The sequence below is a fragment of the Micromonospora sicca genome, assembly GCF_003172935.1.
In the GTDB taxonomy this organism is placed as follows: Bacteria; Actinomycetota; Actinomycetes; order Mycobacteriales; family Micromonosporaceae; genus Micromonospora; species Micromonospora sicca.
In genome coordinates this window covers 1-52,794 of record NZ_QGKS01000272.1, presented here as the reverse complement: position 1 = coordinate 52,794, position 52,794 = coordinate 1, and the positions used below count along the sequence as shown (strand labels likewise).

Annotated in this window: 48 protein-coding genes and 5 pseudogenes; 29 read left to right on the top strand and 24 right to left on the bottom strand. The window is 69.8% G+C overall.

Annotated features, from left to right (window positions below; genetic code table 11):
- Nucleotides 1-579: 579 nt before the first annotated feature.
- A complete protein-coding gene (locus DKT69_RS22065) occupies nucleotides 580-978 on the bottom strand; it encodes a VOC family protein (protein ID WP_109803419.1) in 399 nt (132 codons plus the stop codon).
- A 158-nt stretch (nucleotides 979-1,136) separates the two neighbouring features.
- Here DKT69_RS22065 and DKT69_RS22060 point away from each other — a divergent pair, with 158 nt between their 5' ends.
- Nucleotides 1,137-2,084: a helix-turn-helix transcriptional regulator gene (locus DKT69_RS22060; protein WP_236648154.1), complete on the top strand. Its 948-nt coding sequence runs from the start codon at nucleotides 1,137-1,139 to the stop codon at nucleotides 2,082-2,084.
- Nucleotides 2,085-2,397: 313 nt separating this feature from the next.
- Here DKT69_RS22060 and DKT69_RS22055 read toward each other — a convergent pair whose 3' ends face one another.
- Nucleotides 2,398-2,805: a VOC family protein gene (locus DKT69_RS22055; protein WP_255543247.1), complete on the bottom strand. Its 408-nt coding sequence runs from the start codon at nucleotides 2,803-2,805 to the stop codon at nucleotides 2,398-2,400.
- Between the two features lie 393 nt (nucleotides 2,806-3,198).
- Here DKT69_RS22055 and DKT69_RS22050 point away from each other — a divergent pair, with 393 nt between their 5' ends.
- From DKT69_RS22050 to DKT69_RS22040, 3 genes are all read left to right on the top strand, one after another.
- Nucleotides 3,199-3,942 carry an SDR family NAD(P)-dependent oxidoreductase gene (locus tag DKT69_RS22050; RefSeq protein WP_109803417.1) on the top strand — a complete coding sequence of 248 codons (744 nt, stop codon included), beginning with the start codon at nucleotides 3,199-3,201 and terminating at the stop codon, nucleotides 3,940-3,942.
- 150 nt (nucleotides 3,943-4,092) lie between these two features.
- The gene (locus DKT69_RS22045) at nucleotides 4,093-4,470 is read left to right on the top strand and encodes a nitroreductase family deazaflavin-dependent oxidoreductase (RefSeq protein ID WP_201749790.1); all 378 of its coding nucleotides are present in this window, start codon (nucleotides 4,093-4,095) and stop codon (nucleotides 4,468-4,470) included.
- 135 nt (nucleotides 4,471-4,605) lie between these two features.
- The gene (locus DKT69_RS22040; protein WP_109803415.1) at nucleotides 4,606-5,661 is read left to right on the top strand and encodes a hypothetical protein; all 1,056 of its coding nucleotides are present in this window, start codon (nucleotides 4,606-4,608) and stop codon (nucleotides 5,659-5,661) included.
- A 125-nt stretch (nucleotides 5,662-5,786) separates the two neighbouring features.
- Here the strand turns inward: DKT69_RS22040 and DKT69_RS22035 are convergent, their stop codons facing one another.
- The gene (locus tag DKT69_RS22035) at nucleotides 5,787-6,020 is read right to left on the bottom strand and encodes a hypothetical protein (protein WP_109803423.1); all 234 of its coding nucleotides are present in this window, start codon (nucleotides 6,018-6,020) and stop codon (nucleotides 5,787-5,789) included.
- A 328-nt stretch (nucleotides 6,021-6,348) separates the two neighbouring features.
- Between DKT69_RS22035 and DKT69_RS22030 the strand changes: the two genes are divergently transcribed.
- Nucleotides 6,349-6,765, top strand: a complete 417-nt coding sequence (locus DKT69_RS22030) for an NUDIX domain-containing protein (RefSeq protein ID WP_109803422.1) — start codon at nucleotides 6,349-6,351, stop codon at nucleotides 6,763-6,765.
- A 425-nt stretch (nucleotides 6,766-7,190) separates the two neighbouring features.
- Here DKT69_RS22030 and DKT69_RS37855 read toward each other — a convergent pair whose 3' ends face one another.
- A complete protein-coding gene (locus DKT69_RS37855) occupies nucleotides 7,191-7,430 on the bottom strand; it encodes a hypothetical protein (RefSeq protein ID WP_146231174.1) in 240 nt (79 codons plus the stop codon).
- Nucleotides 7,431-7,989: 559 nt separating this feature from the next.
- On the opposite strand from DKT69_RS37855, the gene DKT69_RS22015 reads away from it, so the two are divergent.
- From DKT69_RS22015 to DKT69_RS22000, 4 genes are all read left to right on the top strand, one after another.
- Nucleotides 7,990-8,760, top strand: a complete 771-nt coding sequence (locus DKT69_RS22015; RefSeq protein WP_109803413.1) for a histidine kinase — start codon at nucleotides 7,990-7,992, stop codon at nucleotides 8,758-8,760.
- 57 nt (nucleotides 8,761-8,817) lie between these two features.
- Nucleotides 8,818-9,138 (top strand): sensor histidine kinase, encoded by a 321-nt coding sequence (locus DKT69_RS22010; protein ID WP_146231173.1) that lies wholly within the window; start codon nucleotides 8,818-8,820, stop codon nucleotides 9,136-9,138.
- On the top strand, nucleotides 9,135-9,815 hold the full coding sequence (locus tag DKT69_RS22005) for a response regulator (RefSeq protein ID WP_109803411.1): 681 nt from the start codon (nucleotides 9,135-9,137) through the stop codon (nucleotides 9,813-9,815). Before DKT69_RS22010 ends, DKT69_RS22005 begins: the two co-directional genes overlap by 4 nt.
- A gap of 182 nt (nucleotides 9,816-9,997) precedes the next feature.
- On the top strand, nucleotides 9,998-10,342 hold the full coding sequence (locus DKT69_RS22000) for a hypothetical protein (protein WP_109803410.1): 345 nt from the start codon (nucleotides 9,998-10,000) through the stop codon (nucleotides 10,340-10,342).
- 37 nt (nucleotides 10,343-10,379) lie between these two features.
- Here the strand turns inward: DKT69_RS22000 and DKT69_RS21995 are convergent, their stop codons facing one another.
- The gene (locus DKT69_RS21995) at nucleotides 10,380-10,808 is read right to left on the bottom strand and encodes a hypothetical protein (RefSeq protein WP_109803409.1); all 429 of its coding nucleotides are present in this window, start codon (nucleotides 10,806-10,808) and stop codon (nucleotides 10,380-10,382) included.
- A 157-nt stretch (nucleotides 10,809-10,965) separates the two neighbouring features.
- Nucleotides 10,966-11,445: a hypothetical protein gene (locus DKT69_RS39085; RefSeq protein WP_201749788.1), complete on the bottom strand. Its 480-nt coding sequence runs from the start codon at nucleotides 11,443-11,445 to the stop codon at nucleotides 10,966-10,968.
- Nucleotides 11,446-11,928: 483 nt separating this feature from the next.
- Between DKT69_RS39085 and DKT69_RS21985 the strand changes: the two are divergent.
- A pseudogene (locus DKT69_RS21985) lies at nucleotides 11,929-12,231 on the top strand (cyclic-phosphate processing receiver domain-containing protein); the annotation flags it as partial.
- A gap of 288 nt (nucleotides 12,232-12,519) precedes the next feature.
- On the opposite strand, the gene DKT69_RS21980 reads toward DKT69_RS21985, so the two are convergent.
- Nucleotides 12,520-12,906, bottom strand: coding sequence for a VOC family protein (locus DKT69_RS21980; RefSeq protein ID WP_109803407.1), 387 nt, complete (start codon nucleotides 12,904-12,906; stop codon nucleotides 12,520-12,522).
- A 146-nt stretch (nucleotides 12,907-13,052) separates the two neighbouring features.
- On the opposite strand from DKT69_RS21980, the gene DKT69_RS38455 reads away from it, so the two are divergent.
- Nucleotides 13,053-13,208, top strand: a complete 156-nt coding sequence (locus tag DKT69_RS38455; protein WP_161557923.1) for a hypothetical protein — start codon at nucleotides 13,053-13,055, stop codon at nucleotides 13,206-13,208.
- Between the two features lie 22 nt (nucleotides 13,209-13,230).
- On the opposite strand, the gene DKT69_RS21975 is transcribed toward DKT69_RS38455, so the two are convergent.
- Complete coding sequence (locus DKT69_RS21975; RefSeq protein WP_109803406.1) at nucleotides 13,231-14,745, bottom strand: FAD-dependent monooxygenase; 1,515 nt, start codon at nucleotides 14,743-14,745, stop codon at nucleotides 13,231-13,233.
- Nucleotides 14,742-15,374 (bottom strand): CatB-related O-acetyltransferase, encoded by a 633-nt coding sequence (locus DKT69_RS21970; protein ID WP_109803405.1) that lies wholly within the window; start codon nucleotides 15,372-15,374, stop codon nucleotides 14,742-14,744. The genes DKT69_RS21975 and DKT69_RS21970 overlap by 4 nt, the downstream gene beginning before the upstream one ends.
- A 105-nt stretch (nucleotides 15,375-15,479) precedes the next feature.
- On the opposite strand from DKT69_RS21970, the gene DKT69_RS21965 reads away from it, so the two are divergent.
- Nucleotides 15,480-16,058 carry a TetR/AcrR family transcriptional regulator gene (locus DKT69_RS21965; protein ID WP_109803404.1) on the top strand — a complete coding sequence of 193 codons (579 nt, stop codon included), beginning with the start codon at nucleotides 15,480-15,482 and terminating at the stop codon, nucleotides 16,056-16,058.
- Between the two features lie 58 nt (nucleotides 16,059-16,116).
- The gene (locus DKT69_RS21960; RefSeq protein WP_109803403.1) at nucleotides 16,117-16,320 is read left to right on the top strand and encodes a hypothetical protein; all 204 of its coding nucleotides are present in this window, start codon (nucleotides 16,117-16,119) and stop codon (nucleotides 16,318-16,320) included.
- A gap of 453 nt (nucleotides 16,321-16,773) precedes the next feature.
- On the opposite strand, the gene DKT69_RS21955 is transcribed toward DKT69_RS21960, so the two are convergent.
- The gene (locus DKT69_RS21955) at nucleotides 16,774-17,748 is read right to left on the bottom strand and encodes a GlxA family transcriptional regulator (protein ID WP_109803420.1); all 975 of its coding nucleotides are present in this window, start codon (nucleotides 17,746-17,748) and stop codon (nucleotides 16,774-16,776) included.
- Nucleotides 17,749-18,292: 544 nt separating this feature from the next.
- On the opposite strand from DKT69_RS21955, the gene DKT69_RS21950 reads away from it, so the two are divergent.
- The 3 genes from DKT69_RS21950 to DKT69_RS21940 are packed head-to-tail and all read left to right on the top strand — an operon-like array spanning nucleotide 18,293 to nucleotide 20,373.
- Entirely contained in the window at nucleotides 18,293-18,931 is a 639-nt protein-coding gene (locus tag DKT69_RS21950) for an HD domain-containing protein (RefSeq protein ID WP_109803402.1), read from the top strand.
- Nucleotides 18,932-18,955: 24 nt separating this feature from the next.
- Nucleotides 18,956-19,384 carry an MFS transporter gene (locus DKT69_RS21945; protein WP_109803401.1) on the top strand — a complete coding sequence of 143 codons (429 nt, stop codon included), beginning with the start codon at nucleotides 18,956-18,958 and terminating at the stop codon, nucleotides 19,382-19,384.
- Between the two features lie 50 nt (nucleotides 19,385-19,434).
- Nucleotides 19,435-20,373, top strand: a complete 939-nt coding sequence (locus tag DKT69_RS21940) for an NADP-dependent oxidoreductase (protein WP_109803400.1) — start codon at nucleotides 19,435-19,437, stop codon at nucleotides 20,371-20,373.
- A gap of 256 nt (nucleotides 20,374-20,629) precedes the next feature.
- Here the strand turns inward: DKT69_RS21940 and DKT69_RS21935 are convergent, their stop codons facing one another.
- From DKT69_RS21935 to DKT69_RS21910, 6 genes are read right to left on the bottom strand one after another with little or no spacing between them, the layout of a single operon-like run.
- Nucleotides 20,630-21,817 carry a mandelate racemase/muconate lactonizing enzyme family protein gene (locus tag DKT69_RS21935; RefSeq protein WP_109803399.1) on the bottom strand — a complete coding sequence of 396 codons (1,188 nt, stop codon included), beginning with the start codon at nucleotides 21,815-21,817 and terminating at the stop codon, nucleotides 20,630-20,632.
- On the bottom strand, nucleotides 21,814-22,815 hold the full coding sequence (locus tag DKT69_RS21930; RefSeq protein ID WP_109803398.1) for a glycoside hydrolase family 88 protein: 1,002 nt from the start codon (nucleotides 22,813-22,815) through the stop codon (nucleotides 21,814-21,816). The genes DKT69_RS21935 and DKT69_RS21930 overlap by 4 nt, the downstream gene beginning before the upstream one ends.
- Nucleotides 22,812-24,095 carry an ABC transporter substrate-binding protein gene (locus tag DKT69_RS21925; RefSeq protein ID WP_109803397.1) on the bottom strand — a complete coding sequence of 428 codons (1,284 nt, stop codon included), beginning with the start codon at nucleotides 24,093-24,095 and terminating at the stop codon, nucleotides 22,812-22,814. The genes DKT69_RS21930 and DKT69_RS21925 overlap by 4 nt, the downstream gene beginning before the upstream one ends.
- A gap of 25 nt (nucleotides 24,096-24,120) precedes the next feature.
- Nucleotides 24,121-24,966, bottom strand: coding sequence for a carbohydrate ABC transporter permease (locus DKT69_RS21920; RefSeq protein ID WP_109803396.1), 846 nt, complete (start codon nucleotides 24,964-24,966; stop codon nucleotides 24,121-24,123).
- Complete coding sequence (locus tag DKT69_RS21915) at nucleotides 24,963-25,910, bottom strand: carbohydrate ABC transporter permease (RefSeq protein ID WP_109803395.1); 948 nt, start codon at nucleotides 25,908-25,910, stop codon at nucleotides 24,963-24,965. Before DKT69_RS21915 ends, DKT69_RS21920 begins: the two co-directional genes overlap by 4 nt.
- Nucleotides 25,907-26,713 carry an IclR family transcriptional regulator gene (locus tag DKT69_RS21910; RefSeq protein WP_109803394.1) on the bottom strand — a complete coding sequence of 269 codons (807 nt, stop codon included), beginning with the start codon at nucleotides 26,711-26,713 and terminating at the stop codon, nucleotides 25,907-25,909. The genes DKT69_RS21915 and DKT69_RS21910 overlap by 4 nt, the downstream gene beginning before the upstream one ends.
- 113 nt (nucleotides 26,714-26,826) lie before the next feature.
- Between DKT69_RS21910 and DKT69_RS21905 the strand changes: the two genes are divergently transcribed.
- Genes DKT69_RS21905 through DKT69_RS21885 form a run of 5 tightly spaced genes read left to right on the top strand, consistent with a single transcriptional unit; the run spans nucleotide 26,827 to nucleotide 33,788 of the window.
- Nucleotides 26,827-30,096: a YyaL domain-containing protein gene (locus DKT69_RS21905; protein ID WP_146231172.1), complete on the top strand. Its 3,270-nt coding sequence runs from the start codon at nucleotides 26,827-26,829 to the stop codon at nucleotides 30,094-30,096.
- The gene (locus DKT69_RS21900) at nucleotides 30,093-31,256 is read left to right on the top strand and encodes a mandelate racemase/muconate lactonizing enzyme family protein (RefSeq protein WP_109803392.1); all 1,164 of its coding nucleotides are present in this window, start codon (nucleotides 30,093-30,095) and stop codon (nucleotides 31,254-31,256) included. Before DKT69_RS21905 ends, DKT69_RS21900 begins: the two co-directional genes overlap by 4 nt.
- Nucleotides 31,257-32,153: a dihydrodipicolinate synthase family protein gene (locus DKT69_RS21895; RefSeq protein ID WP_109803391.1), complete on the top strand. Its 897-nt coding sequence runs from the start codon at nucleotides 31,257-31,259 to the stop codon at nucleotides 32,151-32,153. It begins immediately after the preceding gene.
- On the top strand, nucleotides 32,150-32,872 hold the full coding sequence (locus tag DKT69_RS21890) for an SDR family NAD(P)-dependent oxidoreductase (protein WP_109803390.1): 723 nt from the start codon (nucleotides 32,150-32,152) through the stop codon (nucleotides 32,870-32,872). The genes DKT69_RS21895 and DKT69_RS21890 overlap by 4 nt, the downstream gene beginning before the upstream one ends.
- A 49-nt stretch (nucleotides 32,873-32,921) precedes the next feature.
- On the top strand, nucleotides 32,922-33,788 hold the full coding sequence (locus DKT69_RS21885; RefSeq protein ID WP_161557922.1) for an SMP-30/gluconolactonase/LRE family protein: 867 nt from the start codon (nucleotides 32,922-32,924) through the stop codon (nucleotides 33,786-33,788).
- A 690-nt stretch (nucleotides 33,789-34,478) separates the two neighbouring features.
- Here the strand turns inward: DKT69_RS21885 and DKT69_RS21875 are convergent.
- Entirely contained in the window at nucleotides 34,479-35,792 is a 1,314-nt protein-coding gene (locus DKT69_RS21875; RefSeq protein WP_255420220.1) for an ADP-ribosylglycohydrolase family protein, read from the bottom strand.
- A pseudogene (locus DKT69_RS41175) lies at nucleotides 35,716-36,102 on the bottom strand (ADP-ribosylglycohydrolase family protein); the annotation flags it as partial. The pseudogene DKT69_RS41175 and the gene DKT69_RS21875, both read right to left, overlap by 77 nt.
- A gap of 127 nt (nucleotides 36,103-36,229) precedes the next feature.
- On the opposite strand from DKT69_RS41175, the gene DKT69_RS21870 reads away from it, so the two are divergent.
- From DKT69_RS21870 to DKT69_RS21860, 3 genes are all read left to right on the top strand, one after another.
- A complete protein-coding gene (locus DKT69_RS21870) occupies nucleotides 36,230-37,513 on the top strand; it encodes a vWA domain-containing protein (protein ID WP_109803387.1) in 1,284 nt (427 codons plus the stop codon).
- A gap of 377 nt (nucleotides 37,514-37,890) precedes the next feature.
- Nucleotides 37,891-38,178 (top strand): hypothetical protein, encoded by a 288-nt coding sequence (locus tag DKT69_RS21865; protein ID WP_109803386.1) that lies wholly within the window; start codon nucleotides 37,891-37,893, stop codon nucleotides 38,176-38,178.
- 134 nt (nucleotides 38,179-38,312) lie between these two features.
- The gene (locus DKT69_RS21860; protein ID WP_109803385.1) at nucleotides 38,313-38,591 is read left to right on the top strand and encodes a hypothetical protein; all 279 of its coding nucleotides are present in this window, start codon (nucleotides 38,313-38,315) and stop codon (nucleotides 38,589-38,591) included.
- Nucleotides 38,592-38,729: 138 nt separating this feature from the next.
- Here the strand turns inward: DKT69_RS21860 and DKT69_RS21855 are convergent, their stop codons facing one another.
- Nucleotides 38,730-39,281, bottom strand: a complete 552-nt coding sequence (locus DKT69_RS21855; protein ID WP_109803384.1) for a YciI family protein — start codon at nucleotides 39,279-39,281, stop codon at nucleotides 38,730-38,732.
- Between the two features lie 274 nt (nucleotides 39,282-39,555).
- Between DKT69_RS21855 and DKT69_RS21850 the strand changes: the two genes are divergently transcribed.
- The 4 genes and pseudogenes from DKT69_RS21850 to DKT69_RS40005 form a co-directional block, all read left to right on the top strand.
- Complete coding sequence (locus DKT69_RS21850) at nucleotides 39,556-40,707, top strand: epoxide hydrolase family protein (RefSeq protein WP_109803383.1); 1,152 nt, start codon at nucleotides 39,556-39,558, stop codon at nucleotides 40,705-40,707.
- A gap of 173 nt (nucleotides 40,708-40,880) precedes the next feature.
- Nucleotides 40,881-41,550: pseudogene (locus DKT69_RS21845) on the top strand (DDE-type integrase/transposase/recombinase); the annotation flags it as partial.
- A gap of 143 nt (nucleotides 41,551-41,693) precedes the next feature.
- Nucleotides 41,694-43,037, top strand: a complete 1,344-nt coding sequence (locus DKT69_RS21840; RefSeq protein WP_438361853.1) for an IS701 family transposase — start codon at nucleotides 41,694-41,696, stop codon at nucleotides 43,035-43,037.
- 19 nt (nucleotides 43,038-43,056) lie between these two features.
- A pseudogene (locus DKT69_RS40005) lies at nucleotides 43,057-43,203 on the top strand (IS481 family transposase); the annotation flags it as partial.
- 115 nt (nucleotides 43,204-43,318) lie between these two features.
- Here the strand turns inward: DKT69_RS40005 and DKT69_RS21830 are convergent.
- The 4 genes from DKT69_RS21830 to DKT69_RS21815 all read right to left on the bottom strand — a co-directional run bounded on the left by DKT69_RS21830 (nucleotide 43,319) and on the right by DKT69_RS21815 (nucleotide 49,937).
- Nucleotides 43,319-44,449 (bottom strand): epoxide hydrolase family protein, encoded by a 1,131-nt coding sequence (locus tag DKT69_RS21830; protein ID WP_238452683.1) that lies wholly within the window; start codon nucleotides 44,447-44,449, stop codon nucleotides 43,319-43,321.
- A gap of 346 nt (nucleotides 44,450-44,795) precedes the next feature.
- A complete protein-coding gene (locus tag DKT69_RS21825) occupies nucleotides 44,796-45,809 on the bottom strand; it encodes an ArsR/SmtB family transcription factor (protein ID WP_109803380.1) in 1,014 nt (337 codons plus the stop codon).
- 304 nt (nucleotides 45,810-46,113) lie between these two features.
- Entirely contained in the window at nucleotides 46,114-47,103 is a 990-nt protein-coding gene (locus tag DKT69_RS21820) for a 3-keto-alpha-glucoside-1,2-lyase-like domain-containing protein (protein ID WP_201749783.1), read from the bottom strand.
- Nucleotides 47,104-47,510: 407 nt separating this feature from the next.
- Entirely contained in the window at nucleotides 47,511-49,937 is a 2,427-nt protein-coding gene (locus tag DKT69_RS21815; RefSeq protein WP_109803379.1) for a M14 family metallopeptidase, read from the bottom strand.
- Between the two features lie 472 nt (nucleotides 49,938-50,409).
- Between DKT69_RS21815 and DKT69_RS21810 the strand changes: the two genes are divergently transcribed.
- Entirely contained in the window at nucleotides 50,410-52,344 is a 1,935-nt protein-coding gene (locus DKT69_RS21810; protein ID WP_109803378.1) for a Na+/H+ antiporter NhaA, read from the top strand.
- Between the two features lie 57 nt (nucleotides 52,345-52,401).
- Here the strand turns inward: DKT69_RS21810 and DKT69_RS21805 are convergent.
- Nucleotides 52,402-52,794 (bottom strand): annotated as a pseudogene (locus DKT69_RS21805) (aspartate aminotransferase family protein); the annotation flags it as partial.

Below are 52,794 nucleotides of genomic sequence, written 5' to 3'. Positions count from 1 at the left end.
GATGGGCGGTCGAGCGCACATTCTCCTGGATCAACCGGTGCCGACGCACCGTCCGCGACTACGAACGGCTACCCGACCACCACGCCGCGATGGTCCAATGGGCCATGATCATCGTCATGACCCGCCGTCTCGCCCGCCACCAAAACACCTGAAACCCTTATTTACCAGGCTCTGAGAGGCAGGGCGGAACGTTCGTGCTGTCCGAGCACGAGCATGCGGCCGGGTTCACCTTGCCCGATTTCCTTCTGACCGATCGGCTGCGCACGGCAGAGAGCGCGGATCCCACGCTTCGAGTTATCCGCGCCTACGAACGTCGTCATCGAGGATGACCGTCTTTCGCGCATCGGCACGACCCGCCGCCGAGGCGATCCGCTTGCTGTAACAGGCCGTAGCGCGCGGTTGGCGGCAGATCCGTATGTTCGCGCGACGGCCTTGCCGGCCGGAGTGACGGTGAAGGCCCTCCAGACCCGGCTGAGTTCGGAGTTGCGGTCGCAGTACTGCGGCTGGGACTCCGTGTGCTGGGGTATCGCCGACGGTGGTTCCCGCCCGGAGGCGCACTGCCGGGCGGCTGCGCTGTCGTCAGCGAGCGAATTTCTCGATGGCGGCCGCGGTGACAGGGGTGAAAAAGTTGACAAGGTTGCCGTCGGGGTCACGGAACAGCAGCGACCGGTTGCCCCAGGGCATCGTGGTGGGCTCGTTGACGAAGTCCTCAACGAAGCTGGCCAGGTTCTGATACACGCTGTCCACGTCGTCGACGAGGAACTCGTTGATCACAGTGCGGTTGTCGGCCGGATGGGCGGAGCCAGGCGCGAACAGCGGGACGGTGCGGGTGCTGCCGATCGCGAGGGTGCCGGAGGCGGTCCGCAGCTCAGCGAAGTCCTCGGTGGCCCAGTCCGCCCGCACTCCCGTGGCCCGCTCGTAGAAGTCGACGAGGCGCGCGATGTCGCCCGTGATGATGCGGATCGAGACGAGGTTCATGTAGATCTCCTTGATCGGTGGATCCGTTCGAGATGCCACGCTAGGACTAATACTGGACAGAATCGGTCCAGTATTCACGCTAAGTTTGGTCAGTGGCTCGACCTACTGTCCAGGTTCTTACCCTGCTGGAACTCCTGCAGTCAGGCGGCACCCGGACGGTGGCCGAACTCGCCGACCGGCTCGGCGTCGACGGGCGCACCGTGCGGCGGTACGTAGGCCACCTGATCGACCTCGACGTGCCCGTCGAGTCGGTGCGCGGTCGCTACGGCGGGTACCGACTCGCTCCCGGGTACCGCATGCCGCCGCTCATGCTCAGCGACGACGAAGCCCTCGCCGTGCTGCTCGGTCTGGTCGCCGGTCGCCGAACAGGGTTGATGACGACGGCCGGCACGGCGAGTGAGACGGCAGAGGCCAAGATCCGCCGCGTACTGCCCGAGCGCCTCGCTCGCAGACTTGGTACCGTGCTCGAGGCCCTCGCCTTCACGGCTCCGCTCGGCGAATTCGCCGCCCCGCAGACCGTGGTCCTGCTCGCTATCGCCGATGCGGTGCGCTATCGCCGGCCGATCTCGATCAGATACACCGCCGCCGACGGCCGGCGCAGTAAGCGCACGCTGCACCCGTACGGGCTCGTCGCCCATTCGGGCCGGTGGTACGTCACAGGTGCGGACCCCGAGATCGGCGAGGAACGGACATTCCGGCTTGATCGCATCACAGACGCGAGGACCCTGCCCGGCTCGTTCGAGCCAGCCGCCGGACTCGATCCGGCGCAGCGCGTTCTCTCAGCGCTCGCCAAGGCCCCGTACCGGCATGAAGTGACCCTGCGGATCCAGGCGACGGTGGAGCAGATCCGCGCCCGACTTCCCGCCAGCGTCGCGAGTGTGGAGGAGTCCCCGTCCCCGGCAGACGCAGATCCCAAGGCCGAGGGCTGGCTGCGCGTCGAACTGCGGGCGGAGCGGCTTGACTGGCTGCCTCCGGTGCTCGCGTCGCTCGACCGGCCGTTCGTCATCGAGCGGCCGGATGAACTCCGCGGCCTCGTCATCGCGCTCGCCGACCGGCTCGCGACCTCCGCCCGCAGAGTCCGTCCCACACATGACCGCAGCCCCTGAGGCCTGGTTGCACAGCCCCTGGCTCCCGTGCGACGCGGACCGCGGACTGCCCGGTGGGCGCCAGTCAGCGGGGTTGAATTCTGTCACTTTGACAAGCGCTCATCGGCAGTTCCCCGCACACTCAGCGGAAGATCAGTGCGGAGCGCCCATCACCGACTGTGACGAGCCAGCGCGCACGCAGGGCGGCAGATGTGCGCACCGGATCAAGCCGTGGGTTCCGAGACTGGCCGGCCTGGCAGCTGCCGGTCGGCCGGACGATCAGGTGGCTGCCGAAGTGAGCCGCGCCGGTCCTGAGCACGAGCCAGGGCTGAGCTCAGTTCACGGGCGGTGCCCAGGTAGGGCGTCTGATCAGGCAGAATGGGTGGCCAGCCGGATCGGCGTACACGTGATCGCCGGGCAACCGCCGCGCGCCCAGCGCGAGCACTGCCTCCCCCGCCGCAGCCTGGTCGTCAACCATCACGTCGAGGTGCATCTGCTGCGGCACTGCCGGCTCCGGCCACGTAGGCGGCGTCAGGTCGGCGGCGCGCTGAAACGCCAGCCCGGACGCCGCCGTGCTGGCCGACACGACGACGAAGTCCTCGTCCGCGTAGGTGATCGGGTCGCCGAGGACCGCGCTCCAGAACCGCGCCTCGGCCATCGGATCCGAGCAGTCGACGATCAGATGGTGGAGCCGACCGAACGGCAAAGCGAACACCTCCTTCGTGGTCAGGCCCCGGGCCAGCACGGTCAGTATGGCCGCTTCCGGCGCAAGGGAAACGTCATGTCTGGAGCGTGTTCGTTCATCGTCGCCTAGGCTGTGACGCCACAAGGGACTGCTACCCGGGCGGACAGCGGCAGATCCGCGTACGTGACCTTGGTTGGCCGAGACTTGACGCGGGGCCGTTAGGAACTCCGCGATTTCGGTGCGGGCGGCCCTGGAGGTGTAGGAGAGCCGAAGATCGGTTCCGACGCGGTAGTGGCCGGTGCGGGGCAGGTCCGGTCGAGGTCGCTGTCTCGCACGAGAGTGCCAAGCACGCCTACGGCTCTCTCGTTGTCGACCACGACGAAGATCTGGTATCGCTGCAGGGCGGAGACATCCTCCGGAACTGGAGCGCGAGCAGGAGGTCACGCCGCCATGCCGACTCGACCGTCGTTCGTGGTCACCGGGGGCGCTCGAGGCGTCGGTCGGGCCATCACCGAACGCCTGGCTCGCGACGGTCAGGTCGTCGTGCTGGATGTCACCGGTCAACTTGCCTGGCAGCACGAACGCATCGTGCTGGTCACCGGCGACGCCCGCGATCCTGAGACGGCCCAGCGAGCGGCCGCGACCGCCGAGGCCACGGGCCCGCTGCTCGGCTGGGTCAACAACGCCGCGATCTTCCGCGACGCCGGTCTCGGCGACGCCTCGGCCGCCCAGATCCTGGACCTCGTCACCGCGAACCTGGCCCTGGCCCTCACCGGCTGCCACACCGCGGTCAACCACTTCTTGGCGCACGAGCGCGACGGCGCCATCGTCAACGTCTCCTCCCACCAGGCGCAGCGCCCTGTCCGCGGAGCACTGCCCTACGCGACCGCGAAGGCGGCGGTCGAGGGCTTGACCCGCGCCGTGGCCGTGGATCACGGGCCGGCCGGCATTCGCACCAACGCCGTCGCGCTGGGCTCCATCGCCACCGACCGGTTCGAGCAGTACCGTGCCCAGCACCCCGAAGTGGACGTCCAGATGGCCGCACTGCATCCGCTGGGCAGAGTGGGCGACCCGAGCGAGGTGGCAAACGCCGTCGCCTTCTTGTTGTCTCCCGCCGCCGGATTCGTCAACGGCGTCGTCCTTGCCGTTGACGGCGGACGAGCAGCCAACGGCCTCGACCCCGAAGCCACCTGACCGGAACCGAGCACCCATCGCGGCTATGAGCGCGCATCTGGCGACCTAAGCCGGCTGTCCACCGACCCCCTGGCCTGGTAGATAGTGACCATGGCGAAACGGTCTGGCGGATTCGGTAGAGCGCTCATGCGAGGGTTTCTGCGTACGGCCGTGTGGCTGTACCGGCGCAGCGGCGGGAAGCTCGGCGGCAAGATGTTCGGCGCACCGGTGCTGTTGCTGACCACGACCGGGCGCAAGTCGGGGCGGTCGTGGACCGTACCGTTGATGTACCAGACCGACGGCGACCGATGGGTGATCATCGCGTCCAACGGCGGCAGCGCCAGGCACCCCGCCTGGTGGCTCAATCTGCGCTCGCAGCCGGACGCCTTACAGATCGGCCGGCAGACGTACCTGGTCACCGCCGTCGAAACCGCTGGCGAGGACCGCGAGCGCCTGTGGCAGCAGATGGCCGACATGTACAAGGGCTACGACGGGTACGCGCGCAAGACCACCCGCCAGATCCCCGTGGTTGTACTGCAAAGGCGCTAACGCATGCTGCCCGACGGTTTGCACGCCCGCAATGCGGCATGTGCGGATGCCCGGTACGGGGATGATCCAGGAGATCGATCGCGGGGAGGCCGGCCGCTGATTGTGCTGTGCCCGGTACTCCGCCACGCTTGCCGGGTGCCCGATCTTGACTTCTTCGTCGACGTGGTGGTCAGCGGCGCCGTGCTGGGCGTGGGCCTGACGGACTCACCGGACGAAGTAGCCCGCACGCTGGGTGGCGACTTCGCAGAGGACCGAAACCGCGCCGTGATGCGGCGTGACTACGGCTTGGTGGAGTTCTCCTGGGCGCGGCGTCCCGGAGCCGACTCCTGGCAGGCGACCGGCTTCACCGTGCAGGCGCATCGCCTGGCGAGCATCACGGTCACGGAGGCACTCGTGCATCGGTACGGGCCGTTCGGCCGGCAGCTGCGGTTCACGCAGTTGAACGCCGAATTGAACCGCCTCGGCTACCACCTGCAGGAGATCACCGACCAGGCCGATGCAAACTATCGGCGGTACTGGCTTGCCGAGTCGCGGATATCCCTCCTCGTCGCCACCACCGGGTATCAGGAGATGATCGATGCCGGTGACGTCTGGTCGATCAGCGCACCCCATCCGCCCGAGCTTGTGGCCGCCGGCAGACTCGGCGGGCAGCGCCGGGCCGTCAAGGACGGGTTGGTCCACCTGCTCCAGCTCGACGAGCACCAGCGCCGGCAGTGGCTGGACCGCCGCCAGCCGGCACCGCACGAGCGAGCCAACTGGTGGCTGTACCTGCTGCTGGTCATCGATCAGCACCTGGGAGACCAGTCGGACCGGCGGGCGGACTGGGCGGAGCTGAAGCTCTGGCTGCTGCGGCAGGGACGGGCCTGGGCTGTGTTCAGCGACGCCGATAGTGCGGAGAAGCTGGCGTACTTCGTGGCGGACATGCGGCGCAAGGGGGTCGCGTTGGCGGTGCTGCCGTCGGCTGACGACATCGTCAGGGCCTGCCTGGACGCTATCCCGGTCGGTCTGAACGAGGTGGCTGTGCTCGTTGACCGGCGACACCTGGGCGGTCTTGACCGTACGCAGATGCGTCACTCCCGGCAGGCGAGGAATCTGGTCAGCGCAGCCCAGGGGCACCTGGACGAAGTCCTGGATACGCACCTCGCCGATCAGCTGCGCGAGTGGATCGATATCAAGCCGCGCCTCGTGTAGCAGCTGGCCTCATCCGAACAAGCAGACGCGCACGCTCGCCTCGGCCAATGCACGCTCATCGCCACGACCACGCGATCAGCGGCATGTGAGGACATTGGCAAGCCGCTTGGAGACGGAACCGGCGTTCACCGGGCAGGATGAGTTCTGGCGCGGCGGCGGATCAGGATCCTCGTCATGGCGGCGGCCGCAATTAAGCCCAGGCCACAGTGGACGGCGAGCACGCCGAACAGGCTGGGGCCACCCCAGTCGTGGCGATAGGTGCTCGGATCTGTCATATCGATCACGAACGGTTCAACGAGCGCCCGCCCGACGAGATAGAAACCGAGTACGAAACCTGCGACTGTTGCGATCTTCCGCATGCTCAACTCCGTGGGTTGGTGACGCATGGCGACCTAACCGGAGAGCCTAGGAATGCCAGACGGAGCGCCGCGTCGGGGACGACCCCGGTATGACCCCTGACCTGACCCCCAGCATTAGCCTGCGACTCACCCAGCGCTCGGCGATCCGGCTGTGTCACCTACTTCTGGCATCCAGAGGCCGCGCCGCTGCCGATCAGTGCGCGCGCGAAAGTACGGCATGCTCCTGGCGCGGCCCCCCTGAGAGCCGGAGAAGAACACGTCCTCATTCGGCACGACCGGATGCCCGACGCGCGACCTGCGGCAGATCCGCATGGGTCAGAATGTGCCGATGACGATCTCCGCTGACGACTCCGGTCCGGTCCGGATTGTGCCGGCCGTTCTTCGCGACGGCGATCGGGTGTTGCTGTGTCATCGAAGCGCCGGACGCCGTTGGTATCCCGACGTGTGGGACCTGCCGGGCGGTCATGTTGAGGAGGGGGAGGATCCGAAAGAGAGCCTTGTCCGCGAGCTTCGGGAGGAGTTGGGAATCACGGCATCGGAGCCGTCCAGCCCGCCGATGCATGAGATCCGGACCGCGACGTTCGACATGCAGATCTGGTTGGTCGACAGGTGGACCGGAACACCCGTCAACGCCGCGCCGGACGAGCACGACGCTGTGGCGTGGTTCGAGACGTCCGACCTTGACAGCCTGCGTCTCGCCCATGAGTCGTATCTCTCGATGCTCACCGCCGTGCTCGTCACGTGACGTCGCTCCGGAAGCCAGGGGTGCGCGCTCATCGGCAGATCCGGTCGTGGTAGCGACCGCTCGGCGGCAATAGCGGATGTTGCCGCGGACCGTCTGGTGGGCGCCTGCGTGAGGATCTCGGGCGTGCATGCCCACGGCTGGCTGGACACGACGGATCGCTTCGGTCCAAGCTGTGACCTGTTCCGGTCGTACGGCAGCACTGGGTGCGCAAGGGCCTGCCGCTGTGCTTGACGGACGACTCAGGCACCGGCAGATCGCACCTGGTCGGGTTGGGTAGCGAAGCCGCCCTGGTCGGAGTTGACTGACCCGCTGCGGCTATTCCTTCCCGGCTGTCGACGAGCCGCCGGCATGGCGGGACTATTTCAACGGGCCTGACCGTGCAGCCCGCCGCCGGCTTTGCGGCTGGCGGCGGGGTGTGGTGGTCGTCAGGCTGCGGGCTGGGCCGTGGCCAGCGGTACAGGCGCCCGCAGCCCGAATGCGCGAACGCCGGCGAAGGCGAAGGCGAAGGCGATTCCGATGATGACTTCGTAGGCGGGCCCGTCGACGGGCAGCGGAACCAGTGTGACCGCACCGACGACGACCAGTGCGACACCGCAGGCCTTCGGCAGCACTCGGGCGCGCAGGCTCGCGACGCCCAGCAGGCGAAGGACGTGTTGGCCAGCCACGCGGCCATGCCGGCCGCCGCCAGGCGGCCGGGTGAATCGGCGTTGAGGATCTGCGGCGCGCTCTCGGCGAAGGTCGGTGCGACGAAGAGGTCGGCGAATATCCATCCGCCCTGGAGGGTCATGTTGGCCAGGCACGCGATGACGGCAACGAGTCCGAGCCGGCCCGCTCGGTCGGCCTGGCGCAGGTAAAGCCCGACCAGCCCCCACGTCATGAGGATGGCCCCGGCGAAGCGGAGTGCTGATGACACGGCGAACGCGCTGGTGACGGCCTCGTCGGAGAAGTGCTCGTAGTGCGGCGGCAGGAGCCGGAGGAAGGACCCGACCGCGAGCAGCAGTCCTCCCATGATCGCGGCGACGGTGCCCGCGCGTGTGAATCGGTCCATCATCGTGCTCCCTTAGTTTGGTCCCGGCGACCCGCTCGGCCACCAGTGCCGACGGTAGGGACGCGGGGACGTCCTTGTCGTCTGCACGCGGTCAGAGGCTGCCCGGCCGCGCGGGTGAGGCCGGATCTGTCTCACGGCAGACGCGCCCGCGGCGGAGTCGGGACTACTGTTCGCTCATGCAGGCCCGGCGGCTCGGCTCGGTTGTGCGGCGCGTGGCGGGGTCGCCGTTGCTCGACATCCTGCTGGCGCTTTCGCTGGCCGGCTACGCCGGGCTCGACGCATTTCCCACCTCGGACTGGCCAGAGCCTCGCTGGGCGTCAGCCGGGCTAGCGGTGACGTCCGCCTGTTTCCTGACGGTACGGCGGATCAGTCCGCTCGTCTCCTTCGCCGGTGCCCTCGGCGCCCTCGCGGTCGTCTACGTGGCATTCGGCCACTACGAGGCGGGCGCCAGCGTGCTCATCGGCCTCGTGGCCGCGTACTCAGTGGGCGCCTACGGCCGCAACCTCCCATTCGCGGTGGCCGTGCTCGCGGGGTTCGCCGCGACGACGGGGCTCGAGCAGCCCGCCGCGGAGGCGGTGCCCGACTTGCTGTGGACCTGCGTCGCGCTGTCCCTGCCGCTCGCCGTGGGCCTGACCGCACGGCGTCTACGCGGGCAGGCACGGGCCGCCGAGCACCGCGCCGACGTGCTGAAACAGGACCAGCAGGCGCTGGCCGAGGCCGCCGCCAGCGAGGAGCGGCGCCGCATCGCGCGCGAGCTGCACGACGTCATCAGCCACAGCCTCGGTGTTGTCGTGCTCCACGCCGGCGCGGCTGAGCAGGTCCTCGACCGCGATCCCGACAAGGCTCGCGAGGCTCTCCGGCTGATCCGCGCCGCCGGGGCAGGAAGCGATCACGGAAATGGGCACCCTCGTCGGACTGATCCGCGACGAGCCGGGGCCAGGACGTGACCCGCAGCCGACCATCTCGAGCGGCTGGTCGCCACGACCAGGTCAGCAGGGCTCGCCGTGCATGTGCAGACCGAGGGGAAGGAGCGTGACCTACCTGCGAGCGTCGAGCTCAACGCGTACCGCGTGGTCCAAGAAGGGCTCACCAACGCGCTCAAGCACGCCGGCCGCGCCGATGTGCGCGTGGTCCTGCGCTACCGCGCCGACGGCATCGAGGTGGAGGTCTCCGACGACGGCGCGGGCACTGGGCAGGGCCCCGGCGGCCGCCGGGGCCTGATCGGGCTAGGCGAGCGGGTCGCCGTGTTCGGCGGCCGGTTCGAGGCCGGGCGCGATCCCCGCGGCGGCTGGAAGGTCCGCGCCTCCTTCCCCACCGAGTCATGATTCGCCTCCTCCTCGCCGACGACCAGGCCGTCGTACGCGCAGGCCTGCGCACCATCTTGGAGTCCCGAGCGGATCTGGAAGTCGTCGGCGAGGCAGCCGACGGCGCCGAGGCGGTGACCCTCGCGAAAACGCTGGAACCCGATGTCGTACTGATGGACATCCGCATGCCCGTGCTCGACGGCATCGAGGCGACTCGCCGACTCGCGCGAGCAACAGCCCGTAGCCGAGTGCTCGTGCTCACTACGTACGGCATCGACCAGTACGTGTACGAGGCACTGCGCGCCGGCGCGGCGGGATTCCTCCTCAAGACCGATCCACCGGAGCGCATCGTCGACGCCGTACGCGTCGTCGCCGCCGGGGACGCGCTCCTAGGGCCGGAGACCACCCGCCGCCTCATCGAACGCTTCCTCGCCGGCCCACCGCCGCATGCCTCTCGGCCAGCGGAGCTGGACGCCCTCACCGATCGCGAGCTCGACGTGTTGCGCCAAGTAGCACGCGGTCTGTCCAACCACGAGATCGCCGCTGGTCTGTTCATCGGCGACGGCACGGTCAAGACGCATGTCGCGCACATCCTCGCCAAGCTCGGCCTGCGCGACCGGGTGCAAGTCGTCGTCTACGCCTACGAGCACGCCCTCGTCCACCCCGGAGCGGTCGGCCATCCGCCGCCAGGCCAGTAGGACCGGAACATCCTCAACTCGGCACGACCGGACGCCGGCTCCATCCGCTTGCCGTGACGCTGCATAGCGCACGGTCGGCGGCAGAAGCGTGCATCTGACCATGGCCGAGGTGCGACCAGTGGCGAAGCCGAAGCCGGGTACGGGTCGGCAGGGAATCCCCTGCAGTCGCTAATGTCGTCATCGTGAGCGATCATCACGGCGGCGCTTGGACGCTGCACCGGCGCGACGACGGCGGGGTACTTGCTGATCTCGTGGTGACCGGTGGCGACTTCCCGTGGCTGGACGCTCGTGTCGACCCGCGGGAGGGGCTCGCGGAGGTCCGGCCGCTCTTCGCCGAGGAACTGCGGCTGCTCGATGGTATCGATGAGGATGTCGAGTCCTGGGAGCGCGCGTACGAGGCAGTCCGAAACGCCGTGACGCTTCGGTACCCGGAGGGCCAGGAGGTTCCAGAGTTCCTTCTCCACATCGATGGCAACGAGGCGTGGTGGCGGTGGAGTGACGAGCCGTTTGACGAGGAGGACGCCTAGCCAGCGCGTTCGCTCGGCGGCAGATGTGCGTGCCGCTTCAGCAGACCCAGCAGTAGAGGGAGTTCCTGCTCGCCACTGCGTTGGCCGCCAGCGCCGCCACCTCTCTGATGAGCTCATGGGCAAGCTCGTCGTCGATGGCTTCACCCTCCTCGGCCCGCAGCCCGCTCCATCGCTCTGCCATTCCGTCAAGGTCCTCGGCCCCAGCATCAGCCAACGCCTCCGTGAGCTCGCGAGAGATGAGCAGGACCAGAGGGCTGTCGTTGCCGGCGACCACGTCCGGGCCTCCCGCAGCGATGAGTTGTTCAAGGGCCCGGTCCGTCAGAAGGCTCTCCCACTCCTCGAGCGTCGACCAGACGTCGAAGTTGCCGTAAGTCGCCGACTCGAAATCCTCACCGGGCCCGTTCCCGACAACACCCCGCGCGATCGTGTTGTCGCGCGCAACGAAGAACTTGATGATCGAACTCACGTCGTCATTATCGAGTCTTGCCGCGGGCGCGCCCTCGGCAGCCGTGGCCGATGATCAACCGGCGCGCACGGCTGCGGCAGATCCGGCGCGTTCCGACCTGAGCGCGGCAGGCCCTGTCAGCGGTCCGCAAAGTACTCGTCAACTGGGCACGGGCTGCTTATCGGTAGAGCGGCTGGTCCTGGGTGGGGTCCGTGGGAACCACATCGAGGCGCAGGTCGGTGGTGAGTTGGGTGATCAGCGCCCGGGTCCCGCCGATCCCGGCCCAGTGCGGATCGACGTCCTTGGCCACGCACCAGGCGTGATCTGCGGGCCAGGCGAACGCCGGCTCGGCGTTGCTGAGACGACGCTGGCCCGGCCACCCCGCAGCGGTGTCCCATGTGCCGACGTCGGCTAACGGCCCTCGAAACAACCAGTACGCACGGTGGGGCACCACAACCTTGGGTGCACGCGACATCGAGGGCGGGGCAGCGGGTGTGGGCGCCAGTCCCGGCCGGCTGCCGGACCGCTCGAGCGGCGCGCCGGTGTTCTCTTCATCGATGTACACGGCGTCGTCGTCGGCTGCGTCGTCGGCGTCGCCGAAGCCTTCCCAGACGCAGAAGTAGCAGTCTTCCGGGGTCGTGGTGTGGGTGGCCAGCACCTCGAAAAGGGTGGGCAGCTGGTCGGTGAGCCAGTCCGCGTCGACGTCGTTCTCGCTTTGGCCGGGACGTGTCGGATCGGGCAGGAACCGAAGCCGCGCGTAGGCGTCGAAGCCCGAGGGCCGAGGCCCACAAGCTGCTGCCACGGCAGGTCGCTGTGGGCGATCCAGTCGGCGGCCGACAGTTCCCGACAGAAGTTGAGTGTCACGTTCCGGTTCTACCGCGAAGCCCCGTACCGGCGCATCTGCCGGGTCACGCCGCCGGGTCAGATATCAGATAAGGAGTGAACTGCCGCCCAAGGGCAGGCAGGAGCAGGCTTATGGGTGCTGCCTTTGTCGGTACGGATCACAGCGCGCCGGGGTGATGCCCCGAGACCACCGCAGGTTTCTAACGGCGACCGACGCAACCGCGATCATCAGCTGAGCGCGGATCGCGGCAGATCCGGATGCCGGAGCACGGCGACGTCAGGCATCATCCCGGGATGGATGCCAGCGAGGTCAGGGTCATTTCTGGTTGACGATTTTCGGTCTTTCGTGGACGGCCGCAAGGCGGAAGTGGCCCGTACCAGCGCGGCCGGGGTCCAACTCCTCAACCGGTACCGAGGCCAGCGACTGGACGAGTTGTGGCTGGACCATGACCTGAGCGGGGACGACACGATCTGGCCGGTCGTGGAGCTGCTGGAACGAGCAGCGTTCGAGGGCCGCCCGCTCGACATCGGCGTCGTCTACGTCCACACCGCCAACTCGGCCGGCGCCACAAAGATCGTCCAGGTCCCGCGGCACTGGGGCTAACACGTCCATGCCACGCCCGGCTCAACGGACGTCGGCTATCTCGACCAGCCCGCCAGCGCGAGGTGACCGGCGGTCCGTGCCAGAACGCCACGCGGGACCGCCCAAGCCGCGCGACTCGCGGCATGGGCGCGCACCCAATCTGCGCTCGGCGAGCCCTGGCTGGAATGTGTTATCCGCGAACTCCGAGCTGCCACGATGTGGCTGCACGCGGGCCACGAGGTAGCTCTCAAACTGCTCGTGGAGACGTCGCGTGACGTGGCCGCCGATCGGCGGGACGGCTGTCTGCTACGGCGCGATGCTACGCAGAACGCAGAACTCGTTGCCTTCCGGATCGGCCAGCACCACCCAACTCTGCCTGCCCTGACCGATGTCGACTCGCCCGGCGCCGAGACCGATCAGCCGCTCGACCTCCTCGTCCTGGCTCACGTCGATCGGCATGACGTCAAGATGGAGCCGATTCTTCGTGACCTTGTCCTCCGGGACCCTGATGAACATGACAGTCGAGGGCATCGGCTCCCGGCGCACCGCCTCCACGGTCGGCTCCCACGAGGCGATCTCGACCTGGTCGCCCTTATCCTCGATTACCCGGTAGTCCAAAACGGCAGCCCAGAACCTGGCCAGCCGGTGCGGGTTCCGACAGTCAACCGTCACCTGCAGCAGTCTGCTCGTCATGCGCCCTCTCTTGACAATCGACGTCCTTGCGTCAGCGCGATCGACCCTACAAGGCCGGCTTCCGCTTGGCGTGCATCCCGATTTTCTGACGTCATCCTCACGAGCGAGCCCGTCATCGAAGGTCATGACGGCAGCCCGAGCTGCGGATGGAGTTCTTCGACGTCGCCGCCGTGATCGTCTTTCTTCGTAAGGTGATCTGGACGGTCCCAGGGTTCACGTGCCGGCCTGCCGGGACCGGTTGCGCCCTGCACGAGCAGATCGTGGCGGGCGGCCCGTTCGTCGCCACTCCCGCCGCTTCCTGATCGAGGCCCGCAAACCGGCGCTTCAGGGCTTCGGGGTGCCGAACCAGCTGGAGAGCGCTTCGCGCAGCCCGGGCGCGCCGTCCCCAGCCCAGGCGATGTGCGCGTCCGGACGGATCAGCAGGGCGTCGGCCGGGCGCTGATCGGTTTTGGCGGTGTGGATGTCGACGCGCTGCCCCCAGTCCCGGGCCGCTTGCCTGAGCTCCGGTCGGTCGGCGAGGTCGAGCAGGATCGGCCGGGCCGGGCGCATCAGCTCCGCGACGCTGGTCAGGCCCTGGTCGGTGTGCAGGATGAGGTCGGGGGCGAAGGCACCGGCCAGCGCGTGGTGACCCGTGCCGGGCATCGGGTAACGGATGTCGGCACCGGCGACGAGCGCACCCATCCGGCGCAACGGCTGCTCGTCGGCGAGCAGTTCCTGGAAGAGCTCCCGCAGCGCTTCGGCGGCCGCGTCGTGCCCGCGCCGCAGCGCCACCTGAGCCCGGGTGTGCAGCATCGTGCGGGCGCCGGCGAGGTGGCGTTCGCCGTGGTAGGTGTCCAGCAGGCCGGCCGGTGCCCCGCCGTGCAGGTCGGCGGCCAGCTTCCAGGCCAGGTTGACGGCGTCGAGCAGGCCGGCGTTGAGCGCCACCCCGGTGGCGGGAAACAGGTGGGCCGCGTCACCGGCCAACAGGATCCGCCCGTGCCGGTAGCTGTCGGCCTGCCGGGCCTTGAAGGTGAACCGGGACAGCCGTGTCGCCTCGCCCACCGGCAGCCGCACCCCGAGCACGCGGTGGACGCTGTCCTGCAGTTCGGACACGGTCATCGGGAGGTCGTCGTCGTACTCGGTGCTCTCGTCCTCGATCGTGTAAAGGGAGACGTCCGGGGATCCGGGCGAGGAGCCAACCCCGAAGAGACCGTTTTCCGTACGGGTGAACCCCGCCCGGATCGTGCCGGAGCCGGGCACGTCGAGGTCGCCATTGCCGAGCACGCTCACCGTGTCGGGCAGGGTGACCTGGGCCAGCCGGTTGACCTCCGGATAGGTGACGCCGGGGAACGAGATGCCGGCCCAGTCACGAACCCGGCTGCGCGCGCCGTCGCACCCCACCAGGTAGGACGCGGTCACCTGGTACGGACCGTCCGGCCCCCGTACGTCCACGGTCACCGCGGCATCGTCCTGGCTCAACCCGATCACCTGGTGCCCGCGGCGGATGTCGGCTCCGAGCTCACCGGCGTGCTCGTCGAGCAGCCCCTCGAGTTGCTGTTGCGGGAGCGGCAGGGCGTGCAGCGGCGGATCGGCCAGCCGGGTGAAGTCAAGATGTACCCCGCCAAACGGGAAGCGGGGAGGCGGGACCGGGCCGGTGCAGGCTGCCTCGAAGCGGTCCAGCAGGCCTCGGTAGCGCAGCAACTCCAGGATCTGCCCGCCGAGACCGCCGGCCTTCGGGGTGTCCCGGCGCCGTGGCTGCCGTTCCAGCACCAGCGGCCGGACACCGGCAAGGCGCAGTTCGGCGGCCAGCAGGAGACCGGTCGGGCCGGCACCCACAATGATCACATCGGTATGCTTCATGCGCACCTCTCCAGGTCGTCGATGCTGCCGGACATGATCGTGCGGACGTGCTCGGTGATGCGCTCGAGCGGCCAGTCCCACCAGGCCACGGTGAGGAGCCGGTCGATGTCAGCGTCGCTGTAGCGGCGGCGCAGCAGCCGGGCCGGGTTGCCGCCGACGATGCCGTAGTCGGGGACGTCGTCGACCACGACGGCGCCGGACGCGATGATTGCTCCGTGGCCGATGCGGACGCCCGGCATCACCATGGCTCGGTAGCCCAGCCAGGCGTCGTTGCCCACCACGGTGTCGCCTCGTCCCGGCAGGCCGGTGATGAGGTCGAAGTGCTCGGCCCAGGAACCACCCATGATCGGGAAGGGGAACGTCGAGGGGCCGTTGATGCGGTGGTTGGCCCCGTTCATGATGAACCGCACGCCTTCGCCCAGGGCACAGAACGTCCCGATCACGAGCTTCTCGGGCCCGTAGTGGTAGAGCACGTTTCGGGTCTCGAACGCGGTCGGATCATCCGGGTCGTCGTAGTAGGAGAACTCCCCGGCCTCGATCAGTGGCGAGGTGATCAGTGGTTTCAGCAGTACCACCCGCGGTCGGTCGGGCATCGGGTGCAGCACGGTGGGGTCGGCGGGAACGGGCATCGCAGTCTCTCCTCATCGGAACGGCACGGACCGTGCCGATAAGATCATGCCGGGGAGACCTCTCCGAGTCAAGTACGGCACGTGCCGTACCGTTAAGGTGTCGGAATGACCGACGCACCCCGCCGCCGTGGCGCCGAGCGAACCGATGCCATCATGCTGACCACGCTGGAGCTGGGCCGGGAGATCGGCTACGCCAGGCTGAGCATCGAAGCGGTCGCGGCCCGCGCCGGCGTCGGGAAGCACACGATCTACCGCCGCTGGTCATCCAAGGGTGCCTTGCTGCTCGACTCGCTGCTGTCGCTGAACGAGTCCGGCCTGGACTATCCCGACACCGGCGACATCGCCGCCGACCTGCGGGCGCAGATCTACGCGGCCGTGGACCTGCTCGGTGGGCCGCCCTTCGGCCCGCTGTTCCAGGCCTTGGTCGGCGAGGCCCAGCATGATCGCCAGGTCGCCGTCACGCTGAACGAGCGCTTCATCGCCCCGCAGGCGGACAAGACCGTCGCCCGGCTCAAGGCGGCCCGCGACCAGGGTCAGGTGGCACCCGACTTCGACCTGGAACTGGCGATGGCGATCCTGTCTGGGCCGCTGTACTTCCAGCTGCTGATCACTCAGGAACCGCTGACCCACGAGTATGTGGACCGGGTCCTCGACGCACTCTTCGCCGGGCTGCGGCCTTCCTGACCCGCGCCGGTCAGGCGATCCGTTCGCCGTTGAGGGCGGTGGCCTGCGTGTATGGGCGGTGGCGCCGATCACCCCGGCGCTGCGGGCGATCTCGCGGGCCAGCATCCGCGTCCCGGCCTCGTCCCCGGTGTCGCGGGCCAGCACGGCGAGCAGCAACTGCTGGGTGACCAAGCCCGGGACCAGGCTGGCGCGGCTGCTCAGCTCGGTCGCGCGGGCCCACCGGGCGTACGCCGCGTCCCGGTCCCCGTTGTCCCGGTCGTGATCGCCGAGGTGCCGCAGCGCCTCCCGCTCCAGCCGCGGATCGGTGCCCTCATCGGCCCGCAGCGCCGCCTCGTAGCGGGGCGGGGCGAGGTCCCGCCGGCCGGGCAGGTTGTCCGCGATCAGCCCCTGATGCATCGTCGCCCACCCGCGGCGCACCGCGTCGGGCGCCCGCGTGTTCAACTGCGCGGCCCGGTCCCGCAGCCGCGAGCCGTTCGGTGCACGCACATCGGCAGATGAGGACACCTCCGCTGCGAAGGACACCCACGAACCGTGACGCCTTGGGGTCCGCCGAAGAGGTGTGTCACCACGCAGGAAGCGCTGGTCATGACGTTGCGGACGGGATCCGAGTCGCAGATGGCGGGATCAGCAAACGGCTTCGGCGGAGCCGCCAATACCGCGCCCAGACCTGCCACTACCAGCGAAGACACCAGCTCCCTCAACTGCAACTGGAGTACTAACCCGCGTTGGCGCGGCGGGCCGTGCTGAACCGGCGTTGGTAGGCGGCGGGGCTGATCGACAGCTTCCTGGCGAAAACCCGTCGCATGCTTTCGTAGCTGGGGAACCCGGCAAGGGTCGCGGCCTGCGTCGCGGTGTGTCCTTGGTCGAGCAGTGCCCTGGCCATGTCGAATCGGATGTTTTCCACGTAGCGGGCCGGTGTCGTGGACAGCTCGTCGTGGAAAAGCCGGGTGAGGTGCCGGGTGCTCACGTTGAGGTGTTTCGCGAGTTCACCGAGCGAGTGGTCCCCGCGGGGGTTCGCCGTCACCAAGTCGGTGATTTTGCGGAGAGCCGGCGACCGGGGCGGCGGTCCTTGCAGCGGTGCCGAGAACTGGGACTGGCCGCCCGCACGCTGCATGTACACCACCAAGGCGCGTGCGACGTCGCGCGCCAGGTCGGGCCCGTGGTCCTCTTCGACGAGAGCGAGCGCCAGATCGATACCGGCCGTCACCCCTGCCGACGTGTACGTGGTGCCATCGCGAACGTAGATCGCGTCGGGCTCGACGCGGCACGTCGGATACCGGGCGGCAAGCTCGTGCGCGACCTGCCAGTGCGTGGTCGCGCGCTTGCCGTCGAGGACGCCGGCAGCGGCGAGGACGAACGCTCCGGTGCAGATCGACGCGACCCGGCCGGCCACAGCCGCCGGTATCCGTGCGGCGTCCGCCAGGTCGGCGGGGACACGGGCGCGCGGATAGCGGTCGGACCCGGCCACCAGTAACGTGTCGAAAGCAGGCTCCGAGGAGACGGCGCCGTCTACCGCGATCCGAACCCCGAGGTTCGACGTAACGTCCGCACCGGTCGGCGACAGCAGCACGATCCGGTAGTCGGCACCGAACCGGTTCGCCTCCTTGAACACCTCCGCGGGACCGGCGACGTCCAGCAACGTCACTCCGTCGTAGACGAAGATCGCGACGCGATGGGGGCCAGCGTTCACCACTCCGGTCCCTTCAGAGCCGGATCCCCGCGGTGAGCGGCCGGACTCCGGCGGCACTGACCGCCGTTGGGTCGGCGAAACAGGAGGCATGGACACCGTTTATTGGTAGCACGCCATTACCGGAGATGACGGGGATCCTCGTGGGCGGGGTTGCTCACGTTACGACTATTGCATGTAAACGAACTCTCCGTGATCTTCGGCTGATTACGTGCACAGCGGGTTTGTTCAAGAAACGCCGGAGCCGTTGCTAAGGCTGGTCTACGAAATCCTCGTGCCGCAACCGATGCCCGGTTGACTCACGCGATGAACCCGACACCAGGCGTCGCGTGGAACGGGCCGTGACCGACGACGCGAAGTCGCAGGCCAGGCGCTGGACCCGGCTGCGGGACGTGGTGCCGCGCGTGGTGGAGCACACGACTGCGATTTCGCCCTGTCCGGATATAAGTGATTCCTGGCCGGACGAAGGCGGCGCCGTAGGACGATCGGTGGGCAGCATGGAGGTCGGAAACACGGTCCGCGCACATTTCCCGGAAGGTCAGAGATCATGCGAGAGGTCATCGCGGGGCTGGAGATTCCTGAGACAGCGGCGGTCGCCGAAGCGACCAGGCGCATCCAGGAGACGACCAGCCCCCTCATCTACCACCACTCCCGACGGGTCTTCTTCTTCAGCCTGATTCACGCTCACAAGCTTGGCGTGAAACCGGACCCGGAGCTGCTCTATCTGGCGGCCATGTTCCACGACACCGGCCTCCTGACTCCGTTTTCCGACGTCGAGCAGCGCTTCGAAGTCGATGGCGCCGACCACGCGCGCAAGTTCCTCCTGGACCGGGGTTTCTCGACGGCCGCCGCCGAGACCGTTTGGACGGCGGTCGCGCTGCACACCACGCCGGGCATCCCCGACCGGATGGCCCCGGAAATCGCGACCACGTACCTCGGTGTCTTGACCGACGTGCTCGGCTTCGGCCTGGACGGACTGGAACACGATCAGCTGGGCGAAATCCTCGCCGTCCATCCACGAGGGGACTTTAAGAACGAGTTTCTGCGAGCCTACGTCGACGGGCTGAAGAACCGCCCCGAAACCACGAACGGCACCGTGAACTCCGACGTGCTCGAACACTTCATCCCCGGCTTCCAGCGCGTGACGACGGTCGAGCGCATCGTCGGTTCGCCCTGGCCGAGCTGATTGGACATTTCACGAGGCCACGCGATGAACGGTGTGGGCCACTTCGACAACCGGCGTCGTCTCGGACGTCGTGCTTCGTTCGTCCTGCTCGTCTGCGCCAACGTGCTGATGATGGCGACCGCGAGCGCGCCGTCCCCGATCTACCCGCTGTACCGGGAGCGCTGGGGCTTCTCGGTGACGATGCTGACGGTGATCTTCGCCGTGTACATCGCCGGTCTGCTCGGCGCCTTGCTGACGGTCGGGTCGCTCAGCGATCACCTGGGTCGCCGTCCGGTGCTGGTCGCCGCCCTCGTCGTGACGGCGGCGAGCACGGCGATCCGCGGCTGTGCTGTCCGTGATCGCCGCGGTTCACGCCGGACGCGCCCAGGCTCACCAGCGCACCGACGACGGGCGATCCGCGACCTCCGCGGCCGGGGCCGGCACTACCCGCGCCACGAGCGGACCCCGTGCTGAGCCCCCACAACCACCCCATACCGACGAACTTTCTTGGAAAGGATTCGAGCATGCGAGCGATCACCGTGCGAGACCGTGACGCGGGTGTCAGCGGGCTCACCCTGACCGACATGCCTTACCCCCACGCTGCGGAAAACGACGTCATCGTGCGCGTGCACGCCGCAGGCTTCACCCCCGGAGAGCTCGACTGGCCGGGAACGTGGTCCGATCGCGCCGGTCGCGACCGGACACCCAGCATCCCCGGGCACGAGCTGTCCGGAGTTGTGGTCGAGCTCGGCTACGGAACCACCGGCCTCACCGTGGGCCAGCGGGTGTTCGGACTGACCGACTGGACCCGCAACGGATCCCTGGCCGAATACACCGCGGTGGAGGCTCGCAACCTCGCCCCCCTCGCGGCCGACATCGACCACACCGTGGCCGCCGCGCTGCCCATTTCCGGACTGACCGCGTGGCAGGGACTGTTCGACCACGCCCACCTCACGACCGGCCAGACCGTCCTCATTCACGGCGCCGCGGGCGGCGTCGGCTCGATCGCCGTTCAACTCGCGCGGGAGGTGGGCGCCCGCGTGATCGGCACCGGCCGAGCCGACGACCGTGATGTCGCGCTCGGCCTCGGCGCGCAGACCTTCCTCGACCTGGACGCCGACGATTTGCAGCACGTCGGCGAGGTGGACGTGGTGTTCGACGTCATCGGCGGCGACATCCTCGAGCGATCGACCGAACTGGTACGCCCGGGCGGCACCCTCGTCACCATCGCCATGCCACCTACCGTGCAGCCCAAGGACGGGCGAGCCGTCTTCTTCGTCGTCGAACCTGATCGCGCCCGGCTGACCGACCTCGCCCAGCGCCTCCGGACCGGACGGCTCAACCTCATCGTCGGCGCCGTGCGACCGCTTTCCGAAACGGCCTCCGCGTTCGCCCGCCACCGCCGCACGCCCGGCAAGACGATCATTCAGGTCGCGGACGAACAAGGAACGCAGCACTCGTGATCAGTGTGCAAATGCCAGCGGCGTGCTGATCGCCGGCACGGCTGCCGCGGTCGTCGGATGCGCCCCTGCGACCGAGCGTCCGACCACCTGGCCACCGCGGGCAGGGTTTCGAGCATGGCCAGGTGGCTCACGAAGGTGCCGGCGCGCTGGGCTGTGGTCGTGGGTCAAGACGGTCCTACCGCCGCGCTGGAACGGGCACAGCGCGACGCGCGGGTGACACGCCATTGGCGTACGGCGGAACACTTGAACGGTCGCGTCAGTCACCGGTCAGCGTCCGCACCACTTCTTCGTCGACCGTTATGCCGAGGCCTGCTCCGCGCGGCACCTCGCAGCGCCCGCGCAGCGGCGCGACCGCGTCCGGCGCGACGGCGGTGAGCGGGTTGGTGCCGATCCAGTGTTCGAGCACCGCGAAGTTGGGCATCGCCGTGGCGCACTGCACGCTGGCGTACCAGTGCACGGCCGAGCCGATGCTCACGTGCGGGGTGGCCTGCGCGCCGAACGCGTCGGCGAGCGCCGCGATACGCATGGTCTCGGTGATGCCACCGGCCCGGCACACGTCGGGCTGAAGCACCCGTAGTGCGCCGGCGCGGAGAAACTCCAGCGCCCGGTGCCGGGTGGCCAGCGAGTCGAGCGCGAGCGGGATGTCCAACCGCGCGGCGAGGGTGGCGTACCCGTCGAGGTCCTCGGGAGGCAGCGGCATCTCGAAGAACCCGATGCCGGCCTCCTGGAGGGCCCGGCCGACCCGCAGTGCCTGTGGCACCTCGTACTGGCCGGCGGCGTCGGCGTAGACGGACGCCTGGTCGCCGAAGACCTCGCGGACGGTCTGCACGGAGGCGATGTCGTCCTCGGGGCGAGCACCGATGGCCACCTTGACCGCGTCGTAGCCGAGGTCACGCAGCCGTTCGGCCTCCCGGCGCACCGCCCGCTGGCCCTCGGCACCGGAGCCGGCGGGCGCGGCGGGCACGCCGGAGGCGTAGAGCCGCAGGGTGTCCCGGTACCGGCCGCCGAGCAGGGCGTGCAGCGGTTGGTCGAGGGTGCGGGCCCAGGCGTCCCAGAGGGCGATGTCGAGACCGGCGAGGGCCTCCAGCCAGAAGCCGCTGTCGTGGCCGCGGACCCGCATGCCGGTGTAGACGCGGTCCCAGGTGCGGGCGATCTCGTCGAGCCGGGAGCCGACCGCGAGCGGCGCGATCAGGTCGTCGAGAATGGCGGCGGTGGCGCGGGCGCCGACCGGGGCCTTCGCCTCGCCCCAGCCGACGACGCCGTCGGCGGTCTCGACGCGGACCAGCACGGCGTCGATGGTGTCGCTGTAGACGTAGCGGCGGCGTTCCATCGGCGGGTAGTCCACCAGCGCGCTGCCGTGGTCGGCGCTCCACGCCCGGGCACCCCAGTAGGTCTCCGCGGGCTTGGCGCGCACCGCGTAGCTGCGGACGTCGACGACCTTCATCTGCTCTCCTCCTCGTCGGGTCCGTCGCCGGTGGGCGCCGCCGGGGCGATGCGGTCCAGTGCCGCGTGCAGCACCGGGGCCTGCCCCCAGGGAAAGGCGCCAAGGGCGCGGTCGTGGTAGTCGGGGGCGGCGCCGACCGGGGTCGCCTCGGACACGGCGAGGGTGCCGCCGGGGGTGAGCCGGCGCAGCGTCGCGGTCCAGGCCCGGTCGGCCATCGCGCGGTGGGCGGGATCAACCAGGCCCGCGTCGATCGCGTGGGGCACCGTCCAGGCGAGGTACGCGGCGACGCTCGCCTCGACCGGCGCGTCCAGGTCGTCGACCACGGTCGACCACTGTCCGTCGCGTTCGTGGGCAGCGAGGGCGTCGACCAGCCGGGTCAGCCGCTCGGCGAGCCCGCCGTCGTACGCCCGGGTGAGGGTGTCGGTGAGGCCGAGCAGCGCCCACGCCTGCCCGCGGCCCCAGGCGACGCCATTGCCCTGCCGCGCCGCGGTGTCGTAGCCGTGCTGGAACAGCCCGTTCGGCAGTTGCAGCGCGGCGGCGTACGCGGTGGCGTACGCGACGGCCTCGTCGGGGTGGCCCAGCGCGGCAAGGCCGGGCCCGTCGGTGTGCATGCAATCGACCCAGATCGTCGACTGCCACGGCGGCAGGTCCGGCCGGTGCAGCCGCGGTCCGCCCGGGTGCCGGGGCCGGGCGTGCCGGACCGCCGCCAACCACCGCCGGCAGACGTCGGCGACGTCGATCCCGGGTCGGCGGGCGGCGAGGGCGAGCATCGCCTCCACGGCGATGAGGTGGTCGGTGGGATCCGGCGGGGCGGTCAGCGACGGGGTCACCAGGTCGACGACCCGCTGGGTCAGGTCCGGCCGATGCAGCGCGTCGCCGGCCCGGAGGAGGGCAGTGAGGGTGCCGTCGACGCCGAAGCCCCAGATCCGCGGCGTGGTGGCGGCGGTCGCTTCGGCGATCGCCGCCACCAGCCCGGTGTCGCGCGCGGTGTCGGTCACTTGATGAGGGCCTGCACCGCCCGGCCGGCTTCGCGCATGGCGTCGGCGGGCTTGGTCTTGCCCACCAGCACGGCCTGGACCTGCTCGGAGATCGCCGTCTCCATCTGCGCATACTGGGGATACTTCCAGAACGGGTTCGGGGTGGCGGTGGCGGTGATGCGCTCGCTGAACTGCGAGGTGAACTGGTCGGTCTTCACCTGCTCGGAGGCGAGCGCGGCGGTGGTGGTGGGTGGCAGCGAGAGGTCCTTGAAGTAGCCGAGGACGGTCTGCTCGTCGGAGGTCAGCCACTTGGCGAAGTCGGTGGCGGTGTTGGCGCCCTCCCCCTCGACGACCACGACGGCGTGGCCCCACTGCACGGCCCGGGGCTTGTCGCCGGCGTTCTTCACCGGACGGGCGATCGGGTCCAGCTTGTCGGCGATGGACTTGTCAGGGGAGCCCTTGACGACGAAGTCCCGGCCGACGATGGCGTCGTCGTACATCGCGGTCTTGCCCTGGGCGAACAGGGTGCGGGCGTCGACGCGCTCCACGTCCGGGGCGATCAGCTTCTCGTCGTAGAGCTTCTTGTACCAGGTGACCGCCTCGACGCTGGGGTCGTCGCCGACAGTGACCTTGTCGCCGTCGAGCAGCGGGCTGCCGAAGGTCTGCATCCAGATGAGGATGTCTTTGAGCTGCGCGACCTTGGTGGAGGCGGCGTACGGGATTGCCCCGGTGCCCTTCAGGGCCCGCAGCGCGGCCTCGAAGTCGGCGATGGTGGCGGGCGCGGTGGTGATGCCGGCCTTCTGCATCAGGTCGCGGTTGGCGATCAACCCGATCGCGGCGGTCGTCCAGGGCAGGCCGACCTGCTTACCGTCGACCTGGCCGGAGGTGAGGGCGGCCTCGGTGTAGCCGGCATCCTTGGCGACGTCGCCGAGGTCGCGTAGCTTGCCGAGGGCGGCGAGGCCGGCGAGCCAGGCAATGTCCATCTGCGCGGCCCCGCTGAACTGTCCGCCGCGCACCTGGAGGGTGAGCTGGTTGAGGTAGTTGTTGTAGGCCAGCGGCACGCCGTTGACGGTGATGCCCGCCTTGCTGCCGTACCCGCTCATCAGCTCTTCGATCTTGGCTTTCGAGGCGTTGTCGGCCAGGCTCCAGGACGCGAACGAGAAGTTGGTGGCGGATTTGGCGGTGTCCTTGTCGGGGCCGTCGGCGCTCGGCGCGCAGGCGGCCAGGCCGCCGAAGCCGACGGCGCCGGCACCGAGTCCGACGAGGCGGAACATGTCCCTGCGGGAAAGGTTGCTACTCATTGGTGGACCTCCGGGACGGGTTGGGTTATCCCTTGATGGCGCCGGCGGTGATCCCGCCGACAAGGAATCGTTGGAGTGCGATGAACGCGACGACGACGGGCAGGGACGCGATCAGGGACGCGGCCATGAGTTCGGCCCACTGCGCGGTCGCCTCGCCGAGGAAGGCGTTGACCAGTCCGGGCGGCAGCGTCGTCTTCTCGCGGCCGGCGAGGGTGAGGGCGAAGACGAAGTCGTTCCAGCCGCGGACGAAGGCGAAGAGTCCGGCGGCGATGAGGCCGGGCGCCGACAGCGGCAGGATGACCGAGTGGATGGTGCGCAGCCGGGACGCGCCGTCGACGCGGGCGGCCTCGACGAGGGTGTCGGGGATGGTGTCGAAGAAGCCTTTGAGCATCCAGACGCATAGCGGCAGCGTGAAGGTGGTGAACGACAGCACCAGCGCGGTGTAGGTGTCGAGCAGGTGATAGGCGCTGAACAGGGCGTAGAGGGTGACGAGCAGCAGAGCTTGGGGGAACATCTGCGAGGAGAGCACGAAGTACATCAGGCTGCGCCGGCCACGGAAGCGGAACTTGGAGAAGGCGTAGCCCATGTATGCGGACACGGTGACGCTCAGCACGGCGGTGATGACCGAGACCACCAGGCTGTTGAGCAGGTACCGGGCCAGCGCGGGCTCGTCGGCGAGCCGGGCGAAGTTGTCCAGGGTCAGCTCGGTGGGGAAGAACGACGGCGGGTAGCGGAACGTCTGCTGCGCGGGGGTGAACGCGGTGGCGAGCATCCAGTAGACGGGCAGCAACCCGAACCCGCCGAGGACGACGACGGCGATCCAGGCCGCGGCGCGGGAGCCGCAGGTGTCCCGTGCGGAGCGCTTGCTCATAGCTGTCCCTCCCGCTCGGACCGGCGGACGTAGATCGCGACCATGCCGAGCAGCAGCACCATCCACAGCAGGCCGAGTGCGCCGGCGCGGCCGAGGTCGAAGCCCTGGAAGGCGGTCTCGTAGACGGCGGTGGCAAAGGTCTCGGTGGCGCCGGCCGGGCCGCCGCCGGTCATCACGTAGATCAGGTCGAAGTGCTGGAAGTTCCAGATCAGTTCCAGCAGTAGGACGATGCCGATGATGCCGCGCAGGTGCGGCAGGGTGACGGCGAAGAACCGCTGCACCGCGCCGGCGCCGTCGGTCTCCGCCGCCTCGTGCAGTTCGAGCGGCACGGTCTGCAGACCGGCGAGGAGCATCACCATGATCCACGGGAAGCTGGCCCAGGTCTTGGCGACGATGACGGCGGTCATCGCGGTGCCCGGCCCGGCGAGCCAGGCCTGCGGGGCGTCGATCAGCCCGAGCGCCTCCAGCGCGCCGTTGGCCAGCCCGTAGTTGGCGTTGAAGATCCACATCCAGAGGAACGACACGACGACGCTGGGCACCAGCCAGGGGATGAGCAGCAGCCCGCGCAGGGTGGCTCGGCCCCGGATGCGGGTGTTCAGGGCTAGCGCCAGCGCGAGCCCGACGAGGAACGGGGCGATCGTGGCGCCGACGGTGAAGACCAGGGTCTGGCGCAGCAGCCGCCAGAAGTCGCCGCCGAGCAGGTCGGTGATGTTATGCAGCCCGACGAAGGTGCGGCCGGGTTCGACGAGGCTCTGCTCGAAGAACGCGGTGACCAGGGAGGCGACCAGTGGGTAGACGACGATCGCGGCGAGCATCGCCAGGGCGGGCAGCATGAGCAGCGCGGCGAAGGCGCCGTCGCCGAGCGACCGGGGCGGGCGGTTGCCGGCCGGCGGGGACGCCGGCGTGCGGCCGGTGGTGTCCGGGTGGGCGGTGTCGGTGCTCATCGGACGGCCTGCACCCGGCTGGGGATGCGGTCGGCGGGGCCGAGGTAGCCCAGCCCGGTGCTGATCGCGTCGGCGGCTTCGATGACCATGCGGGACAACTCGGCCTCCCTTGTGTCGAGGTCAATCGCGGAAAGCGGTCCGGAGACCGACAGCGCGGCGCAGACCGTGCCGGTGTGGTCGAGGATCGGGGAGGCGATGCAGGCCCGCCCGAGGGCGAGTTCCTCGACCTCGGTGGCGTAACGCCGCTGCGCGGCCCGCTCGACGGCCGCGTCGAGGGCAGTGTGGTCGGTGATGGTGGACGTGGTGTAGGGCGGCAGGTCGGGCAGGAGCGCGCGGCGCTGCTGGGCGTCGGTGCCGATCAGCAAGCACTTGCCCAGCCCGGTGGCGTGCAGCGGGTTGTGCTGGCCGATCAGCACGAACGACCGCGGGGCGAGGGTGCCCTCGAAGTTGCACAGGTAGAACAGCGTGGCACCGCTGCGGATCGCGACGTTGGCGCCGAGGCCGAGTTCCGCGGCAAGGTTCTGCGCGCGTTGGCGGGCCTCGCGGTGCACGGGGTGACTGTTGAGGGCGACGCCGGCCATCGTGATCAGTGCCGGGCCGAGCTGGTAGAGGCCGCTGAGCTGGTCGCGTTGCACGAGGTCGCAGGATTCGAGGGTGGCCAGCAGGCGGGACGCGGTCGACTGGCCGAGTACGGCGTGGCGGGCGACGTCGGACACCCGCAGCGCGGGCTGGCCGGCGAGGAAGGCGTTCAGCACGGCGGCCGCCTTCTCCACGCTCTGGTTGGTGCCCTGGTCACTCGCCACCGGCTCTCCCTCTGGACGTGCCATCCATCGTCGTGTCAGAGTGGCGCTCATGTTGCATCGTGTCAATCGCGGATTGCATACGAGTTGCAGAATCGCGACGTCGGAGCGCCTCCGTGACATCTGACCGTGCGTTTTCGTCTTTCGATCGCCCCATAGAGGTCGACGGCCACGGCCACCCCGACGGGCGGCACCTGCTCGGCGCGGCGCTGCCAGCGATGACGGGCAACTTCGCGATCCGCACCGCCGTGCGGGTGCCCGAGCCGCGGCACGGCGCCGACGTCAGCAGCGCCGAACTACGGGTCAACGCCGACGCCGAACGCTGGTACGCGATCCGGCTGCGGGTCCGCACCGGCGTGCGGTACCTGTCGGTGCTCCGGCACGCCGACGGGCACGCCGAACTGCTCGCCGACAACATCCTCGCCTTCGACTTCGGCCGGTGGCTGCCCGTCGAGGTGACCGTCGCCGACGGCCGGATCACGGTCGCGGTCGACGGGCGCACGGCGGCCACCGTCACCGACCGCGACCCACTCGACGGCGGTGGGGTCGGCGTCGGTGCCACCGCCATGGCCGCCGCCTTCGCCCCGGTGGAGGTCGTCCACCTCGGCCCGCGCACGGTGCGCGCGGCCGGCCGCGCCGATGCCGCCGGCCCGGACTTGACCACCGCCGCCGCCGTAGCCGTCGAGCCGTACGCCGCGGTCGAGAGGGCCGCGCACCGCCTGGAGGTCGCCGCCCTGCGGTGGGACGGCGGAGCGGGCTACGCCACCGACCTGCTCGTACGGGGCGACGGCGGCTGGGAACGGGTCGGCGACGACCGGTTCGGCGAGCGGTGGCTGGTACTGCACGGAGACGGCGGCAGCCGCCGGAACCCGCAGGGGACCCTCGACCGGCACCCGGTGACGTTCGACCAGGTCGAACGGCTCGGCCCGAACGCGGTGCGGCTGCGCGGCGGCGACCGGCAACTGTTCTCCCTCGCCGTCACCTGGCGGCTGGACGGCCGTCACCCCATGGTGGACGTCAAGCTGACCCCGCGGGTCGACGGCCGGTTCGTGGTCGCCTACCGGGCGTTCGCGGCGTCACCGGTCGACGAGGTCGACGAGGTGCTGTGCGGGCCACTGCGGCACGCCCGGATGGTCGGCGGGCCGGCGTCCGTCGGGCGCGACGAGCTGTTCGCGCCGCTGTGCCTGGTGCGGCGCGGCCCGATCACCACCGGCCTCTTCGCGCCGGCCGCCGAGCTGCCGTTCGAGTACGAGTCGGCTCGCGGCGACGACGACCAGCCGTTCGGCATGAGCCTCGGCACCCCCGAGGGCACGGTGCAGCCCACCCTATACGCCCCACAGTACGGCCGGCGGGCCGACCTGCGCGCCGGCGAGCCGTACCGGTTCACCGTCGGGGTGTACGCCGGCCGCACCGAGCTGTACGACGCCTACCGCGACCTGCTGCGCGGCGAGTACGGCTACACCGCGTACCGGCGCAACGTATTCGGCTGCTCGCTGACCGACACCGTGCACAACCTGATCGACCTGATGAAGGCCGGCCCGACCGCCGACGACCGGGTCGACTACCAGGGCTCGCCGAGCGGCTGGTGGAGCCGGGCCAAGGGCTACATCGACATCGAGAACGACCAGGCTGTCCGCGCGACCACCACCTCGGTGCTGCTCGGGGCCTACCAGCTGACCGGCGACGACGAGCTGTACGAGACCCGGGCGCTGCCGACGGTCGAGTTCCACCTGTCCCGCAACGCCTACGGCTGGACGCCGCGCGAGGACGCCACCGTCTACGGCGACCCGACGAAGAACCAGCTCTGCGGCACGCCGTTCGGCGCGCCCGCGCTCGCGCCGCTGTACGCGCTGTCCCGGGGCGGGCTCACCGCCGCCCGGGAGCTGGCGCTCTCCTCCCTCGACACGCAGGACTACTGGCTGAAGCGCACGCCGATGAGCGCGCCACTGGCCGCGTACCGGATGACCCGAGAGGAGAAGCTGCGGCAACAGGCCGAGGAGGCCGCCGACCGTTACATCGCCGAGGAAATCGACCAGCCGTACGGCGGCGAGGCCGACCCGCACGACTTCGCCGTCTACTACTGCCGCGCCTGGGTCGAGCTGCTGGAGATGTACGAGGAGACCGGCCGGCGCCGCTACCTCGACGCCGCGCACATGGAGGCGAAAAGGTTCACCACCATGGTGTTCGCCCGCCCGGTGCCCGACGGCACGGTCACCGTCCCGCAGCGGCCGCTCTTCGTCGACAGGCAGATCGAGCTAACCGGCTGGTGGGACCCCGCCGACCTGTACGACTACCCGGCTACCGACGTGCCCGACGAGCAGGTGCCGGCCTGGCAGGTGTCCCCGACGGGGCTGAGCATCGAGGCGGTGAACACCTACCGGTTCAACGGGTTCACCCTCAACCCGGCGTGGGCGCCATTCCTGCTGCGGCTCGCCGCGCACACCGGCGACGACCTGCTGCGCGACGTAGCGCACAACGCGCTGGTCGGCCGGTTCACCAGCTACCCCGGCTACTACTACCGGCAGCTGACGGTCCACCACATGCGCCCGGACTTCCCCTGGACCGGGCCCTTCGGCAACACCACCATCTACTACCACCACGCGCCCGCCCAGCTCGGCATGGCCATCGACTACCTGATCGCCGAGCACGAGACCCGCTCCGGCGGCGCGATCGCCTTCCCGGCCGAATTCGAGCAGAACTACGTCTGGTTCGCCTACCGCGTCTACGGCCACCGGCCGGGTCGCTTCCACGGCGAGGACGGGGTCTGGCTGTGGCTGCCGAAGGGCCTGGTGCGGCTGGACACCGACCAGGTCAACTGGATCGCCGCCGAGGGTGGGGACCGGCTCTGCGTCAGCCTCACCAACGCCGCCGCGACCCCGGGCACGGCGACGGTGACGCTGGACCCGGCGCGGGTGCCGATGACCCCCGGCACTCCGTACCGGGCGACGGTGATCCGCGACCGCGGCGTACCGGAGCAGGCCACCGTCGTCGACCATCGGCTCACCGTCGAGGTCTCCGGGCACGGCATCACCGCGATCGTGGTGCACGGCGTCGGCCCGCTGGACGTACCGCTGCACCGCGCCCAGGCCGCGCCGGTCGGCGCGCACCGCTTCGACGACGGCCCGGTGGGCCCGGTGCGCGGCATCCTGATCCCCAAGCCGGACGGCAGCCGCTATCACGCCTACGTGCAGGCCGCCACCCGCGAACCGGCGACCCTGCACTGGTCGCTCGACGACGGCGCCACCTGGCACCAGCTCGACCGCACCGTCTACCCGAACGAATGGACCGTGCCGGTGGACGACCTGTCCGCCGCGTTCATCTATGCCGTGCAGGTCGGCGACCAGCGGTCCCGGCCGGTACGGCTGGCCTGCGGAGCGGAGGCATGATGCGGGTCCGCGAGGTCCACACCCACGTGCTGAAGCTGCGCACCGACCAGGCCTACCTGGGACCGAAACGCGACGGCGGCACCATCGGCGACGGCTACGAGGTCCGCGAGCCGTGGCGCAGCCTCTACTCGTCCCGCTACGAGACGCTGCTGGTCGAGGTGATCGCCGACGACGGCACCACCGGATGGGGCGAGGCCCTGGCGCCGGTGGCGCCCGAGGTACCGGCCGCCATCGTCAACCTGCTCCTCGCGCCGGTGCTCGTCGGCATGGACGCCACCGCCCCCCGTCCTGCCTGGCACCGGCTGCGCGACCTGATGCGCGAACGCGGGCACATGGTCGGCCACCAGGCCGACGCGCTCGCTGCCGTCGACATCGCGCTTTGGGACCTCGTCGGCCGGCTGACCGGGCTCAGAGTCGCGCAGCTGCTCGGCGGTGCGTTCCGCACCCGCCTACCCACGTACGTCTCCGGGCTGCCCCGGTCCACCGACGCGGAACGGGCGGCGCTGGCCCGCGACTGGGTCGACCGGGGGGCCACGGGGGTCAAGCTGCACCTCGGGCACGGCGTCGCCGCCGACCTGGCCACCGTCGACGCCGTCCGGGACGCCGCGCCCGGCCTGCGGATCGCCGTGGACGGGCACTGGGCGTACGGGGTCGACGACGCGGTCGCGCTGGCCCACGGGCTCGCCGAACGGGACGCCTGGTTCCTGGAGGCGCCCCTCGCGCCGGAGGACGTCGCCGGGCACGCCGAACTCGCCGCCCGCTCGGCCGTGCCGATCGCGGTCGGAGAGGCGCTGCGCAACCGCTACGAGTTCGCGCAGTGGCTCGACGCCCGGGCGCTGCGGATTGCCCAACCCGACGTGGCGCGCACCGGCATCACCGAGGCGATGGCGATCGCCGACCTGTGCGCCGCGCGGCACGTACCCGTCGCTCCGCACCACTCCGTCGGCATGGGGGTCTCCCTGGCCGCCGGCCTGCACGTCGCCGCGGCCGTCGCCGACCTCGCCGCCTTCGAATACCAGCCCACCTCCACCGAGGTTGGCGCCCGCATCCTCACCGACCCGGTGCCCCTGCACCCGGCCGCGTTCGACCTGCCCGCGGGACCGGGACTCGGCGTCAACGTCGACGCTGACACGGTTCGCGCCCTGGCCAAGGAGTCCTGAGTGCCCCACACCGTCCACGGCCTCGTGCCGATCCTCGCGACCCCGTTCGGGCCCGACGGCGCCCTGGACCTGCCCAGCCTGCGCCGGCTCACCGAGTTCCAACTCTCCAGCGGCGTGACCGGCGTCGCGGTCTTCGGCATGGCCAGCGAGGGCTTCGCGCTCACCACCGACGAGCGGACCCGGATCCTCGCCACGGTCACCGACGTGGTCGCCGGGGCCGTACCGATCGTCGCGGGGGTGAACGGCACCTCGACGGTGACCGCGATCGAACAGGCCGACGCCGCGATGGCCGGCGGCGCGAACGCACTGATGGTGCTGCCGCCGTTCATGGTCAAGCCCACCCCCGACCAGCTGCTCGCCTTCTACGGCGAGGTGGCCTCGGCCGCCAGTGTCGAGGTCATGGTCCAGGACGCGCCCGGCGCCACCGGCGTCACGATGGCACCCTCGCTCATCGCCGAGCTCGGCAAGCTCGACGGCGTCACCTCGGTGAAGGTGGAGTCGCCCCCGACCGCGCCGAAGGTGGCGGCCGTGGTCGCCGCCCGCGCCGACGAGGGCTTCGCGGTGCTCGGCGGCCAGAACGCCCAGTTCTGCCTGGAGGAGTACGCCCGCGGCGCGATCGGCACCATGCCGGCCTGTGAGTTCCCCGACCTGCTCGCACCCGTCCTCGCCGACTGGGAAGCCGGCCGGCACGCCGAGGCGCGCGCCGCGTTCACCCGGCTGCTGCCGCTGATCCTGTTCGGACTCCAGCAGGGCATCGCCTGGGCGGTGCACAAGGAGGTGCTGGTGCGCCGCGGCCTCATCGCCGACGCCACCGTACGCTCGCCGGCCCGCCCGCTCGACGCGGCTGGCCGGGAGTCGCTCAGCGCCATCCTCGCCGACCTGGAGCTGGCCGGATGAGCGGCCGCGGGGTCCTCGTGGTCGGCGCCTCCTCACCGATCGGCACCGCGATCGGCCGGGCATTCAGCGACGCCGGTGACCGGGTCGTCGGCGTCTCGCTCGACGAGCACACCGACCCCGCGTTCACCGCCGAGCTGGTGGCCGACTGCGCCGACCCGGACGCCGCGGCCGCCGCCGTCGCCGAGGCGCACCGCATCCTCGGCCGGCTGGACGTGGTGGTGCCCGCCGCCGCGGTGATGCCGGTCGCCCCGGCGACGCAGACCACCGACGCGCAGTGGCGGATCGCCCTCGACGCCACCCTCGGTTCGATGTTCTACGTCGTCCGGGCGGCGCTGCCGCTGCTGCCCCGCGGCGGGGCGATCGTCGCGGTCAGCTCGGTCAACGCCACCCTCGCCGCGCCCGGCCTGCCTGGCTACGCGGCGGCGAAGGCCGGCGTGGAGGGGCTGGTCCGCCAGCTCGCCCTGGAGTACGGGCCTGCCGGCATCCGGGTCAACGCGGTCGCACCAGGCATGATCGGCCAGGCGGACGTGCCCCGAGTCACCGAGGGCTACCCGCTGCGGCGGGTCGGCCGCCCCGAGGACGTGGCCACCGCAGTGGCGTTCCTCGCCTCCCCGATCGCGGACTTCATCACCGGCACGGTGCTGCCGGTGGACGGCGGCCTTTCCATCGCCTCGCCCGCCGCGTGGCTGCGGCCCGACCTGCGCGCCCGATGGCTGTGACCGGACCCGTACCCTCCCACGCGGCGACCGGTGCCGAGGTCCGATGGCCATGATCTCCCAGGACGTTGACTGGGCGCTCCTGGGTGAGCTGCGCTGCGCGCTGGGCGAGAGCCCGATCTGGGACGACACCACCGGACGCCTGCACCTGGTCGACGTCGCCGGCCGCACCCTCTGGGTCGTCGACCCGACCACCGGCGCCGCCCACGGCGCCACCTGCGGTCGGCCGGTCACCGCCCTGGTGCCGCGCGCCGGGAGCGGCTGGCTCGGCGTCGCCGGCCGCGACCTCGGTGCCCTCGACCCGCAGGACGGGACGTTCCGTCCCCTCGTCACCGTGCCCGGGCCGGCCGACCTGTCGCTGAACGACGCGGTGTGCGGACGCGATGGCCAGCTCTACGTCGGGTCGGTCGACCGTACCCGCGCCAACCGCGGTGCCCTCTACTCAATCGGGGCGCACCTGCGTCACCGCATCCTCGCCGATCGGATCGGCGCGTCGAACGGCGTCGACACCAGCCCGGACGGGCGGACCCTCTACCACGCCGACACCTTCGCCGACACCGTCACCGCGTATGAGTCGGACGGCCGTGCGGTGGCGTCGGTACGGGTCGACCACCCCGACGGGATCACGGTCGACGCCGACGGCGGCGTGTGGGTGGCACTCTGGGGATCCGGCCTCGTGGTCCGGCACACCGCCGGACTCGTGCCCGACCGTGCGCTGCGCGTACCGGCGCCGCTGGTCACGAACCTGGCGTTCGGGGGCCCTGACCTGCGACGCCTGTTCGTCACCACCGCCCGGTCCGACGGCGCCGAGTTCTCGGGGGCAGTGTTCACGGCGGAGATCGGAGTGTGCGGTCTGCCGCCAGCCCGGTTCGCCGCCGGACCATCGAAGAAAGGGGACTCCCCCGGTTCCTCTCGTTAGTTCTGCTGCCGAGTCCCTGGTGCCCACCGGATGTGGTTGAGCAGCTTCTACTGTTGGTCTGGCGGGTAGGCCGCGTAGACCCTCTCGCGCTCCCGGCGAGCAGCCCTTTTCGGGTCGGATTGATCGTCTTCGGGCCGGTAGGTCGTCAATGACTCGTAAAAGCCGGAGCTGGGGAGTCCATTGCGACCCGCCTTTACGGCCAGTACCGGCAGGAGCACATGCTTCTCCACGAGCGCTCAGCGACTGCGATCAGCGTCGCGACCATCGAAGGGCCTCGACGGGAGAGCCCAGGGACCTCGTCGCTCAAGGCGGAGTACGACATCGTGCGGCGTTCCTGGGCGACGCGCTTGAGGACCGAATACGCGGCAGCGACGACGGTGGGTTTCACCGGCTCCCCCTCTCGCTAATCAGGTGCAGTGACAGATCGTTGCGCCAGGAGGGGGCGGCGGGTGCCGTTGACTGCTGTTCGGTGCCGTTGGGCGGAGTTGACTGCCGTTGAGTGCACCCGTCTGCTCCCATCCAGCTCCCCCGATCCTGGTCCCATGGGCAGGCGGCCCGGTCATCCACCAGGGTTGTTCCGGCAGGTTGTGCGGGCCGCTCCGATCATGGGCGGGGCCATAGTTCCGGCCTCGCCTACAGCCGAGTCCTCGATTGGTCCTGTGCGGCCTACAGCAGCCCCGGCGTGACCCGTCACAGCTGTTCGACGACCTGCCGCAGTTCCGGATTGAGTGTCCAGCCGTGCGCGCCGAGCAGGCCGCGCAGCTCGGCCAGCGCGGAGCGGGCCGGTATGCCGGTGGTCAAGGTCGTGTAGCGGGCGGCGACCGCCGGTGTGCGACTCTGACCGGCGGCGCAGTGCAGCAGCACGACATGGCCCTCCTTGCGCAACTCGAGGACCATCCGGGCGGCCTGATCGACCACGAAGTGCGGCTGCGCATTGGCGTCGGGCTGGTCGACCAGCCACGCCGACACCCGGTTGACGACGGCCACGTCGTCGAAGTCGTCGCAGCCAACCCGGCACAGGGAGACCACCGCGCCGGCGCCCACTGGGGCCGCGTCGGTGTAGAGGTTGCCGAGGATCACCCCCGGGTCGTGCGGATGCGCCACCATCAACGGTGCAACGGCAGGTCGTGGCGCGCGGGCGCAGCCCGGCCAACCGCCCTGGCCGGCCTGGCCGCCTTGGGCCGTCAACATGGCCAGGCGGATTAGGTCCGCCGCGCGCCGGTTCGGCCAGCCGTGAACGATGCGCGGCCAGGCCAGGGGCACCGCGGAGGAGCCCCACCGGGCGCCGAGCAGGGCCCCGGCGATCGCCGCGACAGTGTCGGTGTCGTCGCCGACGCGCACCGCCACGGTCAGAGCGCGTTCGAGATGCTGGCAGGGGAAACTGCCGCGACCCGGGTCGTGCTCCGGAACGTCGGTGTGTTTGATCGCCGACCAGGCGGCCTGCAACGCGGCGACCACGAACCCGTTGGGACGGAACTGCTCCGGCGGCTTGGACTCCGCCTCGGCCAACCAGCTCGACCACCGGTCGCGCCGCCCCGCGGGCAGCAGGTCCAAACCCTCGCGTACCCCGTCGAACGTCCCGTCGAGAACCGCCCGGCGGATCCCCGCGCACCACAGCACACACGCGTCCGCGGCCAGGGGGTCGTGATGGGTGAGCGCACTGACTACGCGGGCGGCCTCCGCGAGCGCCTCCGGATCGCCGAGATAGGCCAGCGCCACCGGCGCAGTGCGCATCAGCGACCCGTTACCCGCACTGCGGCCGGTTCTGCGGTGCAGGTCCGCGGCTGTGTCTCTCATCGCCGGGGCGACGCCCGCTCCCCTCACCTGTGAGACCGCGTCGAGGACCTGCCGGGTCTGCGCCCCGATATCGCTGGCGCCCTCCCGTTTCCATCGGAGGAAATTTGCCGGCGATGCGGTCGAGGGAGTCGCTGCTGCGCAGATCCGCCCCGGTGGCGGACACCTCCGCGATGCACATCGCCATCTGGGTGTCGTCGCTGTACTCACCGGGCGCGTACGGGCCGAGCCCACCGCCGCGCATCTCGGGCTGTTCGCCGGCCGCAAGCTGCGGTTGAAACTCGTACGGCACGCCCAACGCGTCACCGCACGCCGCAGCGAGGAGCACACCGGCAACCCGGTCGCTCTGGATCGCGTTCAGCGGCACAGTCGCTGTCGTCAACTCCCCCACCGTCGCAACTCCCCCATCTTCATCGGCCTGCGCCAGCCCGACGACCCTACTGCGACCGCGCGACTGCGGCGTCCTTACCCGGCCGGGTTGCCGCCCGCCGGATCGGCACCGCGCGGCCGTCACGCTCATGCCGCCGCTCGTTCGCGCGAAGCGCCGAGGCCCGGCAACGACCATCGGAGTGTCACAGCGCGGTGATTCACTACCGTCCGCCAGGCAAGCCCTGCTTCCGTACCTGCCGTGCCGCTGAAGGAGACAAATGCACATCTCCGCACATCTGGATGTCGACGTGCTGGCACTCGAGACCGACGACCAACTATCCGTGCTCGTCGAACTGACGGCACCCGCGGCGTCGACCCGCGACGTCGACCGCCCGGCATCCACACTGCAGGTGGTGCTCGATCGCAGCGGCTCGATGGCCGGTGGCCGCCTCGACGGCGCGAAGACCGCACTCATCGGCCTGATCGACAGACTCGATCCCGGCGACAACTTCGGGCTGGTCGCATTCGACGACCGAGTCGAGGTAGCGGTCGCAGCCGGGCCGCTCGCCGACAAACAGGCGGTCAAACGCGCAATCTCCAAGCTCGACGCGCGTGGCAGCACCGACTTGTCCGCCGGTTACCTGCGCGGGCTGCAGGAAGCCAGCCGCATCGCCGGGCCGGCCGGAGCCAACGTGCTGCTCATCTCCGATGGGCACGCCAACGCCGGCGTCACCGACCCCGACACGTTGGGCGCCATCGCCGCCAAGGCCAACGCCGACAACATCACGACCTCAACGCTGGGCTACGGACTCGGCTACGACGAACGGCTCATGTCGGCGATCGCCCGCGGTGGGGCCGGCAACGAACACTTCGCCGAAGAAGCCGACACCGCGGGCGCGCTCATCGCCGGCGAGGTCGACGGCCTGCTGTCCCAGACCGTCCAAGCAGCGTCGCTGCTGATCCAGCCCTCACCGCACGTACGCGCGGTCCAGATCGTCAACGACATGCCCGCGACCACCACCGGTGACGGGCTACTCGCCGAGCTCGGCAACTTCTACGCCGACGAAACCCGCAAACTGCTGCTGACCTTCGACATCCCCGCTATCGCCACCCTCGGACTGGCCCAGGTCGCCACGTGCCAGTTCACCTGGGTCGAGCTGCCTACGCTGGCCCAGCACACGCTCACCCTGCCGCTGCACGTCAACGTCGTCCCCGGTGACCAGGCCGCAGGACGGGTACCTGACCCGACCGTACGCACCGAGCTGGTCTACCTGCGGGTACAGAACGCCAAGCGTCGCGCCTCCGGCCACCTCAGCGCCAGTGCCCCTGACGCAGCGCACGCCGAGATCCGTCACGCGCAGGACGCCCTCTCCGACGCCCTACCAGTAGCGCCGGCCCACCTGCACGACGACCTGACCGAAGAGGCCACCGCCCTGGCCTACCTCGCCGACCAGACCGAGCACGGAATGATCGCCCGAGCGGCGAAATACTCGTCCATGGATGCCACGTACAAGTCAAGCAAGCGCGGCAGGACCCGCCCACCATCCACCGAGCCGAACTGACCGCGCCACGGGCAAGGGCCTGAGGGGACCGCCACAGCAATGCGGCGGTCCTACCCGACCGGGTGCAGAGGAGCACCTGGCCAAGCGGGGGCATCAAAGTAACAATCCCGATCAAGGTCGACCGGGCACCGCCAACTGACGAAAGAAGGGATCCAAGGGCGGCCGGCCACCGATCTTCGACGCACCATGTACCAGCAGCGCCACGTCGTGGGGAGCGGCAGGGGCGACGGCACGACCGCGCGGACAGCGGCAGTTGCGGACGTGGTCCAGCTGTGGAGCCACCCCAGACGTATCTGCGATGGGTCAGAGGCATCGGTGGTCCATTATCCGGAAGATGCCGCTTGCCCCGAGGAATCGGAACTCGGCAGGATGCCGGGATGGGCTCTGACTGGACGTGGGAGCTGCGGGTGCCCGTGCTGCGTCCGGTCAACAAGGTCATCTACGAGGTACTCGCGCTGGCGGCCGGCTTCGGTCTGAAGTTTCGACGCCCGGACGGATGCATCAACCTCTTCGACAACGACGGCGAACTGCGGATCGTTGAGGACCAGGACGAGGCGGCGCCGCGATGGCGACTGGGAAGGCCTCCAGCCAACTCTGGACACCCGACGGGGTCGATCTCCATCTCAGCTGTCGGCCCGATCAATCCAGTACGGCGATCAACCTGAGCTGGTCCCTTGACGCGGCGTGGACCTTTCGTCGCCCAAACTCCGACGCGGATGGCTACCGTCAGCTGCACGCGCGCTTGACCGCCTTGTGGCTACAAGCCGCCGATGCATTAGCTGCCGGCATCGGTCGGGTCATGGACGAGTGGTCGCTGGATCAGATCTGGCATCTGACGCGAATTCACGAAGAAGATCATCCGGTCGACGGGTGGCCCGCGCTGCTGGGATGGTGGACCTACCTGGGGGCTGAGGTGAGCAGGATGCTGCCAGCTCCGCCGCTGCCGGAGATCTCCGCTCACAGCAGGCTACTGCCGAGTGGAACCCGTGTCGTCGCGCTGCTGGACGACCCGGCCGCCGTTGACGCGGCGCGCTATGAGGCCCTACACACGCGATGGCTGAAGCATCTACCGAGCTGAGTGCGGCAGATCCGCACGTTCGATCTTGGCCCCGGGGAAGCTGACAGGCGTCGACGAAGCCAGACAACTCCGAGCAGGCTCCCCCTGCCGCATCCACGCCTGTCGACACGCTGCACCAAGTCCACAGCCAGCCTCGGGTCATGACGGCCGACCGCCAAACTGCCAGTTGTGCACCTCGATGTCGGCGTACCGGTCCGGGGTCAGCACGGCGCGCGCCTTGTCCGGATCCGCCGCCCGGACAAGCACCGCCGTACCCAGCCAGGTGGCGCCGTCGTCGGACAGCAGCGGCCCGTACGCGATCAGCTCGTCCCGGTCGGGCGGCACCGCGAGGTCAGCGGCCTGCCCCGCGCCGAGGCCGAGCACCAGGTACCGATTACCACCGGTCCGGCCTCCGGGGAAGTCCCACATGGTGCGCCCCAGCGCGTTGCGCCACCGGCGCAGCAGCACGTCCCGGTACACGCCGGCCTGATAGTTGGGCTCGTCGAGAGCGAACACGCGCGCGGCGGCGGGGTCGGGCAGGTCGACGATGTGCACGCTGCCGGTGGGCGTGTCGCCGTCGCCGGCAAGGGTCGGTCCGCGAGCGATCATTTCTCTCGAGTACCGGTCCATGTAGGACCAATGCTCTTCCAGCAGCTCGTCGCGCAGCGCCACCGAGCTGGGCCGGTCGCGGTGGTAGCAGAAGAACTCCATGCCCCAAAGTGTGACCTCCATGCCACACACCGACGCGGACGGGTACCACCCGGCCGTGTTGCGGTCGCGGCAAGGTCACAATATATCCGATTGATCCAGGAATGGGGCGATCGACGCTCGCGATGGGCGGCAGAAGGGGACGTGTAAGGTGACCCGTGTCAGCGATGAGGGGAGGTGAGCCCGGTGAACACCCAATGTCACGTCTGGGCGCTCCACCCGGCCATCCCTGTCCGCTGACTTTCGCGTCGGGGAGCGCCTCCTAGCCGGAGGAACAATGACCTTCTCCCCGTTCCGTATCGATGTATCCGACGAGGTACTCGACGACCTGCGGGCCCGACTGGCCCGTACGCGCTTCACCAATCGCAGCGGCGATCAGCCATGGCAGGCCGGTGCCGATCCCGACTACCTGCGGCACCTGGTGTCCTACTGGGCCGACGGGTTCGACTGGCGCGCTCGGGAAGCCGAACTCAACGCGCTGCCGCATTACCAGGCCCAGATCGGCGGCAGGCGCATCCACTTCCTTCGCGTACCCGGGACGCGTCCGGCCGGTGCGCCCGCGCCGCTGCCGCTGATCCTGAGCCACGGTTGGCCCAGCAGCTTCGTGGAGATGCTGCCGCTGGCCGATCGCCTGACCAACCCCGCACAGTACGGGGGCGACCCCGCCGACGCGTTCGACGTGGTGGTTCCCTCGCTGCCAGGGTTTCTGTACTCGGAGCTGCCGAAAGGGCCGCTCACCCGCGCTGCGATGGCGCAGACCCTGCACCTGTTGATGACCGACGTCCTTGGCTACCAACGCTACGGGGCCTTCGGCGGCGACGTCGGCGGCGTGGTCACCGGTTGGCTGGGCGCCCTGTATCCCGAGCAGGTGGCCGGCATTCATATGATCCACCCACCGTTCCCGGCCAGCTTCGACTCCCAGCCGCTGTCGCCCGCCGAGCAGGCGTATCTCGATGCCGAGGCGGCGTACGACCAGACCGATGGCGGCTACAGCGCCATCATGGGCACCCGGCCGGACACCATCGCCGCGGCACTGAGTGATTCTCCAGCCGGACTGGCCGCCTGGCTCGTCGACAAGTACCGAGACTGGAGTGACAACCACGGGGACCTGGAGAGCCGCTTCGACCGGGACACCCTGCTGACGATCATCACCCTGTACTGGGCGAGCGGCACGATCGGCTCCTCGTTCCGGCAGTACTTCGACTTCGACCACAACAGCCCACGACCCCACATCACGGTGCCCGCCGCGTTCACGTTGAGCACCGAACCGTCGCAGGCCAACTTCCCCCGCGAAATCGCCGAACGCGCCTGCACCAACGTCCGGCATTGGAGCGAATCAGGTAGGGGCGGACACTTCATGCCTCTGGAGGAACCGGATTTGCTCGCCAGCGAACTGAGGCAATTCTTCACGTCGCTTCGCCCGTACTGATCAGCAAGGGAGCCGGGCCACATCGGCCCGGCTCCGCTGTCGCGTTCCGCATACATCGGTCGAGAAGCTAGCCGTGAATGCCGTACCGTTCAACGCGCCTGTCAAACGCCCTCAAAGCGGAAGATCCGGACGGTCTGACGATTTCAGGAACGCGAGCGAGCCGAACGACCTTGGCCGGTCTACGCGACCGGCCCAGCGTCGCCCGCCGGCTGCCCGGCAAGACCCCTGCAACGATTGAAGCGGCGATCTGCCAGCTACGCCAGGACCGCAAGCTCGCCCCCGCGCCGCCTCGCCCCGCTGTTGGGCGTTCCCGCTCCGACCGTGCACGCCGTGCTCACCCGGCACCGCCTGCACCGCCTGGCCTGGCTGGACCGGCCCACCGGCCAGCCAGTTCGCCGCTACGAACGCGATCGACCCGGCGAACTCGTCCACGTCGACGTCAAGAAACCGGGCCGCCTGCGTGACGGCGGTGGCTGGCGCGTGCACGGCCGCGACAGCCTGGAACACCGCCGCGCCCACTACGGCACCCGCGTCGGCTTCGACTACGTCCACCGCGCCATCGACGACCACACCCGCCTCGCCTACGCCGAAATCCACCCCGACGAGAAAGCCGACACCTGTGCCGGCTTCCTGCGCCGCGCCGCCGATCACTTCGCCGCCCACGGCATCAGCCGCATCGAACAGATCATCACCGACAACGCCTGGGCCTACCGCCGCGCAGGCGCCTGGCGCGACGCCCTGGCCGCCCTTGGCACCCACGCCCGCTTCACCCGCCGCTACCGGCCCCAGACCAACGGCAAAGCCGAACGCTTCAACCGGACCCTGTGCGACGAATGGGCCTACTACGGCAGCCGCCATTGGTGGTCTGACCTGTCGGGATGCGGTGGGGGTGTGCGAAGTGGACGCAGCCGCCTGTCGATCATGTGTTTGTGAGGACTACAAGATCGAAGGCGGCTGCTGCTGCCAGGGTAGCGGCCAGGCGCGCGGTGCGGGCACGGGCCGAGCTGTTGGAGGAGCTGCGGTCGTGTTTCGTGCGGACGCAGACGTGGCAGCACGCGGGCCGGTACATCTCGGCGCTGGTCAGTTGGGTGCCGAAGCGCAACGGGTGGAGCATCGCTGAGCAGGTTGGGGACGCCACGCCGGACCGCACGCAGCGGTTGTTGAATCGGGCGGTGTGGGATACGACGGCCGCGATGAGTCACATCCGGCGGTTCGTGGCCGGGGGTCTGGATGCGGCGGCCACGCGCCGGCGGCGGCGTGGGTTGGTGGTCGGTGCGTTGGACGAGACGGGCCAGGCCAAGCAGGGCCGGGTCACGTGTGGGGTGAAACGGCAGTACATGGGGTGCGCGGGTCGGGTCGCGAACGGGATCAACACGGTGCACCTGTCGTATGTGCGGGAGCGGACGGGACACGCGTTGGTCGGGGCGCGTCAGTGGATCCCGGCCGAGCACCTCGCCGACCCGCGCACGGCTGCGGGTATGGGGTTGCCGCCTGGGATGCAGTTTCGCACCAAGGGTCAGTTGGCCATGGACGTCTGCGCGGACGCGTACGCCGACGGGCTGGTGTTCGACGTCGTCTGCGGCGACGAGGTGTACGGCAACTGCACACCGTTGCGGGAGTTCTTCGAGACTCGCGGGCAGGCGTACGTGCTGCGGGTCGCCTCCACCTTCATGATCGACCTGCCCTCGGGAGACAGGCTGACCTGCGCTCAGGCCGTCACGCTGCTGGCCGCGGACACACGCCGGTGGGAGCTCCGCTCGGCCGGTACCGGGTCAAAGGGACAACGCTGGTACGCCTGGGCGTGGATCGCCACCGCCTCACCGCGGCATCACCTGCTCGTGCGCCGTCACCTGAGCACCGGCGAGCTGGCCTTCCACTACTGCCACGTGCCGGAGGGGCAACCCGTGACCAAGACGAGGCTGATCCGCGCCGCCGGACTGCGCTGGCCGGTCGAGGAGTGCTTCGAGTTCGGCAAGGACTACTTCGGCCTGGATCAGTGCCAGGCCCGCCTCTACACCGCGATCGCCCGGCACACCGTCCTGGTCATGGCCGCCCTCGCCGTCTGCGCGGTCACCGCCGCCCACCTGCGGGACCGTACCGACAGCCAAGCCCCGCCCCCGAGCACACCCGACCAGCCACCACCGCCCGAGCCCGGACTGATCCCACTGACCGTGCACGAGGTCAAGCGGCTACTCGCCGACGCCCTTCACCATCCGATGCCGCCCGACCATGCCACCCGCTGGCTCACCTGGCGACGCCGTCACCAGGCTCGCGCACGCTGGTTCCACCAACGCACACGACTGAACCGCGACTACGCCCTGGTCAGCTAGCAATTGGCGGCTGCCGTACTACGCCCAACCGTTCACCAGCAACCGGCACCGCGCCGACGCCCTACCGACCTGGCTACACACCTACAATCACCACCGCAGCCACACCTCACCCGGCGGCCAACCACCCATCAGCCGCATCAACAACGGTGCTGGGCAATACACCTAGCCAAACACCTACATCATGATCAGGTGCAGCAGCCGAAACACCATCACCCGATCGTCCACCACCAGACAACACCGCAGTTCACAACCCCTGCGACCAGTTATGGCACGGCACAGGGTCAACGGACCAAGCGAGCGAACCTCCGCAGCTCCTCGGCAAGAATTTCTGGTTGTTCAAACGCGGCGAAATGGCCACCACGGGGGACCGTGTTGAAGTAGATGAGCTTGGACTTGTAGACGCGTTCGGCCCAGATTCTCGGAGTTGGGATGATCTCGCGGGGAAAGACCGTGAATCCGACCGGGACCTTGAAGTCGTCGGCTGTGCCAGTGGCCCGCGCGTCCTCCCAATAGATTCGCGCCGAGGAGGCCGCGGTGCCAGGCAGCCAGTACAGCATGATGTCGTCGAGCATCCGGTCGACGCCGAGGACCCGTTCGGGATTGCCGTCGCTGTCGGTCCACTCCATGAACTTCTCGTAGATCCACGCCGCCTGCCCCACCGGGGAGTCGGTCAACGCATACCCCACCGTCTGGGGGCGCGTGGACTGCTCGTAGATGAAGCCGGCGCCGTCGTTGAAGAACCGCTGCAGCTTGTCCAGCGCCTCCTGCTCCTCCGGCGTGGGCGGGTCGCTGATCGGGGGCTGGAATACGGGGAAGAAGTTGAGGTGGATCCCGGCGAGTCCGGCGGGCCCGAGCTTGGCGAGTTCGTGCGTCACGGAGCCGCCCAGGTCGCCGCCCTGAGCGAGCCAGCGACGGTAGCCGAGACGGGACATGAGTTCCGCCCAGGCTCCCGCGATGCGCTGGATGTTCCACCCGGCCGTGGCCGGCTTGTCGGAGAATCCGAAGCCCGGTAGGGACGGCACCACGACATGGAACGCGTCCACAGCGCTCCCGCCGAAGGCCGTGGGATCCGTCAACGGCCCGATCACGTCGAGGAACTCCACCACCGAACCCGGCCAGCCATGGGTCAACACCACCGGTACGGCGTTGGCGTGCCGGGAACGTACGTGCAGAAAATGGATTCCCATCCCGTCGATCTGGGTGCGGAACTGGCCGAACCCGTTCAGCCGCGCCTCGACCTGACGCCAGTCATACCGCGTCCGCCAGTGCTCGACCAGGCCGCGTACCCGCTCCAGCGGCACGCCCTGGGACCCGTCGGGAACGGGTTCCCGCTCCGGCAGCCGGGCCGCCGCCAACCGCCGCTGCAGATCGCGCAGCGTGGTGTCCGACACCGACAGCCGGAACGGTGTCACGTCCGTTGTGGCCGCCGGCAACGTCACCCCGGGCTCGGCAAACGCCGGCGAGGTCGTTGTTCCCGCCAACCCGAAGGGGCCTGCGACGGCGCCGACCGTGACGGCCGCCCGCAGGGCCCCGCGACGAGTCAGGCCACGAGTGTCTTCGTTCCGCACGATTCCTGCCTTCCCTGTCCGAATGATCGACGACATTCGACGCTTGCGGCGGTGGTCGTGATGAACGCCAGGTTGCGAATCAACCGGGCACCGTAGCGCGTCGAATGCGTGCGTCCGCTCACGGTCGCAGGCCTCCTAGGAGGTCACCAACGATTCGATGGCGCTGGAATCCAGCGTCGCCGTCGGAACCTCACGCGGGATCCGGACAGTCCCGCTCGAACCCCGAACCACTAGCCCCGAGCAGTCCGCTGGCCAGCGGCGTGTGCCGGTACAACACCCGGCGCCCGGAACGCCACGACGTCACCAAGCCATTGCGGCGCAGCACCGACAGGTGGAAGCTGACCGACGGCGCGCTTTGACCGAGCTCACGGGCGAGGTCGGTGGTCGACTTCGGCAGCGCCAGACAGCTGAGGATCGCCGCGCGGCTGTGACCCAGCAGCGCACCCAGCGCGTCGTCGGCGTAGTCGGCGTCTCGGGAGTCGCCTCCCCACATCGTGCCGACTCCTCGGCAGGCATAGATGAGGCTCGCGGGTCGATCGGGGCCCTTGTCCACCACCAGGTTCGGCCACGCGAACACCGACGGCACCAGCACGAGTCCGTCACCGGCCAGGTCATGGTCCACCGAGTGCCGGGGCATGTCGATCCGCAGGATCTCACCCCGCACGCTGACCTCCGGGTGCAAGCTCGACAACAGCGCATCGACACCACCGCCGGTCAGCCGGCCAGCCCGATACGCGACGTCATCCTCCAGCACCGCGCGTAGCTCCCGCCAGTGCGGCTCGATCGCCACCGACCAGTACCGCCACAGCGCGTCGGCCAACCGCCGAGCACCAGCCGCCCCTTCGGAAGCCAACGCCCGTGCCGGCGCCGGCATCGGCTCCCGACCCCACACCGCCGCCAGGTCGGCACGGATTCCCGCCACGGGCGACTCGGCAACCAACCGCAGCTGGTCGTCGATGGTGCCGGCGTCGGTGGCCGCCACGAACAGGAAATCCGCCACGTACGCGCTCGCAGGCACCACCGCGCCCAGCAGCGCCATGTCCACACCACGCAGGCCGTCCCGCGTCGCCTCCAACCAGCCCTGGTGCAGCGGCGACACCCGCCCCGACGACAATTGGTACAGGCTCTCAATCACCTCGGCGAGAGGCGATAACGCAAACCGCATCCTCGCCACATCAGCCAGACCCATCCGGAGCCGGATCACCCCGCCATCCTACGCAGTCGCGGACGCTGAACCTTCGCCCTTGACCACCTCACGGGCCGGGGCGAACGCGGGCGTCATCGGCGCCGCGGCGACGGTCGTCCAGCATGCCCTCTCCCCCAGCGCACTGGACCGCGAGCTGGCCTGAACCATTCGTGGTGAGCGCTCACCCGACACTCACCTCGCTGAGGAGGACGGCGCTCAAGTCGGCACCTGCGTGCCCTGCTCAGTGGGGCCGAGGCTCTGCTGCGGACGGCCGGGCTGACGAACCGGTACCCGGCCGTCCACGTTCTGACCGCTGGCGAAGCTACCGGTCCAGCGGCTCGATCCAGATGTTGCGGTACTGGACCGGATTGCCGTGGTCCTGAAGTCGGATGGCACCCGTCGCCGGGCCCTCGGGCCGGCTGTCGCCAGTCGGGCCGAGGATCTCGACGTCGTCGTGCACCCTGACGCCGTTCCACACCACGGTGACGCGGGGGTTGTCGACCTTGTTCCCGGATGCGTCGTAGCGGGCCTGCCGGTAGACGATGTCGTACGTCTGCCAGGTCTGCGGCGGCAGCGCCGCGTTCACGTCGGGGGCCTTCTGGGTGTAGATGGCCGCGGCGTCGTTGGTCTGCGGCGGGCCGACGCCGAAGGAGTCCAGCACCTGGATCTCGTAGCGGTCCTGCAGGTACACCCCACTGTTGGCGCGCGCCTGGCCGGTCACGTCCGGCGGGTACAGCGGCAGGTTGAACTCCACGTGCAGCCGGAAGTCGCCGAAGGCCTGCACCGTGCGCAGGTCCCCGTTGCGCACCGTCATGGCGCCGTCGGCGATCGCCCACTCCGGTTCGCGCCCGTCGCTGTGCTGCCACTCGGTGAGCGCGCCACCGTTGAACAGCGTGATGCGTTTGCCGTGCGGCCGGACGGCGAGCACGTCCAGGTTCACGTGCCCGGAGTCCGCAGCCTCCTTGCGGTACTCGACCACGTTGCGACCCTTGTTCAAGTGTGCGGTGGTGGTGACGGTGCCCCACTCTTCCCAGGTCACGGTGGAGGGGAAGACCGTCTGCTCGACCCGTTCACCGTTGACGTACAGGCTCAGCTGCTTCTCGCCGGAGTAGGGATTCGGGCCGTTGCTGTAGCGCATCGCCAGGTCGTACGTCCCGGCCTCGCGGACATCGACGGGGAGTCTGGTCGACGAGCCCTCCTGGGCGAACCCGGCGGCGAAGCCGGCGCCGGAGTAGGCGGCGTGGTCGGTCGCCATGCCGACGGCGGCCGTACGGCCCTCCTCGGCCTCGAAGAAGGTTTGCGGCTGCACCACCCGGCCCGGGATCTCATTGAGCGTGTACCAGGCCTCAGTGTTCCACAGCTCTCGCCGCCGGCGGACGAGAACGGCGGGGAGCGGGTACTACGCGCCGACAAAACCGCACCAGGGCGCGACGGTGGCGCTGCGTCTCGGCACCGACCACGCGCCCCGGGTCGGCCGGCTCGTGCTGGCGTCGGTGAGCTTCCATCAGGGGGGCGTGTACCCGGGGCTGCTCGACGGCATCCAGGATCTGCAGCCCGAACACCTGCACGGGTCCGAGTTCCACGAGGAGTACCTGCACCGCACCCGACCCCGGGCGGCTGGCCCAACCTGGTCCGGGCCCAGCTCCATCGTCGAGCCGCTGCCCAGCCGGCGGCCGCGACGCCGGACAGCGCCGCGGCCGTCGACCGTACCGTCGCTGATCAGCCCGTCGGTAGGACCACCTGACCCTTGCGGTAGTTCCTGGCCCCGCCGTCGGCGAGGTAGTTGTTCTCGACGTTGCCCGCCGAGTCCACCGAGAACCAGTGGATCTCCGTGCCCACCGGCAGGGTCAGCATCTCCCCGCCCTCGCGGATGCCCGCCGAGCCGTAGAGCATCGACGAGTACGTGGGTGCGCTGCCGTCGACGGTGTAGAAGAGCGCCGCCGGCTCGGTGACGCCGAAGCTCACGTTCACCATCCCCGGCGTCGAGCTCGGGGTGACCGACAGGCTGCTCTCCGGCCGGGTGTGGTCCCGGTCGAAGTCCCGCGCCACCCGCATGAGCTCTACCAGGCCGTTGGCGAACTCCATCGTCTCGGCGTGCGCCTCGTCCCACTCCGGCTGGAACTCGGTGCCGACCTCGAAGTTCCAGGCGTAGATGCCGTACTTGTACCAGAGCATGTCGCCGGAGTTGCCCGCCGCCGAGTAGAGCACGTCGGAGATCGGGCCGGTCCGCGCCGGGGTGACCGCCATGTTCCGGTGTCGCTTGATCGCGGTCAGGATCCGCGACGAGGCGCCCCAGAACGCCGACTCCTGGGCGAGCGTCGGGCGCGGCGCCGAGATCCGGTCGGGCAGGGCGTACGCGCCGGGTGACCACATGAAGTAGTTGCCCGACGAGTGCAGGTTCATGGAGAACGCGATGTTCGGTCGGGCAGCCAGCCAGTCGAGGTTCCTGTTCTCCGGTTCGGACAGTTCGCTCGGCCCGGCGTACGTGCCGCTGGTGCAGCTCGCGGACGCACCGGAGTAGCCGTCGAAGAGGCTGTACTCGGTGTAGTTGCGGTTGTTGTCCACGCCCCACGAATTGCGGCCGAGGTAGTCGGCGGCTCCGGTGAGCGGGCAGTGGTTGGTCATGTTCTTGCGCTGGGAGTTGAAGTCGTAGAAGGAGTAGTGGCCACCGTCGGGGTTGACCGACGGCGCGATCCAGATGTCGAGGTTGTTCAGCAGCTGCTTGGTCTGCCCGTCGTGCGCGTAGTTGCGCAGCAGCCGCTCGGCGGTCTCGATGGCGACCAGCGGCGGCACCCATTCCCGGGCGTGTTCCTGCGCGTAGGCGAGCACGCCCGGCTTCGACCCGTCGCGCTGCTTGCCGATTCGGATGGCGTACACCGGCTGCGGATCGCGGGAGACGCTGGCCGGCGCGCTGAGGCCGTCGCTGAGCGACGTCCGCGGTGCCGGCGCGACCACGCCGGTGCCCGCGCTCCCCCGATAGGTGTACGCCCGGACCAGCGACCCGGCGCCGGCGTTGAGGGCCGCGACGACCTGGGCTGCCGTGCTGGTCACCGCGCCGGCGGCGTCGGTGGCCAGGTTCACCCGGATGACCTTGCCGGCCACGGTCACCGACAACGCGGCGTTGGCGGCGCCGGGGTTGACCAGCTCGACGGAGATGTCGTTGCCGCCCTGGTGCCCCCAGGCCAGGGAGTCGACCGCGACGCGGCTGGCGTTGGCGGTGCCGAACACCGCCTGCGCGTGGCGCCGGTAGCCGTTGGTCCGGTACGGCAGTTCGACGATCTCGGCCAGGTCCGGGAACGCGGCGGCGAGCTGAAGGATCCGCCCGTACAGCTCGGTGGGCGTCAGGTAGCTGGTGACGAAGTCCTTCTGGTACCCCGGGCCCTCCGGGTTGGTGTCCGGAATGGGCAGCCACTCCTGCACCTTGGCCACAGCGACGTCGCCGGTGGGGCTGGTGATCCGGACGTAGTCGGGGCGGCTCGTCACCAGCGAGGCGCCGCGGAGGTAGAGGTAGACGCCGGCGTCGACGAAGCGGGAGATGGCCTGCGTCCCGCCGGAGCCGATCTCGGTGCCCGGGCCGCTGTCCCGCTCGACGACGAGGGTGTTGCTGGCCGTCTGACCCTGCGCCCACTTCGCCTCCACGGACAGGACCTGGCTGGTCCCCGAGGTGTAGTAGTCGGCGCGGATGATCTTGATGTCGGAGACGTCCGCTGCCGTTGCCGCCGTGGAGAACTCCCGGTTCTCCGCGACGTGCTCCGCGATGGTCGCCTCCCGTTCGGCGACGCGGGCCCGCGCGTCGCCGGGGCGGTGCACGACCCCGCCCAGGGTGAACCCGGCGGCGGCCAGTGCCGCGGCCTCGTTGGGTGTGATCACGGCGTGCGCGACCACGCCGTTCTCCGTCCGTGCGACGTCGTGGTCGAGGTCGACGCCGGTGGCGACGAGTGCGTCGAGCTGCGCGGTGTCGGCGAGCAGCACCTCGACGACGCTTGCCTCCTCGTCGGCGACACGGCCGAGGTCGGCAGCGGGTGGAGCCGCCTGCGGCACGATCGCCGCGGCCGGGCTGACCAGCAGCACGACGGCCGCGGCGGCGGCCAGCGCGGCCGGGACGGGAAGGCGGCGTCGCCACCGTGGACCTAGGGGATCATGCATTGTCATGTCCACCCATCTCGGTTTTCTCGGCATGGATGGCCGGTTGACGTGCCGAGGGTCCCGCCCGGGGTACGCGGTTCCGCTCTGGTTGGTCGCGTGTGGTCGCTGCGGGGTCGGCAGCGCCCACGACACGGGGAGAGGGAAGGTGGTGGTGTCCGGCTGCGGCGGACCGAGCTGCCCGCATCGCCGACCTGCGGACAGCGGGTGCCGATCTGGTGAACGAGAGGCTGTTCCGGTGACGGTCAGTGGACTGACCCAATCCTCAGCGTGCCGAAAGTGATCTGTCAATCCCCTGGTGGGCCGCCGTTGGTGCAGTAGCAGTCCACGGGATGCGCCGGGTCCCGCGTTCCAGTGGCGGTGCAGGCGACCCGGGGAGCGAGCGCTGCGGATCACTCACCCGGTCCCGTCTCAGCCGGTTACCGTGTGCCGGAATCCGAACCAGGTGGCGAGCAGGTCGAGGAGGATCGTCCACGTGACGAGTCACAACCCCCACCGGGGATGGTCCGGCCGGACCGCCTGGGTCGGCCGGTTCAACGCCCCGCTGCGCTCGTTCCTGCACACCGAGACCGGCAGCGCACGGGTGGTGCTGGTCGCCGCGGTGGTCGCGCTCGTCTGGGCCAACCTCCACCTGAGGTCGTACGAGTCGCTCTGGAGCACCTCCTTCTCCGTCCAGCTCGGCGACTGGCGCGTGTCACACGACCTGCGTACCTGGGTCAACAGCGGCCTCATGACGTTCTTCTTCCTGGTCGCCGGGCTGGAGCTGCGCCGCGACTTCGACATCGGAGAGCTGCGGGAGCGGCGTCGGCTGACGTTGCCGATGCTGGCCGGGCTCGGCGGCGTACTCCTGCCGATCGCGATCTACCTCGCGTTCAACGCCGGGCGCACCACGGCCGCGGGCTGGGGCGCGGTGATGGCCACGGACACCGCGCTCGCGCTCGGCGCACTGGCCGTCTTCGGGCCGCGCTTCTCGGATCGGTTGCGGGGTTTCCTGCTGACGGTCTCCGTCGTCGACGACGTAGTCGCGATCGCGGTGCTGGCGATCGCCTACCCGGAACATCCCTCGGCGACGGCGCTGCTTGCCGCGGCTGGAATCTTCGGCGTCGTCCTGCTCATCCGGGCGTACGGCGTGCGGTACGGGCCGGTCTACGCGCTGTTGGGGTTGGCGGCCTGGCTCGCGGTCTCGGAGTCCGGTGTCGACCCGGTCGCGGTGGGCCTGGTGATGGGTCTGCTCACCTACGCCTATGCCCCCGGCCGCACCGAACTGCAGCGGGCGAGCGACCTTTTCCGCCTCTTCCGGGAACAGCCCACCCCGCAGCTCGCCCGTTCGGCCCGGGCCGGGCTCGCCTCAGCGCTGTCGCCGAACGAGCGGTTGCAGCTCCTCTACCACCCGTGGGCCAGCTACGTGGTCGTGCCGCTCTTCGCGCTGGCGAACGTCGGGATCGTGATCGACGGCGAGCTCCTGGCCAGGGCCGTCACCTCCCCGGTCACGCTTGGCATCGTGGTGGGGTACGTGGTCGGCAAGCCGGCCGGGATCGTGGCCACCTCGTGGCTGGTAACCCGGCTCAGCCGCAACCGGTTCCGGCCGCCGGTCGGCTGGGTCGCCGTCGCCGGGGTGGGCACGGTCTCCGGCATCGGGTTCACCGTCGCCCTCCTGATCGCCACCCACGCGGTGAGCGGCCCGACCCTGGAGGAGGCGAAGCTCGGCATCCTCGTCGCGACGGTTGGTTCGTCCGTCGTCACCGGGCTGGTGTTCCGTTCCGCCGCCCGGCTCTCACCGGCGCGGCGGGCCCGCGCGCTGCTGGGTGCCGCCGAGGGGATCGTCGACCTGATGGTTCCGGTCGATCCGGAGCGCGACCACGTGCGCGGGCCGCGGGAAGCGCCGGTGACGGTCGTGGAGTACGGCGACTTCGAATGCCCCTACTGCGGGCAGGCCGAGCCGGTGGTCCGGGAACTGCTGACCGACTTCGCGAACATCCGGTACGTCTGGCGGCACCTGCCGCTCACCGACGTCCACCCGCATGCCCAACTCGCCGCCGAGGCCGCCGAGGCGGCGGGCGAGCAGAGCGCGTTCTGGGAGATGCACGACCTGCTTCTCGCGCACCAGGACGCACTCAAGCCCACCGATGTGCTCAGCTACGCAGAACGGCTCGGCCTGGACCTCGACCGATTCCGGGAGCACCTCGCCGAGCTCAAGGGCGCCGACCGGATCGCCGAGGACATCGACTCCGCCGACCTCAGCGGCGTCACCGGAACCCCGACCTTCTTCATCAACGGCCGGCGCCACCACGGCGCGTACGACATCGCCGCGCTCTCGGCCGCGGTGAAGGCGGCGTTCGCCAGCGCGAAGCTTCGCCCCGCGTACCGTCGGGATCCCGGGCACCGCCGCGAGGGCGGACCGGAGAGTTGAACGCCGAGCAGCGGGCCCCTGCCGTGCGGCAGGTGCTTGGCTCACCGCTCACCGGGTTCACGCCAGCAGCTCGGCGACCGCCGCCGCGAACACCACGGAGTGACGGTCGACGTCCGCGGCACTCGTCGCGGGCGACATCAGCGCCATGTTGTGGAACGGAGTGAGCAGCACGCCGCGGTTTGCGAGGTACAGGTGCAGGTAGTCCTCCAGCTCGGCGTCGGCCGCTCGGGCCGAGGAGGTCCCGTCGCGGGGGGCCGGGCGCACGAACCGGTACTCCGCCCGCGCGCCGAGCTGGCTGATCGACCACGGCAGGTCATGGGCCTCGATGACCTTGGTGACCGCGTCGGTGAACCGGGTCGCGAGCGCCGTCATCTGCGTGAACGCGGAGTCGGTGAGCACGTGCTCCAGCGTGGCTCGCGCGGCGGCGACCGACAGCGCGTTCCCCGCGAG

Coding starts and splice junctions, on each gene's coding strand:
- DKT69_RS21890 (WP_109803390.1), top strand. CDS start 32,150: ATGAGCGGCCGCGGGGTCCTCGTGGTCGGCGCCTCCTCACCGATCGGC.
- DKT69_RS22050 (WP_109803417.1), top strand. CDS start 3,199: ATGCCGACTCGACCGTCGTTCGTGGTCACCGGGGGCGCTCGAGGCGTC.
- DKT69_RS22015 (WP_109803413.1), top strand. CDS start 7,990: ATGCAGGCCCGGCGGCTCGGCTCGGTTGTGCGGCGCGTGGCGGGGTCG.
- DKT69_RS21850 (WP_109803383.1), top strand. CDS start 39,556: ATGACCTTCTCCCCGTTCCGTATCGATGTATCCGACGAGGTACTCGAC.
- DKT69_RS21975 (WP_109803406.1), bottom strand. CDS start 14,745: ATGAAGCATACCGATGTGATCATTGTGGGTGCCGGCCCGACCGGTCTC.
- DKT69_RS21885 (WP_161557922.1), top strand. CDS start 32,922: ATGATCTCCCAGGACGTTGACTGGGCGCTCCTGGGTGAGCTGCGCTGC.
- DKT69_RS22035 (WP_109803423.1), bottom strand. CDS start 6,020: ATGCGGAAGATCGCAACAGTCGCAGGTTTCGTACTCGGTTTCTATCTC.
- DKT69_RS21900 (WP_109803392.1), top strand. CDS start 30,093: ATGATGCGGGTCCGCGAGGTCCACACCCACGTGCTGAAGCTGCGCACC.
- DKT69_RS21945 (WP_109803401.1), top strand. CDS start 18,956: ATGAACGGTGTGGGCCACTTCGACAACCGGCGTCGTCTCGGACGTCGT.
- DKT69_RS21860 (WP_109803385.1), top strand. CDS start 38,313: ATGGACGAGTGGTCGCTGGATCAGATCTGGCATCTGACGCGAATTCAC.
- DKT69_RS21870 (WP_109803387.1), top strand. CDS start 36,230: ATGCACATCTCCGCACATCTGGATGTCGACGTGCTGGCACTCGAGACC.
- DKT69_RS21935 (WP_109803399.1), bottom strand. CDS start 21,817: ATGAAGGTCGTCGACGTCCGCAGCTACGCGGTGCGCGCCAAGCCCGCG.
- DKT69_RS21970 (WP_109803405.1), bottom strand. CDS start 15,374: ATGCCCGTTCCCGCCGACCCCACCGTGCTGCACCCGATGCCCGACCGA.
- DKT69_RS22030 (WP_109803422.1), top strand. CDS start 6,349: ATGACGATCTCCGCTGACGACTCCGGTCCGGTCCGGATTGTGCCGGCC.
- DKT69_RS21965 (WP_109803404.1), top strand. CDS start 15,480: ATGACCGACGCACCCCGCCGCCGTGGCGCCGAGCGAACCGATGCCATC.
- DKT69_RS21925 (WP_109803397.1), bottom strand. CDS start 24,095: ATGAGTAGCAACCTTTCCCGCAGGGACATGTTCCGCCTCGTCGGACTC.
- DKT69_RS21980 (WP_109803407.1), bottom strand. CDS start 12,906: ATGACGAGCAGACTGCTGCAGGTGACGGTTGACTGTCGGAACCCGCAC.
- DKT69_RS21950 (WP_109803402.1), top strand. CDS start 18,293: ATGCGAGAGGTCATCGCGGGGCTGGAGATTCCTGAGACAGCGGCGGTC.
- DKT69_RS38455 (WP_161557923.1), top strand. CDS start 13,053: ATGGAGTTCTTCGACGTCGCCGCCGTGATCGTCTTTCTTCGTAAGGTG.
- DKT69_RS21815 (WP_109803379.1), bottom strand. CDS start 49,937: ATGCATGATCCCCTAGGTCCACGGTGGCGACGCCGCCTTCCCGTCCCG.
- DKT69_RS21855 (WP_109803384.1), bottom strand. CDS start 39,281: ATGGAGTTCTTCTGCTACCACCGCGACCGGCCCAGCTCGGTGGCGCTG.
- DKT69_RS21915 (WP_109803395.1), bottom strand. CDS start 25,910: ATGAGCACCGACACCGCCCACCCGGACACCACCGGCCGCACGCCGGCG.
- DKT69_RS21940 (WP_109803400.1), top strand. CDS start 19,435: ATGCGAGCGATCACCGTGCGAGACCGTGACGCGGGTGTCAGCGGGCTC.
- DKT69_RS21865 (WP_109803386.1), top strand. CDS start 37,891: ATGGGCTCTGACTGGACGTGGGAGCTGCGGGTGCCCGTGCTGCGTCCG.
- DKT69_RS22005 (WP_109803411.1), top strand. CDS start 9,135: ATGATTCGCCTCCTCCTCGCCGACGACCAGGCCGTCGTACGCGCAGGC.
- DKT69_RS22065 (WP_109803419.1), bottom strand. CDS start 978: ATGAACCTCGTCTCGATCCGCATCATCACGGGCGACATCGCGCGCCTC.
- DKT69_RS21920 (WP_109803396.1), bottom strand. CDS start 24,966: ATGAGCAAGCGCTCCGCACGGGACACCTGCGGCTCCCGCGCCGCGGCC.